We start from the raw sequence: 57,671 nt of genomic DNA on the forward strand, positions 1-57,671 counted from the left end.
TTATAAACCCTGCATTCCATGGAATGATGGGCACATTTACCCTCTTCAGCCCTGCATCCTTTACATTGGATTTCATCGGGTGAAAGATTAAAGACACCTGCTATTGTTTCGGCCATTCCTTGGTCAAACTGTGCCAAATAAAGATAACATTCGAAACACGGCAATCCACAGGGTGCGGTCATATAATCAAAATCTATTTCTTCATTTTTTCTTTTTTCTTTTGTTTCTTTTCCCATTTTTCTGACTTTCAGAAAAGTTTCCATGCTCATGATAAGCGCCTCCTTCAAAATGAAATGTTCGGCGGCTCTGCCAAGTCCGACTGTAAGCGAAATGTTATGCCTGGTCATTCATAACGAGTCCACATCCTAATGACTTTAACCACTTTTTCGTCATCAAGAACCTGATAGACTAACCGGTGCTGTATGTTAATTCGCCGGGAAAAGGCCCCGGATAAATCACCTAATAACTTTTCGAAAGGTGGGGGGTTCTGGCAAGGATTCTTAAGAAAGATTTCAATCAGATTTTCGGCTTTTGGGCGCAGCCCGGCAGCGGAAAGCTTTTTGGCGTCTTTTTGAGCATGTTTAGTGAAAACTACTTGCCACATTACCAGTCAAGTTCCTGAGTGCATTCCTCGATTGGCGTGGCTAACCCTCCCCGAATTGATTCCCGCATACCAGGAATATTTAGCAGGTACATGGTTTCCTGAATAGCGCGCCAGTCATCCTCGGAAATAAGTACAGCGCTGCCCCGCTTTCCCTTTATAATAATCGGTTCGTGAGAAGAGGCTGCTTCGTCAATAAGTCGATAAAGCTTTGATCTTGCTTCAGTAGCTGCTATTGTCGGCATGATTTACCTTTTGATTTAATGGAAGTTATTACACCTGAACAGTACGGCATGGCGTACGCTTTGTCAAGCTTTATCAAAGGAATTTAAGGGACATCGTATAATCCCCAATCACAAAAATACCCTTTTAAGGCCTTATATGACGCAACATTTAAATCATTAGTTCACAATATCAATATGTTCCTGTGGCCCGATTCCCAGGGACAAAATAAATTTATTGCAAAGTAATTAACCAACATATCAAGGAGTCCCATAAAGGCTATTTTAATTTCTTAGATTTGGTTGAGTGAGAACCACAGTCCAATCCCATATACTATATGCAGGAAAAGCTGTTCAACCCAGGCGAATCGGCCTCCTTTTCTTCCAAGAAATCCCTGTCCGGCTACAGGGAGTGCTGCAAATAGCATGGAAATCCAGAGAATTGTGACGTAAGGCCATAGAATCCATGTTGAATGAGAATCAAGTTTAAGAATATATGTCCCGCCCATGTAAATAACGCCAAAGGCAGAACTCGTCATGAGGTGTACGGGAATTCCAAAGAGATAAGTGTTTATTTTATCGGCACGTCTTTTAATAAAACGCGTCACAAATGACGCGTCAATAATGAAGATGGATGACTTGAAAATCCCAAACCGATAAAACGCTTCAGAAACTGCACCCATCAGGATGCCTCCAAAGAGACCTGATAGGATTCCTTGAAATAGTAACATGTTGTCCCTCTTATTCTTTACCCTTTCACCAAACAACCATTGCAACCATCGGCGTCGATCTCCGGCAAATTTTAGCAAAAATTCTTTACAAAAATACCCTTTTAAGGCTTTATATGACGCTATATTTAAATGATTTGTTCACAATATCAATATGTTCCTATGGCCAGACCCCCAAGGAACCAAACGCCTAAATTCAACCCCCCTTTTTCTCTATTCCGCAATTCTGCGGATGGTTTGCAGAAGGTTATGGGTAATTGGCTGCTTTTGAAGGTATTTGGGATTCAGCGATTTCATTTTTTGACTCCTTACTGTTCACCAAGGTCTTCGGCAATTTCACGGAACTGTTCGAGAGCGGCTTCGAGGTCTTCAACTATTTCTTGTGCGAGAATTCCGGGATCAGGCAGGTTTTCGGAATCTTCAAGGCTTTTATCCCTGAGCCAGACAATGTCGAGGCTGGCTTTGTCTCGATTTATAAGTTCTTCATAATCAAAGGCGCGCCACCGGCCGTCTGAACCGTTTTCAGTCCATGTTTCTTTGCGTTTGTTTCTGTTTTTCGGATTATAGCATTTTACGAATTCATCCAGGTCTTCTCGTTTTAAAGGATTTGTCTTGAGTGTAAAATGCACGTTGGTTCGCAAATCATATATCCAGAGTTTTTTTGTCCAGGGTTTTTCAGAAGCTGGCTTGCGGTCAAAAAAGAGGACGTTTGCTTTTACGCCCTGTGCATAGAACAGGCCTGTCGGCAAGCGGAGAAGTGTGTGTACCTCACATTCGTGAAGAAGTTTTCTTCGGATATTTTCTCCGGCCCCGCCTTCGAAAAGCACATTGTCTGGGACGACGATTGCAGCACGGCCATGTTGTTTAAGCAGAGTTTTTACATGCTGGACAAAGTTGAGCTGTTTGTTTGAAGTTGTGGACCAGAAATCCTCTCTTTCAATGATATCCTTTTCCTTGGAAATCTGGCCCTTACCATTAACAATTGTTGTGCTGCTCTTTTTGCCAAATGGTGGGTTAGTCATAACTACATAGAATCGATCGCCGGGGTCGGCAGCCAGAGAATCCGCTACCACAAGAGGCAATTCACTTCCGTTTGAGGTTATACCATGCAGCATGAGATTCATGGCGCAGAGTCGTGCAGTGTTTTGTACCAGCTCCCATCCCTTGAAGGTTTTCTCCTTGAGCTTCTTTTTTTCTTCCGTGGTCATGTTGGGATAGTGCTTTACGATATAATCATGCGCGGCCAAGAAGAATCCACCTGTGCCACACGCTGGATCGCATATGGTTTCGCCAGGCTTGGGCTGGATAACGTCAATAATTGCCCGAATGAGCGGACGGGGTGTAAAATATTGGCCTGCCCCTGTTTTTGTATCCTGAGCATTTTTTTCCAAAAGACCTTCATAAGCATCGCCCTTAACGTCGGCACTCATTATTGACCAGTTTTCTTTATCAATAAGATCAACAATCAACCGCCGCAGTTTTGCAGGGTCCTGAAATTTATTTTGTGATTTGTTAAAGATCAGTCCGAGCAGGCCTTTTCCTTTTCCCAGATTTTCCAGAACATGACGGTAATGATCAAACAGATCATCACCATCCTTTTTTATCAAACTCTGCCAGTCATAATTTTTCGGGACGATTTCCGGTGTCTGCCTGCCTGTCAGGCTCGGGTAAAGCTTTGTTCGCTCGTCTGCCATCTTGAGAAACAGCAGATATGTGAGCTGCTCAACGTAGTCGCCATACGACATTCCATCATCACGGAGGACGTTACAGTAGTTCCATAATTTTTGTACAATTGCAGAAGTATTCATTCGCTCATCTTATATATTTGTTTTGCTGAAACCATATTTTAACTCCCTTTTTTCAAAAGCTGTTTCTCCACCCTCTAATATCCTGCAGACTTCTTCACGAATACCTTTTTTTGTTTTTCTATCTGTATGTTCCAAAGATCCACTTCTATATGAAAGAACCTCATCAGTATTGTTCGCGACTATTACCTGTTCTGCATCAGCATTAACAACCAGATTTGCATTATGAGTTGCAATAATCACCTGTCGATATTTCTTAATTTCCTTAAATAATGGTACGAGGTCCTCCATTATAAATTCATTATCAAGGTCATCTTCTGGTTGATCAAAAACAAAAGGACTTCCAAACGGATCTGTTGCCAATTTCATACAAATGTAAAAAGTACCTCTCTGACCAACTGATAACTTTTCAGGTTTTTTCCCTTTATATTCAATAACGGCATTTATTGTTAAATATCTAATACGATAGCGGGATAAGTAAAGATACTCAAACATGTCAAATCCCACATCCTTAAGAAAAAAATCATCATTAAGAGCGAACTCATCAAGGTTTATTAATTTCCCTTCGTTATCAGATATAATTTTTTCATTACCAATTAATTTTAGAAATGATTCATATGAATCAACTTTAATCTTAGCTTTTATTCGATCTAATTGTGTATGAGTAGCTGTGCTTCTAAATTTCTGACCATTTAATAAACCAGAAAGTCCATCATAAAATTTTCCCACGTTAAAATTTATTTGAGCATATATCTGGATATCTTTAAGTAGATTTTTAACCAAACTCTTTTGTATCTGGCTCCAATTTTCAGGGCCCTCTTTCAAAGAAGTAAAAGCCCTATCAACATTCTTCTTTTGTTGTGTCAAATCTGAATTAATATTATCTTTGAATAAAACCCGATTATTAATACGCTTTTCTAATTCTTCAGTTTTTCTCTTTATTTCGTTTATTTTATCAACACTCTTATCAATAATACCTTGATATTGATTAACTTTCGTTAACAAACCGCTAATATCTTGATCAATCCCTTGGTTTTTAAACTCCTCAACAATATTTTTATTGTTTCCTTTGAGTTTATTGATCTCGTTTGTCAGTTTTTCTTGCGATTTCTGAATACTTGTTTCAAGTGGTGAAAAATCAATATTTGGCAGGCTGCTAACGAGTTGGCCTGATTCATTTATCTCTTTGATCAGACGTTCTATCTCCGCTTTATAATTTTCAGAAGTTGACTGTAATTCTTCTAACCGTTTAATTAATATTTCTTTATTATTAATACTGATACTGTTTTTCTTATAATCCTCGATAAGCTTTTTGTTTTTATCTGTTGTTATTGTTTTAATTAAAGATTTATTTTCTTTAATTCGCTTATTATTATATTCTTCACTATTAATTATATTTCCATCAGTGTCTGTGGTTATAAACCAAGATTTTATGCTTATTATTTTTTCGAGCAAATTCGACAAATCATATTCGTACTTGGGTACATCTTCTTCAATGCTTATCCTTAATAGGTTTTTAATGTGTTTACTCAACTGTTCCGGATTTTTAACAATCTGCTTTATTTCTCCCTGTCTGACATGTAAGTAAGACAGAGGTTCTTTGTCGGAAAAATTATAATGGATAATTTCGCCATCTGATTTTTCATAATCGACTTTAAAGTTAGTAGGATTTATATTAACAATATTATCATCAATATTCCGCTCTTCACCAGAGTGGAAAGTTTTATATAAACAATCAAGCAAAATACTTTTACCAGTTCCACGGCCACCAATAATAGAAACTAAATTTGGATTTAATGGAATGTCAGCACTATTAAATGTGATATTCTCATTATTGATAATCTTAGCATCTGCAATTATTCTGCTGAAAAAAGGTTTGGGGAAATCAATCTGTGGCGATAGATCTTGGATACATACCCTTTCAATTGGTTCAAAAAGAATCTGTTTGAAGCCTTCAAAAGTTGGATCCGCTTTAATCCAGGTGGTAGTATTAAGAAGATATTGATCGTGGGAATCAGAAAAGACAACTGACGATTTATTAAATTTCTCCAAATAAAACTTAGCTTCATTTTGATGATAACTATTCCAATTTGGGAACTCACAGATATCTACACATTCCTTCATCAACTTTTCTTTATATGGGCCAAGGGTATTTAACAGCTCTTTTTCATCAGCACTGTCAGCCGGATGAGCTATCTCTTGATCAAAGCCATGGTCCTTGTTTCCATTATGAACTATAATTAATCCACCTAACTTATGAGCTAATTGAGCTGTTTTTTCTAAATCTACGGCAATCTGAAACAATCCTTTATCATAGCTGCCATCACCTGAATTTTGAACATCACTTTTGGCGCAATCAATTTTTGATAGAAAAGAATTTATCAAAAAATCTTTATCAACCTTTTGTATATGACTTATCCTATGTTGGATATAGGGAGGGAAAACCACGAGAAAATGAACACCTCGTTCACCACTTGACGCTTTAAGCTCAACTCCTGGAAAAAAAGTAATAACATCTTTGATATTATCACCATTTTCAGTCTTTTCATTTTCCCAGACACTCCATATTTCATCAAGACCATCAACGTTAGAATGATCGGTGATTGCAATTACAGCAACATTCTTAGTGATTGCATTATTGAAAATATCTTTAATTTCGAGTTTTGCGCGGTTCTCTCTTGAATAAATTGAGTGTATATGTAAATCCCATTTTCTCCATTCTGAACCTTTTGGATATTTGGATAGCATCTTTCACCTTTCAATAATTAAAGTTGCCCTGAAAAAGCTTTTTTAAGGATTGATTGTCTTAGTCGTTGGCAACGAGCACTACCTTCAGTTGTGCTTAATGTGGCGCTATCTGCAATAGACCACAAACGTTGAACTTCTGATTCGATTTGTATCTGGAGTTCAACACTTGGTAACGGAATCCTCAGAGCTTTAAATCTCTTTTGTGTGAGATTAACACCACTATCCGAAATTCCAGTCTTAAGTTCATTGATTGATTCCTTAATTTGAGGAGCGTTAAGTACCAGTTCCAAATAGCCAGGTAGTGCAACTTCATGATTGCATCGAAGTCTGTAGACCTTATCACACAGTATGAGCTTTGACCTTGTGGACCTGACAAGACAGCAGACACCGACTCTTTTTCTTGGCCCGGCTCGTGTAACAAGTAAGTCATTTTTTTGCAATTCGAGATGCCGTCTTGGTTCAATCGATTCAGGTAGACGTTTGTTTTCCCACTCTATGTACTGTAGAGCCTGAACTGCACTCGTTTTGATCACACCCCACTCTGGTCCATTCGCTTGCAGCCTGTCACACTTAGGACTCCAACCTTGGTCCAGGGTAACGAGAGCTGATTCAATTGGTTGCCAATTTTCAACGAAAAAGCTTGTATTTTCAGTGATAGTATTGATAAGTGTTCCTTCAACAGCGGCTTTGAGGACAGAGGCTTTGTATCGCTTTAGGTTGGCTTTTACGCGCTTGAGGTTTTCAACAGCTTCATCCAGGCGGGAAAATTGCTTTTCGATCTCTGCTACAATGAGTTTTTGTTCATAATGAGGGGCTAATGGAATTATTAGATCTATTACATTGTTAATTGTAACTTGAGGTTGTGCAGATCCGGTTACTATTTTTGATTTATCAGCAGATTGTAGTGCATAAAACAAATATTTTTTTATATCTTTAATTTCAGATGGTGTTTCTAATACAAGGGAATTATTTGTAATATAGCATTTTGCAGGTGACCAGTTGATTTTACCACTATATGCGCCCCTACAAGATATTAAAACCTGTTCTTCTTCATATAGATAATCTGTATAAAAACCTATTATTCCATTTGCACCAAAAACAGGGTATCCTCTTTCTGTGAGCTTCTTTGTTGGTAAACCTTTACCGTATTTAATATTTACTATTTTTCCCAGGTTAACTGTGGTCCAACCGGAAGGAAGCTTATTTTTATTTGCTATGCCCATTGTTTCAATCTACGCCGCCAACGCCTCCTGCCTGCAAACTCTCGTTTGCGCAGATAAACATTCAATTCACCCGCCTGCGCTATGCGCGCGGACAAGTCCAGAATATCGTTCAACATGCTCTTCATGGTGTTTTCTTCTTCCCGGTTTTCTTACCATAGGCACGTTGTTTTTCTTTTACTGTAAAACCAATCTTTTTTTTCGGTTTGTATTCAACTGCCAAAAGCTGATCCAGTGTTTCGAAAACAACTCGAAAACGATCTTCTGTAAGCTGCTTTAATTCCGACAATTCTTTTCTCAAATCTTTATTATCTAAAAGTGCCTGCCGTAGTTTTGTAAATGTCCGCATTATCAGGATATTAACAGCAATAGCCCGGTCACTATTCAAAACACCGGATAGCATGGCAACACCTTGCTCAGTAAACACGTAAGGCATTTTCCTGACACCGCCTCGCCCTGTTTTTTTTGATGTCACAAATTGTGATATCAAAGATTCATATTCATCTTTTGAGAGTTGGAACATAAAATCATCAGGAAATCTTTTTTTGTGTCTCTTTACAGCTTGATTTAGCACTCTTGTTTCAACCCCATATAAATCTGCAAGATCCGTGTCCAGCATTACTTTCACCTGCCGAATCACATAAATTTTACTTGCAATTCTTTCTACCGACACAATGTCATTCATTATTAATCCATTTCACATTAAAAAGGTTTTGCCCTATTCCCTTCCTGCAAAGCGCAGGTAAATATTATGCCACAAGCCTTTCATTTAAATCATCTAAGATGATATTTAATTCTTCACCGAATAATTGATAAACCTTTCCAATACCACCTGCCTGCGAAAAAGGCGCATATTCAAAATCATCTGTTTCAATGCTTAAGTTTCCTGCAATATGATCACGGATCATCTCAAGCCAGCGAATCTGTTCTTCCGTGAACTTTTTACCCTGCTGTGCCAACCATGCATTGAAATTTGTATCAACCTTTTCCGGAAACGGCACAAGCTCGTTTTCCTGATCAAGCGCATACCGCACAAGAGACACCAAATCCGTTAAAATATGCGGGCCGCTTGCACCACGAACCTTTGACTTTTCAAGAGCAGCATAGGCCATCCAGAGATTATTTTCAGTCCAAAGATGAGGCGGCTTTTTTATGGTATCTGCAAGCTCTTTTATATTTTCAAACCGTAAACGCGCCTTGTACGGCCTGGAGTAAAGAATCTGCAGGGCTGTGATTTCATCCTTATTTTTCTCAATAAACTTCTTAAAGGACTCGATCATGCCTTTTGCTTTTTCCATGGCCTCTGCGCTGAAGCCTGCTTCTATAACCTTATCAGGACTGACATTATCAATGATCTGCTCGTTCTTTTTCTTAATCTCTATCAATAGATTCCGAAGCTCTGGATTATGCAGGGGCTTGACCGCGTTTTTTATCAGGCTTGTTGCAGCTTCCTGAATTTCTTCTTCGGAAGGCTGTGCCGTGCTGCCTGCCTCGCCCAGCTCGGTGCAGGCAAGTTCAACCTGTTTGTCAGGATTAATGGCATTTACAAGATCATACGTAAGCTCACCCAGGCTTTTGCCATCTGCAAGCTCAATTATCTTTGAACTGTCTTCTTTTGTAAGGTTTTTGTTTAAACGCGCAATGCGGACAGCAATTGAGGAAATAACATCCGGTTCTGTGTTTCCAAGACTTACAGCTTGGAGAAGCTTTTCAAAAGAGACCGATTTTTTCCGGTCCATGGGCCTTGAGTCGGTCTTATCCCGCTCGCAGACACCAACAGCATCCACAATGACATAGTGATCCTTGGTTTTTGCATCAGATGTTACAGATTGCAGGTCATCATCATTTATAACACGTACGCCCCGACCCTTCATCTGCTCAAAATATCCGAGGGATTTTACGCTGCGCATGAACATTACAACTTCAAGAGGCTTGATGTCAGTGCCGGTTGCGATCATATCCACGGTGACCGCTATTCGCGGAAAGTAGAAGTTGCGAAATTCGGCGATGAGTTCATCCGTCTTTTTGCCGGTTGTCTTGTAGGTAATTTTCTGGGCAAAGTCATTGCCCTTTGCAAATTCCTCGCGCACAATCTTGACAATGTCTTCAGCGTGGCTGTCATCTTTTGCAAAAATTACGGTCTTTGGAACCTCGGTCCGGCCGGGAAAAATATCTGTAAACAGCTTGTCACGAAAAGTACGGATAACAGTGCGGATCTGATCCTTAGCAACCACATCGCGGTCCAGTTGATTGGGGGTGTATTCGAGGTCTTCGTCCAGCCGCTCCCAGCGCACAGATCGGGTTTCACGGTCCCGTTTGTCTACATAATAACCAGCTTCGACAATAGAACCACCTTCTGTAATTTCGGTCTTGATGCGGTACACGTCGTAATTCACGTTCACGCCGTCGGCCACAGCCTCCTCATGCCCATATTCCATGACAAGATTCTGATTGAAAAAACCAAAAGTCTGTTTGCTGGGTGTGGCGGTAAGGCCTATAAGATATGAATCAAAATATTCCAGCACCTGGCGCCAAAGATTGTAAATGGAACGGTGACACTCGTCTGTAATTATAAAGTCAAAGGTCTCAATAGGGATGGCCGGATTATATTCTATGGGCGGCACCTCACCATAGACTTTTTCCAAGCCCTGAACAGATTTTTCCTCATCCTCCTCAGCAAGATCCTCACCCTTAAGCATTGAATAAAGACGCTGGATAGTGCAGATGCAGACTCGTGCAGTGAAATCCAGATTTTTTGAAGTAAGGCGTTGAACAATGAATTCTTCGCTGAATTTATAGTTGTTATAGGGAGAAACATACTGCTGGAATTCCTTAAGGGTCTGTCTGCCCAGATTGCCGCGGTCAACAAGAAACAAAATCCGGCGTGCCTTTGCAAACTTTATAAGCCTGTAAATAAAGCTGATGGCAGTAAATGTCTTGCCTGATCCTGTGGCCATCTGTATAAGAGCGCGTGGACGGTTTTCTGAAAAAGATTTTTCCAGTTTTTTTATAGCCCTGATCTGGGCAGACCAGAGGCCTTCTTCAATGAGCGTAGGCATCTGTTTCAGGCGCAGATTCAGGGTGGAAGGCTTGCCAAAAGGGGACTGTGTTTCAAGCATATTCCCTTTAACTAAAGGCGGGTCTTCATTTATCCAATCTGCCAATGTTTCAGGGCGATGGAAAGAAAAGACATTCCGGGAACGAGGGTCAGGTTCAAGGTCATTTGTAAAACGGGTCTCCACACCTGTGGATTCATAACAGAAAGGGAGTGGCCGATACCAGGCGGGAAGCTGCTCGGGCAGGCCGGTTTTGTATTTGTCGGACTGGATTTCAACGCCTGTAAGGGTAGTTCCGACTTTTTTTGCCTCAACAACCCCTGATGCCTTGCCATTTACATAAAGGAGATAATCTGCAAAGCCATGCCCCTGATTTAACGGGAACTCCCTGATGGCCACCCCTTTTTTTGCATGTATATTGACGCCTGCGAGATCCTGGACATCCCAGCCGGACAAGTCCAACATTTTGTCGATGGTTTCCCTGGCTTTTTGTTCAGGTGTTTTGGTCATAATACCCTTTTGTGCTACATGCTATATATATAAATAATTATACCCGTTATTAGCTTTAAAAGCAAATACTGAGCGTACTTACGCTCTTCAGTTTATAAGTTTATATCGTCAAGAATAGAACAGCCAAATCCTTTTTTTAGTTCATGGTTTCAAGCTTCCCAGCCAAGCAGAGGGGAGCTTCGACCGTAAGGAAGTTTGCTGTTTTTGTATTCGCTCGCTATTGCGGTTCAGGTCCAAGCCTGTAAAGCAAAAAGCCCCATCCTTCATATTGCTGAAGAAATGGGGCTTTATTTTTTTGTAATCCAATGATTGGTCACCCGATCCTCCTGTTTGAGGTTCAAAAAACAGACCGAAATTAATCTTTGGCAAGATATATTAAGCGAACATACAAGTCAATTTAATTTGTTATCTTTTCGATAAGTTATCCCCCTATCCCTTGTCTTTTTTGCCATAAGTAGCCTGATCGTGGGATGGGGGTCGGGCCACGCTATACATCTGATATTTATGGGTTAACCTCCCAAGGAACCAAACGCCGAAATTCAATCCTGTCCCCCTTTTTCTCCCTGTTGATTATCTCTCTTGAATCTCAATAATTATCCCTTGCTGTAGTAATTTCGCCACAAATAATCGGCAAAAAGCTCCACATGGACTTCATGTTTTCAGCTCTATACTATTAACCCAAAAAGATCGATACTCTAGACAGAGAACGATCTGCCTTTAACCATCTGTAATATTAAAATGGTGAACAAAATGGAGAGAATGTTTTTAGGGTTGATCGCCCTCATGTTTTTGGGAAGCGGGCTTGCTTTTGCAGGGCCTTACGGGAATTCCGCTCATGGGGATAGCGCAACCTTCGGCGTGCTTCGAACCGGAACGAATCAATATGCTCGGGGCAACTGCGCCCACTGCCACGAACAGCATGCAAGTATTGCAGGGGCTGAGCCGTCTCCAAGCACCGGTGACGCCGCAGGGCCTGATAGGTTTTGTCTCCTGGCGCAAAATTTTAACACTTCAGCATTAGCAGGGTCTTATGCCCAGGATGATAATGCGTGCTTTTACTGCCATATAGATACCGGTTATCTGCAAAACGAAGTAATTCTAAACTACGATTACAGCGCTACCTTTGGTAACGCTTCAATTGTTGAAGATTCTATTTTCGAGCTCTTTAACAAATTGTCTTCTCACGATCTGAACAATGTGCTTACTTTTGCGAAGGCTAACTGGAGTTCCACATTTAAAACAGGCTCCAACCCTTGCAGCGCATGCCACAATGTTCATAAAGCCAAACAGAATAAAGCAAACCCCGGCGATCCGACATATACGGCCATATCCAAGCCCTCTGCTCATGACGAGCTTTGGGGTGATAGTGCTGGTGAGAAGTTGAGCGATTATACAAGTTATTATCGGCCGCCCTATTCTAAAAGCACAGCACCTGTTAAGTACGAACCCGACATGACCGCAAGTGAACCCGCGGAAGGATGGGGTTCCAATATGCCGGATTATATCACCTTCTGCCAGGACTGCCATTCCTCGAGCATGACCGGGTCACCATATAGTCTTCCTAATACACCCATTGATTGGAGTTCAATAGGAGGCGAAGCAGGCGGCGATAAGCATGGCACAAATGTTGCCACCGCCTCAAGCGCGGCGGCAATGAATCTGCTTGAGCCGTATGCTACAGCGTGGGATGCCAGCGGGCTTGTTCTTTCCTGCACCGACTGTCATGAGCCGCACGGGTCAAAGAATCTGTACTTGGTAAGAAGAAGGATAAACGGCGGTGTATTAGGAGACTTATATGACGATGCAACCTCGCAAGAGATGAGAATTGTTTGTTATCGCTGTCATAACATCAGCGGGGCAGGTATGAACTATACGATACACCACCAGGATGCCGACGCGCCGTATAAAAACGCTATGGGGTGCGGCGCGGGAGGAGGATGTCATTCGGCTGGAAATGGAGCCCCCATAGATTGCAACACTTGTCACTATCACGGTGGGCAAGTCAGCAATTGTACGCAGGCTCCAGCCACCAGGCGAACGTTTTGAAGCTGGGTGAGGGCGCCACGATACACTTTCGAAATCCAAATTCCGACTCCAGCCACTGACAGTGTTCCAAACTATCTGACCTGCAATCGGCATATAGCCCTATAATCGCCCAGAATCATACAGATCTACAACACTGGAGTATTTACGGGACATCCTCTTCAGTTTATAAGTTTGTATCGTCAATGTGTTGGGATTGGAACGTTCTGTACAGACACCAGCATTACATTGTGTGCCGGTTACTCCTTTGGAATATCGATCTTTCTTTTTTCAGGGTTTTTTTGCTGACGATAAAATATTGCAATATGACCAATCATTTTCACCAACTCGGAAGCGGTTTCTTTTTCAATGACGCCGGCTATTTTTTCCTTCTGGCTTTTTTCCTTGAAATCAATAAATTTTACCTTAATAAGCTCATGCTTTTTTAATGACTCATCAACAGCTTCTGTTAGAGCAGGCGAAATTCCCTTCTGCCCGACAAAAACCAGTGGTTTCATGCCGTGGGCAAGACCTTTCAAATATTTCTTCTGATACCCTTTCAGTTTTTCCACCCATACCTCCGTTTGAAAATTGTTTTGAGTATTTATGGGATACTCCTCAGTTTATAAGAACGTTGTTGTTTCAGTTCCAAGCCGGTAAAGCAAAACGCCCCATCCTTCATGTGTCTGAAGAAACGGGGCTTTATTTTTTTGTAATCCAATGATTGGTCATCTGATCCTCCTGTTTGAGGTTCAAAAAACAGACCGAAATTAATCTTTGGCAAGATATATTAAGCGAATATACAAGTCAATTTAATTTGTTATCTTTTCGATAAGTTATCACTCTATCCCTTGAAGGTTTTGCCACAAGTTGCGTTTTTACGCAAAGCAGCTAATTGCAAAGCCACGTCCCAGGCATCACCGGCCTTTTGGTAGCGCCCGGCAAAATCAGGATCTTTCAACTGCTTTTCAAGGTATCGGTCAAAATTGGTTTTTTGTTTCATGCCGGATTTAACAGACAAGGGTTCGCCCCGCTTGCGGCGGGGCGAACATCGGAAATGAGCGGCGAAAACCGGAGTTTGCGTCTGCTTGATTGAGGTTGTGTGTTTAAATATTTTTATTTTCAAAAAATTTAAACAAAACTAAAATTGCGGCAATAAAAATAATAATAACAACCCAATGGTTTATTTTTAATATATCCGGCAGAGTGATTTTGCCGAAATTACCCCAAGCCAAAACATTGCTTTTTAGTGCCGGGTATACTTCAGCATACAAACCAGCTCCAACCAACATTCCCAATATAGCCCACAACGCATGTATGCGTCCTTCACCTAAAGCTCCTAATGATGTTCCAGGGCAATATCCGGCAATAGCCCAGCCAATACCAAAAAGCAATCCACCTATAATTTGAGCAGCTACGTTGGTTTCTTTAATGCTTAATGAGATCACGCCAAGGTCTTTAAAAAGGTATATACCTGTTACGCCGACTATAATCGCTGAAAACATAAATTTAATGATAGTCATATCTTTAAGCAGCAAAAAACCGACTTGTCGTTCAAACCGTATTACCTGCGCTTTTTGTAAAAGGAAACCAAAGAGGATGCCTGTGATAATACCTAATAGAAGTTCCATAATTAATTCCCTCCTTTATATAATAATTTAGCGGTAATTATGCCGCCGATAACAAAGCATATCATGGCAATAAACCCACTTGCGGCGAGTTGCATAATGCTGCTTAATCCATGGCCACTGGGACATCCACCGGCAAGACGTGCGCCGAACAAAAGGATAATTCCTCCGATAAAAGCGCCTGCTCCGCGAACAACAGGGCTGTTACCAAATCGTTCTTCCCATATCTTGGGAACAAATTCTTTTTTATAACTTTTTCCAAGAAGAGATGATAATAATGCCCCTATAAAAATTCCCAACACCACCATCATCTGCCAATCCACTTTTATTTTTTCAGACTGGAAGTACTCGTTATTATCAACATGGTTTTTTGCAACCTGTTGTTCAATAAGTCCGGTCACACGAACAAAGGTAGTTGAAGCACCAAGATACTTGGGTTTTGATAATACTTTCGTAGAGACAACAACGGACAAAACGGCCAGTACGCCTACTAAAGCTCCTGCTAAATAAGGGCTCCAGATGCTTTTGGTTAAATAATTTTTCATTTTGCCTCCTTTCTTAAAGTTTTAAATTTATACATAAGAACTGAGTTAAGCTGAGGCGGCTTTTTGCCGTACATATAAGCATCTCCCATGAGAGCATATATGATTCAGCGGTCGAATTTTAACACCATGGGTTTTGTCGCTTTTGAGTGATCTGCTCCTGAATCATCAAATACAGCCATGGCGAAACTATATCTTTTCAATGGATTGAAGACCACATCGTCTGCATGCCCGGTGTTTAGTTTTCGGTATAGCATGACGGTCCAGTATCCTTTGTTCCATCTGCTTTGGGCTTTAACGTCAAACCTTGACCCGCCGGGTTTTACCGGTAACCTGAAAGGGATTATATCACCCGGGTTAAAGGTTGAATAATCTGAAATTTTTACAGCCTCCTCAAACAAGAGAAAACCGGGTACAGTCGGTTTTTGGGCGGGATCCTGCATATAGCCCGGCATTGATCCATCTTTGGTTTGGTTTTTGATATCTCCTCCCATTCCGGCATCATTTCTTCTGCCGGTCTCCCTGTATGATCCTGTTGGATTGCCCGCAACCGTCAGCCATGTATCGTCTGCGTGGTTATAGGGGGCCGATCGTGCGGCCTTCCAGTGCCATAAATCCCCCTTTTCCCTGGAGGTTCTGGTTTCCAGTTTCCACTTTTCCCTCGATAAATCCGCCGGGCTGTGACAGGTAACTGCGCAACCACGTGATGCAAATTTATCGATTCTGGTGATTTCAAAAAGGAGCGCAATCCGATCTTCATTCCCGGTCAAATGATGCCATTTGCGTCCGTCAAATTTCCAGGATTGCTTCACAACGCTCCGGGTCGAATCCTTCCATCTTAATCTCAGGTATAAGGAATCATCCGTATAAATGCCCTGGGTAAACACGACACCTTTTGATTGGGTCAAATTTTCACGTCCCTGCACAGGCACCTGAAAAGGCGTTATGTTTTGCCAGACAGGGTCATCCAGGTTTTCAGGTGCCCTATGAGCATGTTTTGTGGTTACGACAAGGATCTCTTCTGCATTTGAAATGCCACCGGCTGCAAGGGATACGGAAAGGAGCAACATGAAAATAATGGGCAGATATCTTTGATTTATAAAAGGCATGATACACCTCAATGCTTATTAAGGTCTCAATATGTGTTAATGCGCTGGTCCAGCAAAATGCTCCACATATCCCATGACGGAAAGGCCTGCAATGGCCATAGTTATGACGGCTGCTGCCAGCATGAACTTCCATCGGCCGAACGGATGTCGCTCCGGAGACCGGTCTATCACCGGCAAGGCGAGCAACAATCCGATCAGTCCGCCGGGTATAATCATTGATCCAACTATAGTATAATTTCCTTTGAAAATGGTGACCAGTTGATTCAAAAACAGAACCCACCACTCAGGCCTGGGCACATAGAATGAATCCGTAGGATCAGCCGGATCGCCCAGAGGGGCTGTCCAATACCATCCGATAAGCCCGATAATGACGGAAACAATCAAAAACAAAACCAGCCACCGGTTTAAGATGTTCGGGAAAAAGCTGGTTTTTGCTCTCTGATCCGTGCTCTGGGTCAAAGGCCCGGTAATTCCACGATGATAAATGAAATGAAAATGGACAGCTACGAGAAAAATAAGCAGCCCCGGCAACAGCAGGATGTGGAGAATGTAAAATCGTGTCAGGGCGACGACACCGGTCAGTGATCCCCCTTGTAATAGTCTCACCAACAGATCTCCGATAAACGGCATAGATGAAATGATGCTTAAACGGACCTGAGTTGACCAATAACCCTTCTGATCCCATGGAAGCAAATCTCCGGTAATAATAAAAAGAGGAACAAAAAGCATTACCACTACACCGGAAATCCAAACCATTTGTCTCGGTGCTTTGTAGGCACCGAGTATAAAAGCACGGAGCAGATGAATCCCAAGAACAATAAGCAAGAGGTTCCATGCATAATAGTGAACCCCTTTGACAATGCGTCCAAAAGGAACACTGAACAGAGCAAAGTCGACACTGTCATAGGCTGCACCGGGAACCGGTGAATAGTAGAAGGCCATGACAATACCGGATAAAAACAGCAATACGATTAAAACGACAAGCAAAGCACCGCAGAAACGGGTCCGGTTCAATGCGTCATCAGGGACTTTCAATGACCGAAGGCTGTCCATAACCGCCTCCAGTGCGAGAAGTTTAATCAGCATTAAATCACCCTATTTTTTAAAGCTGAGTGTGATGACTTCGGAATCATAAGAATTTTCGTCACCGGAATCATCAAAAAGAGCCATGGTAAAATTGTATTTCTTTCTTGGATTAAAGACCGCATCATCCTCATTGCCGGTGTCGAGCTTTCTGTAGAGCATGACTGTCCAGCTGCCGTCCGCATGCCGGCTGACCGCCTTGATGTCACCGCGTGAACCCTCCGGCGTTTCAGGCATTTGGTAGGTCAAAACATCACCTGCCTTGAAATCGGAATAATTTGTGATTTCAACTGCATGGGAAGCAAGCAGGATACCGTGTTTGGCAAGTGTTTTTCCAGGGGCAAGCATGAATTTGGGCCTGGATTTGTCCTCGGTCATATTTTTCCGGTCCCCGCCTTTTCCATTATCGTTTTTACGACCGCCTTTTTCCGCGCTTATTTGGGTCAACCATGTGTCATCGGCAAATCCCTCAGGATCGGAACGGGCGGCTTTCCAATGCCACAAATCGCCCATTTCAGCCGCGGTTGATGTGCCGAATTTGCCGTCTTTGGCATTGGATGCACCCTGGGGAACATGGCATAGAATCGCACACCCTTTAGTGGCATAATTGTTGATCCGGTTGATTTCAAACAGCAGGGCAATGCGATCCTCATTGCCTTTCCGGTGACTCCATTTTGATCCATCATACTCCCAGGCGTCTTTTGTTACGCTCAATGTTGGATCTTTCCACTTGAAAAGAAAATAGATACTGTCATCGGTATAAACGGCTTTAGTAGTGACGCTCGCTTTTTTGCCTGCAAATTGTTCCTTGCCTTCAAAAGGAACAATTTGCCCTTTAGCCTTTCCCCATACCGCGTCGTCCGATCCTAAGGGAGCGGACTTTGCACGAACGGCAGTTAGGGTTTGCCTGGAAGCCCCCATTGCTTCCCCTGTGGTAAACTGCAGGCTACCTACAATCAGGGCCACGCATAAACTGAAATTGATGAATAATTTTTTACACATGATTTATGTCCTCCTTTTTGTATGGTAAAAGGTTAGAACTCCATGGAGACGAGCAGGTTGTCGTCTTCCACTTTATGCTCCAGAATCGATAAAGGCCGGGTCGGAGGGCCAGCAATCGGCTGTCCCTGGGCGTTAAATCGTCCGGAATGACAGGGGCATTCAAACACGCCTGTCTCTTTCTGCCAGATCACATTACAAGCAAGGTGGCTGCAGGTTGATGAAAATATTTTTATTTTCCGGTTGTGATCGATCCGTGCCCACACAAAACCCCGTTGTGGAAGGACGATCCAACCGTCTTTTACCATAAATTCGTAGGAGAGCATGGTGAAGTTATTTTCTTCCAAATCCTCGACAGATCCCAAATTAATCCATTTGGTTGCGCTTTTTTTCAGGGCCGGTGAAATGACATAGGTCGTCAAGGGTATTCCAGTAATCAGTGCCGCACATCCGGAAAGTGCAGCTGTCTTTAAAAACATCCTGCGATCTGGATTGAGAATCCGGCTGGAAGAGGATAGATGGATGGATGACTTTTTTATACGGTCCATGGGTTCCTGCCTTTCGAAGAGAGCTTATTGGGCTTTATGTATATGCACTCTGATAAATGAGCAGGTACTAAGAGTTCACTGTGTAGCAAGGGCTTGGATTTAGAGTGCTTGGCAGAATCTGTCTATTATTCTATATTAATAATTTTGCATAATGTAAATCATTTTTTCTTACTTTATTGAAATATAGATAGATTTAATATAAATATCATGACAAAAATCCCATAGTCAAGATGAAACACCTTTTGAGGCAGCAGCAAGGTTCTGGAACAGGTGTTTAACAGGGCAGGAGGTAGGACACATGGAAGGATTTGATGCTGTTAAGGGCATTTTACATAAAATATACGGCACAAAAAAGGGGGCGCTTGCCTTTGATAAAATTCTTCCTTTAATAGAAAAGCTTCCAGTCAGAAAAAGAGAGGCGAATGAGTACTTTTCCCAGGAAGATGTGGTTTTGATAACTTATGGCGACTCCCTGTATTCAGACAGGGAAGCTCCTTTGAAAACGTTTCACGGTTTTGCCGCAAAACACTTCAAAGATGTATTTTCAACAATACATATTCTTCCATTTTTCCCCTACTCTTCTGACGACGGTTTTTCTGTCATTGACTTTTATTTGGTAAATCCAAAGCTTGGATCCTGGGAGGACATTAAATCATTGGGCGGCGATTTTCAGCTTATGTTTGATCTTGTGCTGAATCATGTTTCTTCAAAGAGCAAGTGGTTTGAAAAGTATTTAAATGAGGAACAGGGATTTGAAGATATTGCCATTGAAGCAGACCCCTTGATTGATCTGTCCGGGGTTACAAGGCCCAGGTCGCTGCCGCTTTTAACTGAATTTACAAAAAGTTCCGGAAAGGCTGTTAATGTTTGGACAACATTTAGCGCTGATCAGATAGACCTTAATTTTAAAAGCATTGATGTCCTTAAAAAGATGGTTGAGATACTGCTTTTTTATGTGGATCAGGGCGCAACTATTCTGAGGCTTGATGCAATTGCCTATTTATGGAAGGAGATCGGGACGAATTGTGTTAACCTGAGCCGGACCCATGATGTGGTGAAATTATTTCGAAGCATATTAGATCGCGTTGCCCCTGATGTCATGATTATTACGGAGACAAATGTGCCTCATGTGGAAAATATCAGCTATTTGGGAGATGGCCGGAATGAGGCGCAAATGGTTTATAACTTTACGCTGCCGCCGCTGCTTTTTTATTCCTTTGCAATTGAGGATTCAACGGCCTTGTCAAGCTGGGCAAAAGGGCTTTATTTAAAGTCTGAAGCCAATACCTTTTTCAATTTTACGGCCTCGCATGATGGTATTGGTGTGCGCCCGCTTGAAGGGATATTGCCTGAAGAGGAAATAGACAGGCTCATTAAGATTGTTAAAGAAAATGGAGGCAGGGTTTCATATAAGAGAAATTCAGATGGTTCGGAGAGCCCGTATGAACTGAATATAACCTATGTTGATGCTCTCTTAAACAAAAAAAACGGAGTTGATAAATATCATCCTGATAGATTTCTTGCCTCTCAGGCAATTCAGCTTGTTCTTCCGGGAGTGCCTGCCACCTATATCCACAGCATATTAGGTTCGCACAATTGGGAACAAGGTGTCAGGCAAACTCAAATGTCCAGAACCATAAACAGGGGAAAATTGCGACTGGATGATATTGTAAAACAATTGAAGGATCCCGATGGCTTTCGCTCAAGAATTTTTTTTTCATATATAGACTTGATCAAAATCAGGAAAAAACAGCCGGCCTTTCATCCAAACGCTTTTTTTGAAATACTGGAACTTGATCCAAAAGTATTTGCTATTTCAAGGCATTGCAAAGAACAGACAATATATGCATTAACAAATATTTCATCAACGCATGTTTCTGTATCATTGCCGAAAGGCAGCGGCGATTTTGATATGAAAGACCTTCTTGGCGGAAAGATATTTAAGACAAATCCAATCAGCTTAAATCCTTACCAGTTTGCGTGGCTTGTCACACAAAAATAAATCATTATTGATTATTGATTTTATTTCTTAACTTACCGGAACATTTAAATGTAACAACCTTTCTTGCCCTCAGCATCAAGTCGTTACCTGTAGCAGGGTTTCGGCCCCTTCGCTGCCTCTTGTTTTTTACGCAGAATTTGCCAAACCCTGAAACCAGGACATCCTCCTCTTTTTCCAGGGTGCTTTTAATAATTTCCAGAAGAGATTCGATGATATCTACCGCTTCTTTCTTGGTAAAACCAAGCTCATAAACCTTTTCAACAATATCGCTCTTGGTTAATGCCATGCTACCTCCTAAAAGAACTTGCTACGTCATTATCAATAATGATATATTGAGATTTTTGCAAAACGCCCCCTTTCGCCCAATTCCAGCGTCAGGCTCAAATTTTAATCCTCAAAATACTCAATGTATTCCCGCGGTTAAAATTTTCGCCTTTATTGAACTTGAACGAAATTGAACATTTTTCAAGGGTCTCGTGTTTATATAATTAGCTTATTTTATTATAATTTTTTCTTTAAGCTGTAAAGATGACTTTATTTATTCAGATTTTTCAAGTAAAAGCAACTTCAAATTTACTGTTTATAAGCTTTTTGGGCGCAAACAGGCAAATAGACTGTTTGCCGCCTATGAAAAGAGTATAACCTATTAAATATACAGATATTGAATATATGTCAAGATACTTTGGAGCCGACGGGCGGAGTCGAACCGCCTACCTGCTGATTACGAATCAGCTGCTCTACCGACTGAGCTACGTCGGCCTGGTAAATATCAGCCTGATAAATAAGAAAGCCCTACTTTGTTTATAAATCTAAATCAAGAAAAAAGTTCTATTAAAGCCTTAATTGATTTAATTCCTTGCAGAAATTCCGGAATTGAGTGCACAGGCCTGTCCGGGTCTGAAAGGGCATTCCTTGTCTCCAGAATATACATGGAGCACAGGATGCCTGTTGTTGTTGTAGCGGCTTCGTCAAAAGATGCTGAAATGCTTTTGGAAGATTTGCGCTTTTTTTCAAAAGATATTCAAAAGGCCTTAATATATTTTCCACCTTATAATATTTTGCCGTTTAAGCGTTTGTCATACAACAACGAAACAGCGGCAAGGCGGATAAGCGCTCTTTACCGTTTCATAGAGGGTGAAATGCCGCTGGTTGTAGTTACAACCGTAAGCGCCCTGCTGCAAAGACTCATTCCAAAGCTTATGCTGAGCGATTATGCTGAGCTTATAATGACCGGTGAAGATATTGACAGGGATCTTTTGATAGAAAAACTTATTGCCGGCGGTTATGTTAGAGCCGCGATTGTGGAGGAGCCAGGGGATTTTTGTGTTAGAGGCGGGATTCTGGATATTTATTCTCCGATGTATTCAGATCCGCTAAGGATCGAACTGGTTGGAGAAACCGTGGATTCCTTAAGATTTTTTTCAGCAGCAACCCAGCGCAAGACAGAAAGCATACAGGAAGCGATCATACTTCCGGCAGGGGAAGCGATCCTTAAAATGGAGCTTATTGATAAGATAATAGGCAGGATAAGAGAGCAGGCGTCTGCCCTTGATCTTCCGGTAACCAGAGTTAGAGAGCTGGTTGAGCGTATCAGGAAAGAGGGGGTGTTCCCGGGAATTGAGAGCCTTATCCCCTTGATATATCCTCAGCTTGACACACTGTTTGATTATGTTCCTGACAAGGCGCTTTTTGTTCTTATGGAACCAAAAGAATTAGAAGAGGCTGCCGGCCAATTTCAGGAGCAGGCGACAAAGAACTATCTTGCCGCCTGCAAAGAGGGCATACTGTGTGTTGAGCCTGAAGCTTCTTACATGCAATGGCCAAAGGCAAAGGAGCTGCTGTCTGAGAGGAACCCTCTGACAGTCAAAATGCTTCCTGTGTCGGGAGAGGGTTGGAACAAGGGGCAACCTTTTTTACGGATAGGCTTTAATGTTGAAGATAACTCTGCTGTCAGAACTGAACTTAAGGCTCATATGAAAAAAGAGGACCTTCTCCTGCCTCTTGCAAACTGGATTGATGACAGAAAACAGGAAGGATATGCCGCTCTTATTGTCTGCAGTTCCAGATTGCAGGCCGACCGTATTAAATCTCTTATGTTGCCGTACGGCATTGAGCTTGGAATTATTGACGGGTTCCATGTCGCTAAAGGCAGTAAATGGCCTGTGGCTGTATGCATTGGCCGGGTTTCATCAGGTTTTGTCTGGCAGGATGCGTTTTTGGCTCTAATTACAGAAGAGGAAATATTCGGTGTAAAGCACCACATAAAAAGGATTTCAAGACAAAAAGCAAAGGTTCAAGCCGGGATGCTTGAATTTACAGACCTGAAGAAAGGCGAATTTGTTGTTCATATTGAACATGGAATCGGTCGCTTTGACGGCCTGGTAAAGCTCAAGATAGATGGAACAGGCAACGATTTTCTGCTTATTATCTATAAGGATGATGATAAGCTTTATCTTCCTGTAGATCGAATGAGCATGGTTCAAAAATATATGGGGCTGGACGGAGTGATTCCGGTTTTTGACAAACTGGGCGGAAAATCATGGCAGCGGGTTAAGGAAAGGGTTAAAAAATCGGTTGAGAAGATCGCGGGGAAACTCCTTAAACTTTATTCTGAGCGTAATGTAAAGGAAGGCTATGCTTTTAAGGTAACAGACGGTGATTCGCAGGATTTTGAGGCTGGTTTTTCTTACGAAGAGACACCGGACCAGCTAAAGGCGATTGATGATGTGCTGCATGATATGGAGGAGCCGACACCTATGGACAGGCTTGTATGCGGCGATGTAGGATACGGAAAAACAGAGGTTGCCCTTAGAGCGGCCTTTATGGCTGTGAATAATGGAAAACAGGTTGCCATGCTGGTTCCCACAACAGTGCTTGCTGAGCAGCATTTTGAGACATTTGCAAACCGTTTTAAGCGTTATCCGGTCAATGTCGCCTGTTTAAGCAGATTCCGTTCCGCCTCCGAGCAGCGCTTAATTATAGATGAGCTTAAATCAGGAAAGATAGATATAGTTATAGGAACCCACAGGCTTATTCAGAAAGATGTTGCTTTTAAAGATTTGGGGCTTGTCGTGCTTGATGAAGAGCAGCGATTTGGCGTTAAACACAAGGAAAAACTGAAAGAAATCAGGCGCATGGTAGATATTCTGACCTTGACGGCAACCCCTATACCACGTACTCTTCACATGTCCATGATGGGAGTGCGTGATATTAGTATTATTTCAACACCGCCTGAGCATCGCCAGTCAATTATTACATACATTTCTGAGTTTGACGCGGCGGTTGTTTCAGAAGCAATACGGAATGAGTTGAAAAGAAAGGGCCAGATATATTTTGTTCACAATGATATTCATAATATATGGGCAATGGCAAACTATTTGCAAAAACTGGTGCCTGAAGTCAGGCTTGATGTAGCGCATGGCCGTCTTACGGAAGATGAGCTTGAGCTTGTGATGCTGCGGTTTTTCAATAAAGAGATCGACATGCTTGTTTGTACAACGATAATTGAGTCCGGGCTTGATATTCCTTCTGCTAATACCATTCTTGTTAATCGGGCGGACAGATTCGGATTGGCGCAGATTTACCAGTTGCGAGGACGTGTAGGCAGAGCTGATGAACAGGCTTATGCATACCTCTTTATTCCTGATGAGACAGCTTTAGGCAAGGATGCTCGGAAACGCCTGAAGGTATTAATGGAGCACAGCGATCTTGGGGCCGGTTTTCAAATAGCCATGAGCGATTTGAAAATAAGAGGGGGAGGCACAATCTTGGGCGCATCCCAGTCCGGCCATATAGCTGCGGTAGGTTATGACATGTTTTTAAAGCTCATGGAAAACGCGATATCTGAGCTTAAAGGAAAACCGGTTCAGGAAGGCCTTGAACCTGAGATTAATATATCTTTGTCAAGCTTTATTCCTGAATCTTATATTTCCGATATCAACCAGCGGCTTTCAGCTTACCGCCGCCTTGCAAAGATGACCGAGCTTTGCGAAATTTCAGATTTTAAGAAAGAGCTGCTTGACCGCTTTGGGGCCTTGCCAAAAGAGACAAACAATCTTTTATTAAAGATCATGCTTAAAGTATACGCAATAAAAGCCGGGGTAAAACGGCTTGACCTGGCCGGACAGCAACTCATTCTTTATTTTTCAGAGGCTCACCAGAAATATCCTTTTGGCATTGTTGATATGATTGTTGAGCAAAGCGATTGTTTTAGTTTTACGCCGGACCATGTGCTAAAAGCAAAACTGTCAAAACGCACCGCAGACGGTATATTATTGGAGACCAGAAACATCTTGAAAGAAATTATTCAACATGTTAACTGCTGAGCAGCAAAATACTTAAAGGATTAGTAACCGTTCACGGTTACCATTTATCAATGATAAGATACTCTACTAAATTGTTTCCGATGCTTGGCGCCTTATTGATTATTTATATCCTGACAGGGTGTGGTGATTATGGGTCTGATTCACATTCAGCACCCAGCGATAATTATTTAATTAGAGTCGGAGGCAGAGTCGTTACAACAGTTGACTTCAACAGTTCCTTTGAAATTATCAGAATGGCTTATTCTCATAATGCATTGCAGGACCCGGATTCTTGCAGGGGAGCCAAGTTGCGGCTTTTGAGCCAGTTGATAGAGGAGATGATTATATTAGAAAAGGCAAAAGAGCTGAATGTTGAGATTTCTGATTCAGAACTTGATGAAGCTGTTGCACGAATGAAGGGAGATTATGACGATAATGCTTTTGAGCAGATTTTACTTGAGAACGCTATTTCATACAATTCGTGGGAAAAAGAGCTCGGGAAGCGTTTGCTCATAGAGAAGGTGGTTGAAATAGAGTTAAAGGAACGTGTTGTAATAAGTCCCGAAGACATATCAAACTATTATGAAAAATATTATAATGGGGATGGAGTACCATCTGTCCTGTCCGGCGGTCCTGATAAGGAGGATGGTGATTTAAATAGAATAATCGTAAAAGAGCTGCGTAGAAAAAAGGCGGAAGAAGCCTATAAACCATGGATAGAGAATCTTAAAAAAAAATATTTGGTTGAAATAAACAAAAAAGAGTGGGAGAAAATCTCTCAAGCAGGTTCGGGGTCAAATTAATGGGTAAAAGTATTATAGAAATTGTTAAGCGTTCAGCATGTGGGGTAATATGTTTTATTTTGGTTTTAGGTTTTACCCCATTCAATATAGCAGACAGCGCAGAGGTTGTTGATCGTATCGTAGCTGTTGTTAATGATGATATCATTACATTTTCCGAATTAAACCAGTTTATAAAACCATATGCAGACAAAATCAAAACACTTGGATATCCTCCTGAGAAGGAGCGCGAAATGCTCTTCAAGATGCGCGATGATATACTCAGCCAGCTTATTGATCAGAAACTTACTGATCAGGAAATAAAACGGTTTAAGATTTCTGTAAGTGAAAAAGAGATTGATGCAGCAGTTGAGCGTATTAAAGAGATAAACTATTATAGTGACGAAGAGCTCAGACAAGAGTTGGCCGGCCAGGGATTAAACATGGGAGAGTATCGAAAAAATATAAGGGAGCAGATACTCAGGGCAAAGCTGGTCAACCTTGAAATCAAATCCAAGGTCGTTATTACCAGACAGGATGTAAAGTCATATTATGAAGCGCACAGCGATAAATATTGTGGAGAGAAAAAATACCGCCTCTGGAACATAATTATGAAAGTCCCTCCTTCCGCTGATGAAGCAAAGATGTCTTCAATTCAAAAAAGTATGCAGGCTGTGCTTGCAAAATTAAAGGCAGGGCAACCTTTTGAAGAAATGGCTGAATCCTATTCCGAATCTTCAGGAAGCCTCGACCTTGGATTATTTGCAATTAATGAGCTTTCACCACAATTGCAAGAGGCAATAAAAGGATTGGGTTCGGGTGAGTTTACCTCTGTGCTTGATACCGATTATGGATATCAGATATTTTATATTTCAGAAGTTATAGATAGTCCTGGAAAATCGCTGGAAGAGGTAACAGCCGAGATAGAAGAAAACCTTTTCGGAGAGATAGTTGATAAAAAATTCAGGTCATGGCTTGATGATCTCCACGAAAAATCTCATATAAAGATAATAAAATAAAAGTATAACCGTTCACGGGTTCAAGGTTTAAAGGTTCAGGGCTAATCGCGTTGCGATTTTTTATATAAAGATCAACTTAACCGTGAACGATTACATGTATTTTCTGATTTGGATGCGAAAGAATTAATTCAAGAGTTGAAATCAATATCTAAAATGCTTCAATCGTTGCATAGTTCATTGAAAAAACTGTGAACTGTGAACCTATAACTGTGAACGGTTACTACTATGATTAATAAAAATTCTCTTTCATTTGGATATTATCTTAAGGCGATACGGACCGAGAAGGGTATCAGCCTTGACGAGGTTTCAAAAAAAACCAGAATTAGAATAGGCAATCTCCTTCTTGTTGAAAAGGAGGATCATGACAGGCTGCCTGCCGAGGTTTTTGTTAAAGGATTTTTGCGCGCCTATGCGGAAGCTGTCGGTGTTGATGGGGTTGAAATTGTAAGGCGTTACACATCAAGTCTTAATACTTATAAGGCAAATGTAAGGTCCGAAGCGGATTTTGCCGAATTGAGCACAAGCTTTTGGCCTCATTTACTGCTGTCTCTTGGGGCGATGATATGTATTATCGCTTTATCTGTTTTTGCGATGTCTGCTTTTCGTGCCCCACTTAAGATCAACAGCCAGGTTAATACTAATGCGGGCGAGGATAATAAGGCAGGCAAAGATATTGACGACATTGCTCCCAAAGTCGATTACGGCAGTGAGTCAGACTCTGATTCAGCCGGCAAACAATCTGAAAAAAGTTTGTTGCTAAGTATAATAACAATTGAAACAACCTGGATAAAGGCAATAATAGATGGGCGTAAGCCGAAAGAATACAGCCTGGAACCCGGAGATCGCCTTGAGCTTGAAGCGTCGGCTGGTTTTAATTTATTGATCGGCAATGCAACAGGTGTTCAATTGATTTTCAATGATAAACCCATAGAGATTTTAGGAAACAGTGGACAGGTGGTAAATGTCCAGATCCCATAAAAATAATTATGCAAACTGATCGTCATAAAATACTTATTGAAAGCATCAGGAGATTAATGAGGCGGGAAGCCACAACCCACCTCATTAAGATCATCACCAAGGCACATGCCGCAGACCTGGCTGTGGTGCTCCATTCTTTGTCACCTTCCAATCAGATTAAGCTTTTTGACTTAATAAAGAACATTGAACAAAAAGCTGAGCTTTTCAGTGAGCTCAATCAAGATGTTTTTTTTAATATTATTGAAGGTATGGATCTGGATCATATTGTTGAGATAATGGATCATATGCCGACAGATGATGTTGCCGATCTGATTGGACGACTGCCGGAAGAAAAATCCGCTTCTATCCTTAAAAAAATGAAAAGGGAGGATTCTGAAGAGGTTGAAGGCTTGCTTAGTTACGGAGATGATACTGCAGGCGGCATCATGGTTCCTGATTTTATCGCATTAAGGGAGAATATAACAGCCAGAGAGGCCATTGAATCACTGCAAAAGGAGTATGCGAATGTTGAGATGCCGTTTTATCTTTATGTAGTGGATGAATATGGCAATCTGGTAGGCGTCAGTTCGCTAAGACAGCTTGTAGTGGTCCCTCCGGACACCCCGCTTAAAGATTTTATGGCAACAGACGTGATTTCAGTAAAAACCGACGTGGACCAGGAGGATGTGGCAAAAATCGTTGCGCGTTATGACATCCTGGCTGTGCCGGTTGTTGATGAATATGGCGTACTTGTTGGTATTGTTACAGTTGATGATATTATTGATATCATCAGGCAAGAGGCTACCGAAGATATATTGAAAATGGCAGGAGCAGGCGAGGAGTTTATTGAAACACAGTCTGTCTTAAAAAGCATAAGAATTCGCCTGCCCTGGCTGTTTGCGTGTTGTATCGGCGGGATAATCGCATCTTTTGTTATTAGCCACTTTCAAGAGAGCTTGAGCAAGGTAGCCTATATTGCGGCATTTATTCCTGTTATCATGGGGATGAGTGGCAATATCGGTATCCAGTCCTCCACTATTGTGGTACGTGGTCTTGCAACAGGTCGTCTTAACATAAGAGATTTATGGGTTGTTGTTTTTAAGGAGCTTACTATCGGCCTGATATTGGGTATAGTTTATGGGTTTTTCGTTGGCCTGGTTGTTCAGCTTCAATATAGCAGAGGGGCTCTCGCCTTATCCGTGGGGCTTGCTGTGATCTCTTCCATGTCTCTGGCAGCGTTTTCAGGCTCTCTGGTACCCATGTTCTTCGCCAGGTTAAATATCGATCCTGCTGTTGCTACAGGTCCTTTTGTAACAACGGCTATCGACATCGTCAGCGTATTCTTGTATTTTAATATTGCAGTAACCCTCCTTGGCATATAACGCATGTCAAGCTTCTCCACCCCTGCTATTATGCTCCGCCATATGGATTTTGGAGATTATGATCTTATAATTACCTTTTTTACATTAAATAAAGGGAAAATTTCTGTAATAGCCAAATCCGCAAAAAAAAGCGCGAAACGATTTGCAGGTATTCTTGAGCTCTTTTCCGTTTTAGATATTGTGTGCAGTTCAGGTCGCAGGCCGGGACTTTCTGTTTTACAGGAGGCTGCATTAAAACATCCATTTGCCGGAATAAGAGCAGATGTAATAAAGATGGCCTATGCAAGCTACTGGGCGGAACTGATTAATGAATGGATGGAAGAAGGCGGAAGGCAAATCCAGCTTTATCATCTGTTTCAGCATGTTTTATGCGAGCTCGATCTTGGGCAAATACCCGGCATGGCTCTTAGCGTCCAGTTCCAGATAAAATTTATGGCCATGGCAGGTTTTTGTCCGAACTTAACCTGCTGCAGCATATGCAAGATTGAACTTGAGAATATGGCAAAAAATCAGGTGAAGTTTGATCTTAAAAAGGGCGGGCTTGTATGTGAAAGGTGTGCGTCTGGATCGTCACGGCGGATATTTCTTTCAAAAGGGACTATAAAGCAGCTTCTCTGGATCAAAAACGTAGATTTGGACAAGGTGAGCAGGATCAAATTTTCCAGCCTGTCTTTAAAAGAGAGCCTGGAATTTATGGAAATGTTTGTGCCTTATCATTTGGGCAAGGAACCGCGGAGCCTTGCTTTCTTGCGTCAGATAAGACAGGAGCAGGGATTAAGGGGTAAGGATTAAAGAGGTATGCAGAGCATAAGAAGTATTCTTGAAAAACGTCATATTGAAGCATCTGCGCCGTGCAGAATCGACATGGGGGGAACCCTGGATATCAGCACATTTTATTATCCGCTCAGGCATCTTTTACCATGCACCTTCAACATAGCGGTGAATTTAAGAACCAGGGTCAGGCTTTTCCCTTATAAAGAAGGGATCATAAAGATTTCTTCAAGGGGTTTTAAAAGCGCAGAATATTCTTCGGACAAAACCCCTTTTAATCATCCTTTAGGGCTTATGTTTGCGATTGCGGCCTATTTTGGGGCTGAAGGCGTACATATTGATATTAACTCGTCATCGCCTCCTCGCAGCGCTCTGGGAGGTTCATCCGCGGCTGCGGTTGCTCTTATTGCGGCGTTTTCAAAGCTCGATCAAAAGCAAACAGCCGGTCTCGGGTCAAGGCAAAAAATTGCGCTGCTTGCGCATGCCCTTGAAGAAAGTGTCGCAGGCGTGCCGTGCGGTCTTCAGGATCAGCTTGCCTCTGTCTATGGAGGAGTTAATGCATGGTATTGGCCGGCTCTAATTAAGGGCTGTTCTTTCAGGAAGAGAACTGTCATCAAGAAAACTTTTCATAAAGACTTAAATAAACATCTCCTTCTTGCCTATTGCGGAATTCCCCATGAATCGAAGAATATTAACACAAGGTGGGTTGAGCAGTTTATTTCCGGCAAATACCGCAAACTCTGGGCAGAGATAATTTTATGCACGCAGAGGTTTGTTGACGCTCTTTTTGAAAGAAACTTTAAAGAAGCCTGCGTTTCAATGAACAGAGAAACAGCTATAAGGAGGAAAATGACTCCCGACGTGCTTGATAAGATGGGGGCAAAGCTCGTTGATTCGGCTGTTAAAAACAGATGCGGCGCAAGATTTACAGGAGCCGGCGGCGGCGGATGTATCTGGGCGATAGGCGAGATTGATGATATTGACAGATTAAAGGATATTTGGGAAAAGACTCTTTTGAGCAGAAAAGAAGCGTATCTGCTTGATGTGGATATTGATTCCAAAGGGTTAGTGGTAGAGGATTAAGGATTAGAGGGTTAGAGGATTAGGGATTAGGCTGAAGACTGTTAGGAAGGGAATAATTTTAAATTAAAAACTCAAAATTATATTTAACACTTAACACCTGATGAATTCGTTTTTTTACGAATTCATCAAATGGTAAATCAAGGGGAATAAATGTATTTTCAGGAAGTAATATTAGCATTGCAGAAGTTCTGGGCGCGCAAAGGATGCACGCTGATTCAGCCTTATGACATTGAGGTCGGCGCGGGAACATTTCACCCTGCAACGCTTCTTAAGGTCCTTGGCCCTGAGCCTTGGAACGCGGCTTATGTCCAGCCTTCCAGGCGTCCCACAGACGGCCGTTATGGAGAAAACCCGAATCGATTGCAGCATTATTATCAGTTCCAGGTAATACTGAAGCCGTCTCCTCTTGATGTGCAGAAAAAGTACCTCCAGAGCTTAAAGGTTCTTGGCATTGATCCTCTTGACCATGACATCAGATTTGTTGAAGATGACTGGGAATCACCTACTCTCGGAGCCTCAGGCCTGGGATGGGAGGTATGGCTGGACGGCATGGAGATCACTCAATTTACCTATTTTCAACTTGCGGGCAGTATCGAACTCCATCCTGTTTCAGTGGAGCTTACTTATGGCCTGGAACGCATTGCCATGTATCTTCAGGGAGTAGATAATGTTTTTGATTTAAAATGGAATGATAAAATATTTTATGGAGATATACATCATCAACAGGAAGTGGAGCAGTCAACATATAATTTCGAAAAGGCGGACGTGGATATGCTTCTGGATCTTTTCAATAAATACGAAAATGAAGCCAGGCAGATGATTAACAGGCCGCTCATTCTTCCAGCTTATGAATATTGCCTGAAATGTTCACACACATTTAACCTTCTCGATGCCCGCGGAGCGATCAGCGTAACAGAGAGAACCGGTTATATCGCACGGATAAGAAATATCGCCAGGGCTTGCGCGGAAGAGTATCTGAAGCAGCGGGAAGCCATGGGTTTTCCATTAATGCGTAATTTTAGCAACCAGGGATAAACATGGACACTTTTTTGCTTGAGATAGGTACAGAGGAGATTCCTGCCGGTTATATTGAACCGGCCTTGAGGAGTCTTTCAGAGCTGATTTTACAAGGCATGGACAATGCGCACATTGAACACGGCAAGGCCAGGATTTTTGGAACGCCGAGAAGGCTTGCGGTTGAAGTTGCGGATGTCGCAGGCAAGCAGAAGCGCCTGGCGGTCGAGATAACAGGACCTCCTGAAAAAATTGCTTTTGATGAAGACAACAGACCGACTCTGGCTGCGAAGAAATTTGCCGAGAAGTTAGGGATCTCTGTCGACAGTTTAACAATCAAGGATACAAAAAAAGGTCGATATTTATGCGCAAAAAAAACAGAGGGGGGCATTGTTGCAAGCACACTTCTTAAAAGCATTTTGCCTGATGTGATTTTGTCAATCCCATTTCCCAAAAAAATGAAATGGGCGGATCTGTCCATTGAGTTTGCAAGACCCATACATTCGATACTGGCTATGCTGGGGGAGAAAGTTATTTCTTTTTCATTGGGAAACATTAAAGCAGGCAGATATACTTTTGGGCACAGATTTGTGAATCCATGCAGAATAAAGCTTTCTTGTGCCGATGAGTATGTTGAAGCCTTGCGTTCAGCAGGTGTGCTGGTTGATCCGGAAGACAGGAAAAAACAGGTAAAATGCCAGATACAGGATGCTGCCAAAGGTTTGGGCGGTTGCGTGCTGCCTGATGAGGAACTTGTTGATATCGTAACCAACCTTGTTGAATATCCGGCTGTTGCAGCAGGTAGTTTTGACAGGGAATTTCTTAAGCTTCCACGTGAGATATTGATTACAGCAATGCGGGAGCACCAGAAATATTTTGCCGTAATTGACAAAGAAAACAATCTGATGCCGAATTTTATTTCAGTGAATAATACATTGGCAAGAGACATGGCGCTGGTTGCAAAGGGGCACGAAAGGGTGCTCAGGGCCAGGCTTAAAGATGCTCAATTCTTTTACAGGAGCGATATGGAGAGCCCTTTTGAAGATTTGGTGGAAAAATTAAAAGGGGTTCTTTTCCAGGCCGGGCTTGGGACAGTGTATGATAAGGTAATGAGGGTTCAAAAACTTGCCGGATATCTGGCAGAGGCTGCAAATTTTGATTCGGAGTTTAAACAAAAGGTATTGAGAGCCGCCTATTTGTGCAAGGCCGATCTTGTCAGCCAGGTTGTTGTTGAGTTTCCAAAGCTGCAGGGGATAATGGGAAGGGTTTATGCCGCTGCCGCCGGAGAACCGGATGCGGTGGCATCTGCGATAGAAGAGTATTATCTGCCCACATATTCAGGAGGACGACTTCCTGAAACGGAAACAGGCGCAATTTTAGCCATTGCCGACAAGATTGATTCCATTTGCGGTTGTTTTATAACAGGGTTGATTCCGACCGGCGCTTCTGATCCATATGCTCTTCGGCGTCAGGGGATAGGCATTGTTCAGATAATGCTTGATAAGGATTTTTCATTTCAATTGAGCCGGGTGATTGAAGAGAGCGTAAGATTATTCGGCAAGCAAAATAATGATGAAAGCAAGGAAATTTCCAGCAGGGTTTATATCTTTTTGCAAAACAGGATTGCCAATCTTTTATCTGAGCAAGGATTTTTAAAAGATGTTATAGCAGCCGCTGTTTCTGTTTCCGTGGATAATGTGCCTGATGTCTGGAGCAGAGCGAGCGCTTTGCAAAAACTTAAAGCCAAGCCTGATTTTGAACCATTAGCTGTTGCTTTTAAGCGCGTTGTCAATATAATAAAAAAAGCCGGTCATGTTGAAGCAAAAGATGTTGATGAAAGTCTGTTTGAGTATGAATGCGAAGCTGTTTTATTTGCTGATTATAAAAAAACCAAGAAAAAGGTATTGGATGATCTTGGCAAGGGATTATTTGAACAAGCCCTTTTTGATATAGCCTTGTTGCGTGATTCTGTTGATGCTTTTTTTGACGGGGCAATGGTAATGGCGGAAGATTCGAGCATTCGAAACAACAGGCTTTCACTGTTAAAACAGATTGAAAAACTCTTTAGATTGTTTGCCGATTTTTCAAAAATTTCAACCAGCGCTGTTTCTCTTTAACCTTTTTAACTTATTAAAAAATATGTAATAATTTAGGTTTATGAAACAGACCATATTTATATTGAGCTTCAGGTGTGATCAAATTTAAATTAGAAAACTGTTTGAGCATATTAGAGATCGTTAAGAAAGAGCTCAATATAAAATACTATATTTGTCCGGCTGTTTGCTTAAATTACTATAATTTATTTAGAGCTATGGCCGGTTCTTTCTTTACGATTTCTTATATGCGAGTTTTTTCTGGTTTTAATTTGATTATACCTGAAGCGGACATATTCTCAAAAAACTAAAACATTAAGGTTTACAAACATGAGATTATTATCATCATCCGTATCTATCACAAGATACAAGGTAAGGGGAAAGATTGAAGGCCCTCTTATCAAGACAATTATGGACGGGCTTAACAAGAACTCCATTACAGAAATTGATGACCAGCCAATGGAAAAAGCAGCTGGATGGACCTCTTTTGACAACCCGTATATGCCTGATTTTGAAACCTCATCCTGTGTTATAGGCGCTCATTTTGTATTTTCACTGCGGATTGACAAAAAAAATATTCCTTCAAAAATTATTAAAAAATATTATACCCTTGAGATGGCCAAAAGGCTGGCTGAAAGCGGGAGGGAAGACCTGTCTCGAAATGAAAAAAAAGAGATAAGGGAACATGTTGCCAACGCTCTTAGTCTTCGCATTCCGGCGACTCCGAATATTTACGATATCATCTGGAATTATGAGGGGTCCTCTTTATGGTTTTTTTCCAATCAAAAAGCTGCCAACGAAGACCTTGAAACACTTTTTTCAAAATCTTTCAGGCTAACACTAATCAGGCTTTTTCCCTATACAATGGCCGATCTTGCGTCCGGAATTACGGATAAAGAGCGCGACCTTTTATCAACTATTTCTCCGACAAAATTCATGGATTAAATTATGTTAGATGTTTCAGTTGCATACAACAGGTACAAATTTCTGGGGCATGAATTTTTAACATGGCTCTGGTTTGTTATGGACGTGGACCCAGCCTGCATGCTTAAAGCAGAAAGCGATATGGTTTCACTTGAAGTCGACAACCGTATTGTTCTTGAAAAGAGCTTTGATAACAGGATCGAAAACATCAGAATAAAAGGGGATGAAGCCGGCTTTGAGGAAGCAAAGCTTTCTCTTAAAAAGGGCGGAGTCGTCACTGAACTGAATTTTTCTTTAAAAATCGGGGATCACGAATGGAAATTTAACATTAAAGGTGAAAGCCTTAATATCTCGTCATTAAAATCGCCTGAAACCGGAAAGATTGAAAAAAAGGAAGATATTGAAGGGGCTGTTATTGAAAAGATATACCTTTATGAAAAGGTGGTTTTACTGGTCGAAAATCTTTATAAACAGTTTGTCCGGATAAGGATTTCAAGCAAATGGGAGAATGAAACCATCCCTTTAATCAAAAAATGGATCAAATCCTGAAACTTTTGTTAAACCCGCTGTTTTTGTCCCCTTTTTTTTATGGAACTGTTAGACAAACTTAAAAGATTTTTTGATCTTTCCTCGTTCCGCCCGGGCCAGGAAGAGGTGGTTAGAGCGGTTCTGGAAGAGAGAGACGCCCTGGTGGTCATGCCTACCGGAGGAGGGAAATCGCTTTGCTACCAGCTTCCTGCCTTAATCCGTGATGGAACAGCCCTTGTGGTTTCTCCCCTTATCGCCTTAATGAAAGATCAGGTGGATGTTCTCCAAAAAAGAGGGATCGCCGCATCATTCATCAATTCCACCATCCCCTGGTCAAAGCAAAAACAGGTGCTTGAAAAACTTGAAGCAGGAGACTTAAAGCTTTTGTATGTTGCTCCTGAACGGTTTCGCCAGAAGGAATTTCTGCACTCTCTTTCTATTTCCAAAATCAGCTTTGTGGCAATAGATGAAGCACATTGTATCTCCCAGTGGGGGCACGATTTTCGCCCTGATTACCTGCGATTAGGGGGAGTCCTGCAACGCATAGGACAATACCGGATTCTTGCTGCCACCGCTACTGCCACTGAATCGGTTATATTAGATATCATCTCCTGCCTTCATCTTAAGAATTGTCGACAGTTTGTAACAGGGTTTTATCGCAACAACCTGCAATTGAAAGTAGCTCTTTGTGCAAATAAAAAGGAGAAAGAAGGGGTTCTTGTGTCAGCCCTTGCAGAAGAGAAACTTCCCGCAATTGTATATTGCGCTACGAGAAAAGGTGTGGATGAAGTGGTAACCCTGTTGAAAGATCGAGCGCATTCTGTATCAGGATACCATGCAGGCATGGACGATGAAACGCGAAATAGTGTGCAGGAACGATTTATGTCAGGACGCTCTGAAATAATTGTGGCAACTAATGCTTTTGGGATGGGAATTGATAAATTAAACATACGCCAGGTTATCCACTACCAGTTTCCAGGCTCCATGGAATCGTATTATCAGGAGATAGGAAGAGCAGGAAGGGATGGAGAAAAATCAACATGCACCCTCCTTTTTTCCATGGCTGATAACTATATCCAGGAATTCTTTATTGATATGAACTATCCTTTGCCGGAAACAGTTGAAGATGTTTTTGACTTTTTAAAGGGTACGGGGAAAGACTATCTGAGCGTCGGAAATAATGAAATTGCTGAAACAATCAGCTCTGCTCAGAGCGCCGGACAGGTGGGAATCGTCATAAAAATGCTGGAGCGGGCCGGTTTCCTGGAAAGGCTCTATTCCGGGAGTCGACTCTGTTTTGTTGCCGCAGGCGTGGAAAGCCCGAGAGGGCCTGTTCAAAAAAAGATATTTGACGTTGTGGCAAAAATCGCGGGATCTAAAGGAAAAGAGGTTTCAATTAATTTTCTGACAAAAACCACCGGCCTTGAAAAACCAGCGCTTCTTAGAGGTCTTAGATCACTTTCAGCAGATGGATTGATAACATATATACCACCGGCCGCGGGTCGTGACCTCAAGATAGTGCGTCCCCAGGCGACCTTTGAGGAGTTGAAAATAGACTTTGAACTCCTTGAGAAAAGAAAACACAGTGATCTGGAAAAACTCAAAGAGGTGGTAGCTTACGGGTATTTTGGGGGGTGCAGATGGGATTTTCTCCTCTCCTATTTCGGAGACGACAGCGCAACAGACCAGTGCGGGTCCTGCGACAACTGTATTCAAAGAAAGGTGAAAAGGACTGATACAAACAAGGGTGAAGAGGGAACAATAATCCTTAAAATATTGAGCTGCGTGGCGCGTATGCAGGGCAGGTTCGGCCGGACACGTGTTGCCCAGGTCCTTACCGGAGCTGAGAGGAAATGGATAACCTCGCAGAGAATGAATCGACTTTCCACATACGGCCTGCTTCCTGATTTCACACAGGAAGAGGTTCTTGATCTTATTGACCAGTTAGACAGGCAGGGATGTTTTGTTCGCAAAGGAGATCATCTTTATCCGACTATAAGTCTCAGCGAAAAAGGGATCAGGGTGATGAAAAAAGAAGAAGAGGCTTGTGTCAATCTGCCGGAAATCAAAAAACCTGTGAAGACCGCGGCAGAGGTAGCCACCGATTTTTCTCCTGAGCTCTATGAGCTGTTGCGTAAAAAAAGAGAAAAGCTTGGGACGGCACGAGGGATCCCATTGTTCCTGGTAGTCTCAAACCGGACACTGAAAGAGATGGCGGCATCGGCGCCAAAAAGCATGGCTGAACTTCTCCAGGTGCACGGAATCGGGCCGGCTAAAATAGAAAAATACGGACAGGCTTTTTTAGATGTAATTTTAAAATATTGTGATACAGTAAATTAGGGATAACATTTTAGCTTTTTCAAAACATTACCGCTCCAGCTATAATTAAATTTTTTACTGAAAAAACTCGTAGATAACGGCTCGTAATGAAAGAACCTGCCCGGGCCATTAATAAAGGTTTTTGTTTTAAGAAAATGTTTCATCTTTGAATCAAATTGCTTATGGTTCTTTCATAACGATCCATAATCTACTCAAACAGTTTCCAGTATAAAATTTAATCATAACTGAAGCTCGTTTAAAATCGATTTGTTTCAACGGGCTAAATTGACACACAATTTTTAGTTTATAAAAGGAGAATATTATGGCTTTTGATCCTGATAAGGATAAGATTTTAAAGAAGTGGCAATGCGAAGACACAGGACTTGTTGTTTCTATCAACCAGTATGGCAACGGCCAGCCGAAACTTCAGATAGGCCCAAGAATACTGAAAAAACAGGATGGTTCGGAGAGGGCGCCTGTCAAGGCCGGGCGCCTTGCCATTGAAGATTTGATGTGGTTTTATGAAATTATTGATGAATTAAAGGATGAGCTCACCCGGCTGGCACAGCCGGAATAATTGCTCTGGATTGAGTGATATATATGCCCATGACCAAAGATGGCGCAATTGTCAGGCCTGTAAGAGGAAAAAAATCTCCGCAACTTGGTGATTATGCCGTGATGGTAGCCAGTGAATCTGATATGCGTATGTTTTGCGGCAAGAAGAATTTACAAAAAGATCGTTTCATAAAGCTGTTTATGAGCAGGTTATATGTCGATGACGGGCAAACTGAAAACTTTGCGCTTGTGGGCCCGTTTATCGGCGCTCCATATGCGGCAATGATTCTTGAAACATTAATTGCCTGGGGCGCGCTAAAAATTTTGTTTGTTGGTTGGTGCGGAGCGGTTTCCCCTGATGTCAAGATCGGAGACATTATTATTCCAACAGGCGCTATTATTGATGAAGGAACGTCAAGACACTATAATAAGGGGGAGAACTTTTGTGCCAGGCCGCAGGGCCATATAACCGAAAAAATAAAGGAAGCTTTAAGTCAAAGGGGCATCTGTTTTCACACAGGCCTTGTCTGGTCTACCGACGCTGTTTACAGGGAGACCTGCGAAAAGGTTAAGTATTATCAAGGCAAGGATGCATTGGCGGTTGATATGGAGCTATCAGCTTTTTTTACTGTGGGAAGCTTTCGGGAAGTTGAGGTCGGAGCGGTTCTTGTTGTTTCCGATGAAATATCAACCTCTAAACATGTAGCCGGATTTAGCAGGCAATGTTTTAAAAAAAGCCGCGGGGATGTATGCGAAGCAATAAGCAGCATGTGTCTCAGGAAAACAATATAAGTCTTACAGCTAAAGCCAATAAAACAAACAATGAAAGACATTGATGCGGACATAGTTGATAAGGTTAACGCGTTAAGAAAAGCGCTTCACAGGCATAATTACCTGTATTATGTTTTGGACAATCCTGAAGTATCTGATGCGGAATATGACAGGATGATGCTGGAATTGACAGCGCTTGAAGAAGTATGGCCTGAACTTTATGATCCGGATTCTCCTACCTCACGGGTCGGTGCGCCGCCATTGAGCCGGTTTAAAACTATTGCCCATTCCATTCCCATGTTAAGCCTTGGAAACGCATTTGCTGATTCAAATATAATTGATTTTGATCGTCGCGTCAGGAAAATTTTAGAGATTGACGATAAAATACTTTATACCGTAGAGCCCAAGCTGGACGGCCTTGCCGTGGAACTTGTATATGAAAATGGTAAACTGATTGTTGCATCTACCCGTGGCGACGGCATTAACGGTGAGGTGATAACAACAAATGTCAGAACCATACGATCTGTGCCTCTTTTGCTTCAGGATACAGGAAAGCGGAATATGCCGCTGCGCCTTGAGGTAAGAGGGGAGGTATTTATCAGTCATGAGGGATTCAGAAGCCTGAATGAAGAGCAGCTCAACCAAAACCTGCCTTTATTTGCAAATCCGAGAAATGCCGCTGCCGGATCTTTAAGACAGCTCGATTCAAGTATAACCGCAAAGCGTCCGCTGGAAATTTTTTTCTATGGTGTGGGTGAATTTACAGATTTAGAGTTAAAATCACAACGGGAAACGCTTCAGGCATTGCAGGAACTTGGATTGAGGATTAATCCCCTTATCAGGGGCGAGGTTACAATAGAAGAGGCACTTGACTATTACAAGGTGCTTGAGGACAAGAGGCATCGTTTGCCGTATGATATCGACGGCATGGTGATAAAGGTTGACAACCTTTCTTTGCAAACAAAGCTGGCCACGACATCCCGAAGCCCCAGGTGGGCAATAGCGTATAAGTTTAAGGCAATGCAGGAGACCACCTGTGTGCTGAATATTGATGTGCAGGTCGGCAGGACAGGTGTGCTGACGCCGGTTGCGCATCTCCAGCCGGTTAATGTCGGCGGAGCCATGGTCAGGCGTGCGACACTTCATAATGAGGATGAGATTGAGCGAAAGGATATCAGGATAGGGGATACGGTTCTTGTCCAGCGGGCAGGGGATGTGATCCCGGAAGTTGTTAAGGTGATTGAATCAAAGCGCACCGGTTTAGAGAAAATCTTTCATATGCCGCTAAACTGCCCTGTTTGTGGTTCAGCAGTTATCCGTGCTAAAGGTGAAACCGCTACCAGGTGTATAAATGCAACATGTCTTGCGCAGCTTAAAGAGCGCATCAAGCATTTTTCATCAAAAGGGGCTTTTGATATAGATGGGTTGGGGGACAAACTTGTTGAGCAGTTGGTGGACAAGGGCCTGCTTGCCTCGTATGCCGATATTTTTCATCTAAACGCAGTCAGTATTGAAGGCATGGAACGCATGGCAGCAAAATCTGCGGGAAAGCTTATTCGCGCAATTGAAAAAAGCAAAAACATTAAATTCAATTGCTTCCTTTACGCGCTTGGAATCCGGCATGTGGGCGAACATGTGGCTAAAATACTTGCAGAAGAATTTAAAAACCTGGATAATCTTTTAGCTGCAACAAAAGAGCAGATAGAGTCGGTTGAAGGAGCGGGCTCTGTGATTGCTGAAAGTGTCGTCAATTTTTTCAAACACAATACAAATCGTGAGGTAATAAACCGTATTCTTGACAGCAATGTATGTATCCTCTTCCATGCCCACGAAAAAGAGAGAACCCTTGAAAATAAAGTGTTTGTTTTAACAGGTACGCTTGAAGATTTGACAAGGGATCAGACAAAAGAAATGATCGAGGCCGCAGGTGGAAGAGTAAGCGGTTCTGTGAGCAGAAACACGGATTACCTGGTGGCCGGAAGCTCTCCGGGATCCAAGTTAAGCCTGGCAAAGGATCTTGGCGTTGAGATTATTGATCAGGCAACCCTTCTGAAGATGTTAAGCATGTGAGGTTATATGTTTCTCCTATTCTAACCACAGATTATTTCCCGGAGGTGTGGAAATACCTTATGAGGAACTCTCCCTGTCCGATCAGATCAAACAAACCCAATCAGAGATCAAAAAAAGGAACTGCCACTATATACGAAGCAGCATTCGGCTACAAAGGAGCTTTCCGCAAGGTAGATATTTCTTCTCATAAAGGTAAAAAAAGATGGTAGATCTGTGATGTCAAGAGTTCAACGGGCATGAAGGACGTGTACTGTTATGATGTGGCTTTTCAGTATTATGTTTTGAGAAGTACAGGTCATAAGGCGGTACATTGCCGACAAACCGTGCCAGTCTGTTTCGAATCCAGTTGACTAAATCGCTGAAGTGTCTTAAATGAAGTTCCGGGCATGGTGGAGACGTTTGGCAATGATTCCAAACGATCTCATCTGCTACCATTTACGACCGACACGGGGTTTCGCCGCCACAGTCAGGCGCAATTTACTTTCAAACAAGGAGAAACAGATATGGGTGAAAAGGGAAAAAAAGACAAAGGCAGAAAGGAACAACAGAAAAAGGCCCAGCTTAATCCAAAGGAAAAACGAAAATTGAAAAAAGAAAAGAAGAAATAAATGCCCAGTGTTGTCCGATGAGGTAAATTCAAGTTGCGAGCGCAATGCCTGGCAGCAGGGTTCATGTGGTGTCTGGTAGTCGAGGCAATTTCTTGGTCTATAATTAAGCTTTTCCACTGCCGATGTAAGATTTTTATTGGTTGCTTTCATAAAATTTATTGCTTTTGATAAATTCGTAAAAAGTCTAAAAGTTCTCTTTCCAGTCATTCCCGCCCGTCGTGTTCGCGCACTGTCGCGGTAGGCGAAGGCTGGAATCTACGGGATAAAATGCAGTCGTGCCTGTGGCAGACAAGCCGGGATCCGGTAAATTGAAGATTCCCTGTAGCAAGTTCAAGACCTGTCCTCATGCTAATTTCAACTGAAAGTCTTTACTAACACAGGAGGTTTTTAATGAAAGAAAGTTCACGGTTTAATGTCTCACTCAGCTTTGAAGGGATAAGGTTTCCACCATTTGAGGATATACTCTTGCTTGGCAGAAGGTGTCCGCAAGGCAAGGCAGGTGTTTCAAAATGCTTGAACCTGATAGCGCCGGAAAAGTTTGAATTGGTTGAAATTGATGATCCAGTTGTTGAGGCGATGCTGATAAACAAAGTAATCATCAAACGCATGCCGGTGGAAAAAGTCATCAAAATACTGAAGGCTAAAGTCTTTCCTTTGATGACAAATGGCGAAATTGTAAAGGTAGATTTCAATGTAATGATCTATTTTGATGGGATAGAAGGAGTGCTGAAGGAGATAAAATGAAAGTAAAGCATCTGCTTGAAAAAATGTTTCAAAGAGCAGGTCCTTACGCAGGAATCGAGTCTATTGAGAAGCGTCTGGGGGATAATTCGTTTCTGGTCGTGTTGGACGGGGATTCATTTTTGGGGATCCTTACACCTTCTGATATCATTAAATCGCCCCACCAACTGGTAATCGACTGCGTACACGACATGCCTTGTGTGGACCATGATCAGGACGTCGAATTGGTTTTAATGGTGATGAAGGAGACTCGGGATTCCGTATTGCCAGTGTTTAAAGGCGATGAATTTATCGGCGTCGTTACCTCGGCAACCATCACAGATTATCTCTCTGAGTATCATAACGAACTGAAACAAGTAATATCTGGACGTACTGCTGAACTGGTTAAAGCCAACGAGCAACTGAAACGGGAAATAGAAGATCGCAATCGGGCAGAGGATGGCCTTCTGGAGAGTGAAAGCCGATTCAGAGAAATGGCGGAACTATTGCCAACCGTCATTTGCGAGATGGATACCAGCTTTTGCATAACCTACAGCAACAATCTGGGGTTTCAGACATTTGGTTATACTCAAGAGGAACTCGACGCGGGTATAAACGGAATAGACCTTTTGCACCCTGATGATAGAGAAGACGCAATCCGACGTATTGAGCAGATTGTGAAAGGAGTAGACATTGGCCCCATGGAATACCGGATGCTGAGGAAGGATGGGTCAGAAATATTTACCCTGGTACACGCAGCCCTTATGCACAAGATGGGGCAAACAACCGGTTTTAGAGTTAGCATATCCGATATAACAGAGCAAAAGAGACTTCAGCGCCGGTTACATCAAAGCCAGAAGATGGAGGCTATCGCTACTTTAGCCGGAGGTATTGCACACCAGTTCAACAACGCCCTGTGTTCTATCACGGGTTACACCGGGCTGCTTGAAATAAAGTTCCCTGGCAATGAGATGATAATGGATTATGTCAGGCCGATGAAGAAATGCGCCGATCAGATGGCGGTCCTGACCAGCCAGTTGTTGGCCTATGCCCTGGGAGGTAGATATAATCCTCAAACCATACTGTTGAGTGAATATATAGAAGGCACACTGCCCCTGATCCAGCATACCCTTGGACCAAATATCCGCGTGGAAACGGATTTGCCGCCGGATATTCTAAACGTAGAGGCGGATCGCACCCAGATGCAGATGGTGCTGCTGGCCATAATGGCTAACGCAAACGAGGCTATAGAGGATCAGGGTCGTATCAGGATTACCACTAAAAACATGGAGGTCGGCCAGGACTCTATTAAGGATTATCCCGGTCTGAAGCCAGATCGTTATGTCTGCCTTTCGATAGAAGATGATGGAAAGGGAATGGACAAAGAAACAAGAAGCAGGATATTCGAGCCTTTTTTTACCACCCATTTTATCGGCCGGGGACTTGGGATGGCATCTGTTTACGGCATTGTCACGAACCACGGTGGCATTGTCTTGGTGGACTCGGAACCTGGCAAAGGGACGGCAGTCAAAATATACCTGCCTGCTTTAGAGACCGGGGAAGAGATTGAAGAAGATGCAGAGGAAAGGATCGTTCCTGTGCCTGCGATTAACCTGCCGGGGGTTGAGGGTACAGTCCTGGTTATTGAAGACCAAGAGCCTTTGGTGAAACTGTTAGGAGAGATACTGGAGAGACTCGGTTATCGTGTGCTTGAGGCCAGTACCGGGGGAGAGGCTGTTGAGATTGCCAAAACGTTTGATGGGAATATCGACATTGCTCTCCTGGATATAAAACTGCCTGATATGGAGGGCGGCAGGGTTTATCCCCTTATCATGGAAGCAAGGCCGAATCTGAAGGTGATCGTGTGCAGCGGCTATGGCATAGATGGCCCCGCCCAGAAGATCCTTGACGCCGGTGCTCAAGCTTTTATTCGGAAACCGTTTTTGATTTCAACATTGGCTGAAAAATTGAAGGAGGTGTCCGGAGGTGCTCCTGTCTGTCTGCCGCCGCTTGTTACCAACAGGATGCCACCATGAAACCGAGAACAAGAATAGCTACAGCCCGGACCCCGGACGGAGGGGAAATGGTGCTTTATCAACATGGCTGTGATTTCTTGATCAAGATCAACGGTCAGGATTTGATGCACAGTCGCCAGCATGAGTCGGAACTGGAGCTGGCGCGGCTGGGTTGTGCGCATCTGGCTGGTCGCAAGGCGCCCAGCATACTTATCGGAGGCTTGGGTATGGGATATACCTTGCGCCAGTCTCTCGATATGCTCAGCCCCCACGCGCGGGTGGTGGTGGGTGAACTGTTGGGTGCTGTGGTCGAATGGAATCGTGAGTTCTTCGGGGAACTCAACGGCCGGCCGATGGGGGACGAACGAGTTGACCTCAAGACGGGCGATATCGTCAAGCTTATCTCACGTTCCAAGAGCAGATTCGATGCGATCCTTCTGGATATCGATAATGGTCCAAGCGCGATGACCGATTCAGGAAACCGCCGTCTGTACGGTCTTGAAGGAATTCAAGCCTGTCGCCGCGCGCTACGCGAACAGGGGTGCCTGGCTGTATGGTCGGCTGAGCCGAGCAAGAAATTTGAGCGGCTCTTGATTGGTTGCGGCTTCCATGTGCGCCGTTTCCGGGTTTCCGCCTACAAGGGGAGTAAATCGCAGTCACGTTTTGTATGGGTCGCTTCGGAGGACAAGAGTATTCTCCCACGCGGTGGCGGCGAGCCGCGCCTGTCGCTCAAAAAGGAGTCAAAGGGAGGTCGCAGACAGCCGCCGGGGAGACGATCAGCTTTAAAGAAGCTAAAAATATATTGAACATAAAATAGCAAACAAGCATGTTGTGTTCTCAACACGAGCTGGAGGGTGTGGAACCATGTTGCTGAAGACATACACTAAAGAAATATTTAGACCAAAATACATGCCGGATGCTAAATCGATCCGCTGTTATGCCCATCTTGATGAAGATATCAAAAAAGTATTGCCTTTTCTCAATGCAGAATTGGGCGGAGATTCTTATACACTAGATCCACCATCCGTAACTTTTAAAGTCCATGGTAAGTTAATCACCGTTCATCCCAAAAAAATAGCAATCAACGCTCTCAAGGATGAATCAGAAGCAGATAAAATCCTTTCCTGGCTTCAACGTGAGATTAACGATGTATGGGATAGACATGATGAAATTGAACCAAGCTATAAAAGTGCTTCTAAACCGGTCATTCTGGAAATATTGAAACTTTTGCCAAAAACCAATTGCAGGGAGTGCAGAGAAGCTACTTGTTTGGTATTTGCCACGCGTGTAGCTGAAGGCGCAAAAGATGAAAATGACTGTCCAATCTTGGTGGCTGAAAATAGAAAAAGGCTTATGGAATATTTATCTCAGTTTGATTTTGAATGAACCTCCCCGCCAAGCTACGGGGTATCTAAAGGATAACATGTTTTGTCATTCCGTGCTTGACATGAAATGACAGAAACGAAGCAAGCTTCGGGGAATTAGACCCAAAGAGATTAAAAATGAATTTCATTCAGCGGGATTTGCATTTACAGTCTGTTTCACCTGAGTTGTCAACCATCCTCAAAAAAAACTCTGAAGAATAACAGAGAAATAGCAGCAGACTTTAACAATTTTGTAAAAGCAACTTTGAAAATTCCCGCAAGAAAAATCAGCCATACTATATTTTAGGGAATAACCAGAATATTATTATAGGTGCCAAAGCAGTTTGAACACTTATGGTCGTTATTGGGATCAAGTATCCACTGCCCGTCAACCAAGAATTTGTATTCACATTTCCCTGGAGTAAGCATAACCATTTTTTTCCAGACTCCACCTTCATACTTCTTCATCCGATATTCTTTATTATTCCAATTGTTAAAATCTCCCATTAAGACGACTTCTTCTGCATCTGGATTGTTCAATGTAAATGTGATTCTTTTTTTCTTAATTTTTGCTTTTGTTGTCTTAGCCATACAAAACCTCCTTTGTTAGGGTATCATATAAGCCACAAGGCAACTTTGAATACAAGTTGTCTCTGTTGTGTGTATCCAGTATTCAGGCATTAAGCCTTTTGAAAAGCCTTCAATTCTTTAATATTTAGATAAAATACACCATTTAGGGCATACTGTCAACTCTACTTTTGCCCATTGATTGTTCATATATTGCAAGAAATATCTTGCTATGATAATAATTATAAATTGCAAGTGAGCTAAAGTTAAGTTATTTTATTAGGCTTAAATCTGATGCATTCGTAAAAAGTCGGATTCATCGAATGTGTCATTTCGACCGCAGGGAGAAATCTTATCTTTTCAATAGGTTGCAGAATAAAGATTCCTCGTTTTACTCGAAATGACAGGCCAGAGGGACTTTTTACGAATTCATCAAAGCTGAACTGTTACAAAAAGGAGAATAAGAGCTATGTTTCGGGAAAATCTAAATAAAATCGTCCACAGGAAAAATTTAAGCGGGAATGAAATGTCTGAAATGATTACTGAAATCTTTTCGGGCAGCATAACCGATGCGCAGATCGGAGCATTTATGGCGGCTCTTGCCACAAAGGGCGAAACATTTGAGGAGCTGGCCGGAGCAGCAAAGGCCATGCGAAGAAAGGCCCTGCGCATTCAAGTATCTTCCCGGACTGTTGTGGACACATGCGGCACGGGCGGAGACGCTGCTCAAACCTTTAATATTTCAACCACAACCGCTTTTATAGTCGCGGGCTGCGGAGTAACTGTGGCCAAGCATGGAAACCGCTCTGTTTCAAGCAAATGCGGGAGCGCGGATCTTCTTGAAGCAATGGGAGTAAAGCTGGATATAAATCCGGAAATAGTGGAAGAGGCCATCGAAGAGATCGGCATTGGCTTTCTTTATGCTCCCCTTTATCACGGGGCAATGCGATATGCAGCCAAAGCAAGAAAGGAGATTGGAATACGCAGCATTTTCAACATGCTTGGGCCCCTGACAAATCCAGCGGGAGCCAATTGCCAGCTACTTGGCGTGTATGCGCCTGAACTAACTGAAATGTTTGCGCAGGCCCTTCGGTTGCTGGGCGCAAAGAGGGCATTTATCGTGCACGGTCATGATGGGCTGGATGAAATCTCGGTTTGCGCGCCAACCCGCATTTCCGAGCTTAAAGATGATCTTATCCGTACCTATGACATAACCCCTGAAGATTTTTTCGGAAGCAAAGCAAACCCGGAAGATCTTGCAGGAGGAGACTCTGAAGAAAATGCCGGCATAACTCGAAGAATCCTTGCCGGCGAAAAGGGTCCGAAAAGGGATGTGGTTTTGCTGAATGCTTCAGCTGCTCTTGTTGCTGCCGGAAAAGCCAAAGATTTTAAAGAAGGTATCAGTCTCGCCGAAACCTCCATTGATAGCGGGGCTGCTGCGGAAAAACTTGAAAGACTGGCAAGATATACCCAGGAAAATGGATAATGATAAAATAAATCATAAAAACACGAAAGACAGAAAGCACGAAATATAACAAAGATTAAAGAAACTAAAGTTGTAACCACTCGGGTGGACAGGCTGAAGGCTCTTAGGAACATATAAAGATGCAAACCGATTTTCTGACAAAAATTGTTGAACATAAAAAAGAGGAAATTGCTGCGGCAAAAAAGAATTTACCGGAAAGCCTGGTCCGTGATAAAGCGGCTCTGGCTCAAAAAAGGCGCATGTTTTTAAAAAAACTTGAGGAGCCCGGACCTTCGGGAATAAATATTATTGCTGAAATCAAACGGGCATCTCCTTCCAAAGGAGAAATATGCAGAGATGTCAACCCCGCCATATATGCTTCTGAATATGAGCGTGGAGGGGCCGCAGCCCTGTCGGTTCTTACAGACACGTCTTATTTTAAGGGCAGCATAAAAGACTTTAAAACAGCGCGGCAAGCCGTAGCCATACCGGTTCTTCGAAAAGACTTTTTGATCTCTACATACCAGATTTATGAATCTGCGATGATAGGCGCGGATGCGGTTCTTCTTATTGCCCGTATTCTTTCGCCGGATCAGCTTAAAGATTATCTCAATCTCTGTAATGAACTAAATATGGATGCCCTTGTTGAAATTCATTCGGAAAAGGATATGGAGGTCGCCACCATGGCTGGGGCGCGGCTGATCGGGATTAATAATCGTGACCTGAGCACATTTAAAACCGATATCAATACGACAATTAACATGGCATCCCTTCTCAAGCCGGATCAGGTTGCTGTGGCTGCAAGCGGAATCATGACGCGCGAAGATATAGAAAAAATACAGAAAGCTGGAATCTGGAACTTTCTAATCGGGGAAAGCCTCATGCGGGCAAAAAACCGGCATGCTTTTCTCAAATCTCTCATGGGGGGAAAGTAGCGCTCTGTGGTGAAAGATTAAATTGGTTTTATCAACAATGAACTTAAGAAAAAAAATAGAAAATAACAGCAAACCTCAGGTTAAGGTATGCGGCTTGACACGCGTTGAAGAAGCATTGGAATGCGCGGCGCTTGGAGTTGATGCAATTGGATGTGTCTTTTTTCCCAAAAGCCCGAGGCATGTAACCGAAGACCAGGCAAAAAAAATATTTGAGGCTTTATCCGGCAGGGTGAAAAAAGTAGGTGTGTTTGTGAACGAAACATTTGACAATATAATGCAAAAAGTAAATTATTGCTGTCTGGATTATGTTCAACTCCACGGCAGCGAATCACCTGAGCTGGTCAGTCGGCTTGTTCAAGAAAATATTCTTGTGATTAAAGCCTTGTTTGCCGAAGGCAGACCCTCGTTTGAGGAGGCCGAAAATTATCGGGCATCCGCATATCTTGTTGAATGCGGCAAAGGCATACTTCCTGGCGGCAATGCGCTTCAATGGGATTGGGAGAAAGCATACGGTTTCGGCAAACAACACCCTTTTATCCTGGCAGGGGGACTTGCGCCCGAAAATATCTGTCGCGCCGTAACCGAGAGTGCGCCGGATGCCGTGGATGTAAGTTCGGGAGTTGAATCATCACCTGGAAGAAAGGATTTCCACAAAGTTAAATCCTTTATCGACGCTCTTGCACGATGCAATTTTGATAGAGAGCCTGGTAAAAAGATTAGGAGGATTTTTTAATGGATAATAACAAAGCGGTTAATAACAAATATAATCAAGACAAATTTCCTGATTCCAAAGGCCATTTCGGCATTTATGGCGGGCGTTATGTCGGCGAAACCCTGATGCCTGCCCTACTGGAGCTGGACGAGGCTTATAATACGATTGTGCCTGATCCATCTTTTCAGTCTGAATTCAAGAGATTATTGCAAGATTACGCGGGCAGGCCGACCCCTCTGTTTTATGCAAAAAGACTGAGTGAACACCTTGATGGAGCATTCATTTATCTGAAGCGGGAAGATCTGGCTCATACAGGAGCTCATAAGATCAACAACACCCTGGGGCAGGCGCTTCTTGCACACCGAATGGGCAAAACTAAACTTATTGCTGAAACAGGGGCGGGGCAGCATGGTGTGGCAACGGCAACAGCGGCGGCTCTCTTTGGAATGGAGTGCCGTATCTTTATGGGAAGGGAAGACATCCGGAGGCAAGCCCCAAATGTTCAGCGCATGAAACTGCTCGGCGCCCAGGTAGTTCCGGTTACCTCAGGAACTATGACACTTAAGGATGCAATGAATGAGGCGATGCGCTTCTGGGTAGGGGCGGTTCGCGATACCTTTTATGTAATAGGATCGGTTGCGGGACCCCACCCTTATCCGGTAATGGTCCGGGAATTTCAGAAAGTTATCGGAGATGAAGCAAGGCGGCAGATACTCGAACATACCGGAGGTCTTCCAGATGTACTGATTGCCTGTGTCGGAGGAGGAAGCAATGCAATGGGACTTTTCCATGCATTTATGGCAGATCCTGTTGAAATGGTGGGGGTTGAAGCGGCAGGCAGGGGAATTGAAACAAAAAAACATGCGGCAACCCTTGGAGAAGGTTCAATAGGGGTTTTGCATGGTTCCAAGTCTTATGTGCTGCAGGATGAAAACGGACAGATTCAGGAGGCCCATTCGATCTCAGCAGGGCTGGATTATCCCGGAGTGGGGCCTGAACATTCCCTGTTAAAGGATTTAAACAGGGTGCAATATGTTTCCATAGATGATCATCAGGCCTTAGAAGCATTTAATAGTCTTTGCGTTCTGGAGGGGATTATCCCTGCCCTGGAAAGTTCGCATGCTGTTGCCTGGGCCATGATTGAAGCGTCTCGCAGGCCGAAAAACGAGATTATACTGGTAAATCTATCTGGAAGAGGGGATAAGGATCTCGACATTGTTTCCGCCTATAATTAAATATCTCGGAAATTCTACAACTTATTGAACTTATAGATATTTATTGGAGCTATCGCAAGTTCGATCAGTATTCCAATTGTGAGCAAAGCGAACTAAGCTGATAATAACTTGACAAGGAGATTAAAGGATAATGAATCGCATTGATAAAACCTTTGAAGATTTAAGACAAAAAAAAGAAAAGGCTCTGGTTGGATTTATTACCGCAGGCGATCCAAACATCTCGGATTCTTTCAGCATAATTAAAGCCATGTGCAAAAGCGGCCTGGATATTTTAGAACTTGGAATCTCTTTTTCCGATCCCACGGCTGACGGGCCTGCTATTCAGCGGTCCTCGGCAAGAGCTCTAAAACAGGGAATAAATCTTAGAGCTGTTCTTGAAATGACCGGCAGGCTGAGGAAAGAGACATCCATACCGATTATCCTTTTCAGTTATTACAATCCTGTTTACGCATACGGAGCTAAAGCCTTTTACAAAGACGCGCTGGCGGCAGGAGCAGATGGAGCGCTGGTGGTTGATCTTCCGCCTGAGGAGTCTGATGAAATGACCTCGCAATGGCCAGGAAATGAGCTTGCCTTAATCCGCCTTGTTGCGCCGACAACTCCGTTAGAACGGATGATTCAAATTGCGCAATCTGCATCAGGATTTATATACCTTGTTTCCAAAACTGGAGTTACCGGAAGCGAAGGTCTGGACACAGAGGATATAAAGGATAAAATTGGATCGCTTCGCTCGGCGACAAAGCTGCCCATCTGCGTTGGTTTCGGGATTTCCACGGCTGATGATGTGGCTGCCATTGCTTCGGTTGCAGATGGCGTGGTGATCGGAAGCGCTTTTGAACGTCTAATCGAAGATAACCTTGATAATCCCGATATTGTCTCGGTCCTTGCAAACAAGGTGGCCGAGTTTAAAAAAGCGACAAGAATTGTAACATCTTAATAGCTCAAGCCCCGTGGATTGCCCGATGCTTCTCCAACTTCCAGCGCTTGTCAAAATTATAGCGATTTTTGTCTTTATCCTTGTTCTCAGCAGATGCAAGATATCTCTTTATATCTGCCTCTTTTCCGCTGCTGCTGCGGCAGGGCTCTGGATGGGGCAAGGGCCTGTTGAAACGGCTCGTCTTGTTCTTGTCAAGTCCTTAGCCGGTGAAAGTCTGTGGCTGGCCGTAATTATAGTGGAGATTATCGTCTTAAGCCATCTTCTTAAGGAAGGTCGGCAGATGGAGCGTATTGTCGATACCTTCAAGGCTATATCTTTTGGCAATCGTTTTACTTTGGCCAGTTTGCCCGCTATAATCGGGCTTCTTCCAATGCCAGGGGGCGCCCTTTTTTCAGCGCCCATGGTGGAATCAAGCGCCTCGGGAAGCGGGCTGTCGGCTGAACTTAAAACAGCGATAAACTACTGGTTCAGACACATTTGGGAGTATTGGTGGCCATTATATCCAGGGATGATTCTTGCAATAAGCCTTTTAAACGTAAAGCCCTGGCAGCTTATTGCAGCACAATTTCCTTTGTGTCTCGGCGTGTTGGTCAGCGGCAACATCTTTCTTTTGTCGGCTTGTCCAAAGAAAAGATCAAGCACAACCCCGTCACGCAAAGATGTCCAAAGATTTCTTTATGAGATCATCCCTTTTGGATTGGTCATCCTCGCCATGTTCGGCCTTGACTTTATAATAGACTATATAGGCCTCCCGTTTGCCTGGCCCAAATATCTTAATTTCCTGACAGGTCTTATTTTGGCCCAGGGTTGGGTAATAAAGACAAATAATCTGCCGACTCTGCTTGTAAAGAAGGCCTTATTCCATCGATTTACACTCGACATGGCCTTGATCATATTGGGAATAATGGCATTTAAAGGTGTATTGATAGAGACCCACATGATCGGCAAAATCCAGGAGGAGCTGATCTATTATCACATACCCACGGTTTTTGTGGTGGCTGCTCTGCCATTTATCTCCGGCCTGGTTATGGGGATTGCCATCGGATTTGTCGGCAGCTCCTACCCCCTTATCATTGTTCTTCTTCACGGGCAGATTCAGGGCGCTGAGATGCTTGCCTACTCTACTCTTGCCTATGGCTTTGGTTATATGGGGATGATGATGAGCCCTGTTCATCTGTGTCTTCTTGTGAGTAACGACTACTTTCATGCGGACCTGGCCGGAACCTACAAGCTGCTTATAAAGCCCATGATTTTCGTTCTAATTTGGACGGTTTTTTTGTTTATGGTCTATAAAACAGCATTTGCGCTGTGACGCGGTCTATTTTACCTTTCTTAAAACCCCGGTTATATCTTCTCCGAATTCCTCTTTTTGCCAGTTCTTCAGCTCCTTAATTCTTTCAATGTCGCTTTTATCGAGCGGGTTGGAGACGGCAATAGTGTTTATCATTGTTTTAGTTAACACCAGTGAAGGATTTATCTCAAGAATTTCAGCCTTTTTATCTCTCCAGGATGTAAGACTTTCTATCCGTTCCACAACCTCAGGTTTTTTAAAAGGAGCCTTGGTGCGAGGATAAACCGGAAGCTTGTTTTCAGTTATATTCAAAGCCTTATTTATTGCCTCTACCAGGACATTGCCATACATGTCGATTTGCCCGGCACTTAATGTATTTGTCTTTTTTAATCGCTGCAGATTTACCGGTTGTGCCTCAGCGAGTTTTATCATTGAGTTATTGGAGAAAACCTTAAACAGGGGCTTATCTTTCTTTTTTGCGATTTTTCGGCGAGACTGGAGAAGATATTCAAGAACAGCAAGCTGTCTTCGGCTTAACCTCCCTGCTCCTTTAAACTTTAGATATAATGGGTCGCTATTTAATGCAGGAGGTCTTACTTTGCTTAAAATTGCGCATTCTTCATATACCCATGGAAGACGTCCTTTTTCAGCAAGCTCTTTTTCGAGTATTGCGGCTAAGGGGAGAAGATGGATTGCATCGCAGGCAGCATATTTTATCATTTCATCCGGCAGGGGCCTTTTTGACCAGTCTTTTTTCTGAAATCTTTTATCAAGCTTTACATTGAACCTTTGCTGAAGAACGGCATCAAGGCCTGTTCCATTAATACCAAGGAACATGCATGCAAGCTGGGTGTCAAACAGATTGTTTATTTTTATGTTAAAATCCCTATATAGAGAGCGAACATCATAATCTGCTCCGTGAAATATTTTTTTTATATCACGATTCGCAAAAAAGGGTTTAAGCAAAGAAAGGTCTTTGATCTGTAAAGTGTCTATGACTACATTTATTCTTTTTGCCGCTATCTGAATAAGACATACCTTTTCCTTAAAATGGAACATTGAATCCGCTTCCAGATCAACGGCAATGGTTTTTTCATTTTTCAAGGATCGGGTGATATCTTCCAGGCCTGATATTGTGTCTATTATTTGATAATTTAAACCATCGCAATTTTTCATTTTTATCCTTGACCTGCAGGGCTGATTTTCATAAGTATCTATATCTTATTCAATATTATTAAGTTAGCCGCTTTTATTATTAACCGCCACGAAGCACGAAGGATTTTTTTATCTTCGCGTTCTTTGTAGTAAAAATATTATTGTGAGCATATTATAATGAACATAACATTTCCTGATGGGAATATAAAGGGCTTTGACAACATGCCCACCGGTTTTGATGTGGCTATGAGCATTTCGGAAGATTTTGCAAGAAACTGCGTTGCCATGGAGCTGGATTCCGCGATTGTTGATTTAAACACAAAGATTACTCGCGACGCTTCTGTAAGATTTATTACAACCAAGGAGCCGGAAGCGCTGGATATTCTTCGTCACAGCGCGGCGCATGTCATGGCTCAGGCGATTTTGCATATTTTCCCGGGAGCAAAGCTTACAATAGGGCCTGTTGTGGAAAACGGTTTTTATTATGATATTGACATGGAGCCGGTTTCTGAAGAGGATTTCCCGAAAATTGAAGCTGAGATGAAAAAAATTATAAATGCAAAGGTTCCATTTAAAAGAAAAGAGGTGTCAAAATCCAAAGCAATGGATTTTTATATAAATGAACCATATAAACTGGAAATGATTTCAGAGCTGGAAGATGGAACAATATCCCTGTATGAACAGGGGGATTTTACAGATTTATGCCGCGGCCCGCATATCCCTCACGCAGGATTTGTCAAGGCAGTAAAGCTTATGAAGGTTTCAGGCGCTTACTGGCGCGCTGATCAGACAAAGCAGCAACTCCAGAGAATTTATGGCGCCGCCTTTTTCAGCAAAAAAGAGCTGAAGGCATATCTGGATTTTCTGGAAGAGGCAAAAAAGAGGAACCATCGAAAAATCGGCGTGGCAATGGATCTTTTCAGTTTTCATGACGAGGCGCCTGGAATGCCTTTTTTCCACCCAAAAGGGCTTGTTATATGGAGATCTCTGATAGATTACTGGCGCCTGGAACACAGGGCCGCGGGTTATGTTGAGATAAAGACTCCTGTTATGCTTTCCCGCAGCCTGTGGGAAAAAAGCGGCCACTGGGAAAACTACCGCGAAAATATGTATACATCCGTGGTGGATGAAATAGAATATGCCATTAAACCGATGAACTGCCCGGGCGGGATGCTTTTTTACGGCACAAAACCCAGCTCATACAAAGATTTGCCGATCCGCGCCGCTGAAATCGGACTTGTTCACCGGCACGAATTAAGCGGTGTTTTATCAGGCCTGTTCAGGGTCAGGGCTTTTCATCAGGATGACGCACACATTTTCATGATGCCGGACCAGATCGAAGATGAAATCCTTGGTGTGTTCAGACTGGTAGAACGCATTTACAGCACCTTTGGGCTTGGTTTTCACATAGAGCTTTCAACGCGTCCTGAAAAATCTATCGGCACGGACAAACAATGGGAGGTTGCTACGGAAGGCTTAAAGTCCGCGCTCAAGATCTACGGCAGGGACTATAAAATAAATGAAGGTGACGGCGCTTTTTACGGGCCAAAGATAGATATTCACATTAAGGATGCCCTTGGCCGCACCTGGCAGTGCGGAACCATACAGCTGGACATGGCCTTGCCTGAAAGATTCGACCTGTCGTATATTGCAAAGAACAATGAAAAACATCGCCCCCTGATGATACACAGGGTAATTTTTGGTTCTATTGAGAGGTTTTTCGGTATTTTGATCGAACACTTTGCCGGGAAGTTCCCATTATGGATGACGCCGGTGCAGGTAATCATACTGCCGATAAATGATGACCTTATCCCTTATGCAAACGAAGTAATGACAACTCTTGCACAAGCAGGACTGCGCGCAGAATTAGACAGCAGGACGGAAAGCCTGAACAAAAAGATTCGTGAGGCCCAGGTAAATAAAATTCCCCTTATACTTACTATTGGGAAAAAGGAAAAAGACTCAGGCGCTCTTTCGGTTAGAACCCTGGATGGCAATGTCAGATATGGGGTCACCATGGAGGAGTTTTTAAACAGAGTTCTTGAGCATGTTAGTCAAAGAAAACCGGAACTGGAAATTATCTGGTCTTGACAGGAAGATAAAAGCATAGTTCGTGCATGGGACAGGACCGGCAAACAGGGTTTCTTGCCTTGCAGACAGCTCTTCCAAAATAAATAAGACGAAGAGAAAAGTCGCTCCACTCTTTTTTTGGTATTATCTTCATTAGATCAAACTCAATCTTTATTGGATCATTATTTTCCGTCAGCCCGAGCCTTTTTGAAATCCTTGCAACATGGGTATCAACGGCAATACCCGGAATCCCAAATCCAGCGCCAAGAACCACATTGGCGGTTTTACGTCCTACGCCCGGCAGTTTTACAAGTTCATCAAGGGTTTCAGGCACCATGCCATTGTGTTTTTCTATAAGGATCGCGGAACAGTTTTTGATATTTTCAGCCTTGTTTCGGAAAAAACCTGTCGAATGGATTAATTCCTCAACAGTCTTATTCGATACATCAACAAAATCATATGGAGTCGTCAGCTTGTTGAATAAATCTTTTGTTACATTATTTACCTGCTTGTCTGTACACTGGGCTGACAATATTGTTGCCACAAGAAGCTGAAAAGGGTTCCTGTGATTGAGATGAGTCTTGACTTTTGGATACGCGCTTTTTAGTATTTCGCGTATCTTTTTTGCGCGAGCTTTAACTTGCATTATGTCCCCTTTATCAAAGTTGTAACAGTTTAGCTTTTTAAAAATGTTACCGCTTCAGTTACAATTAAATTTAAACCAGGAAAAACTCACGTATAAGAAATCGTAAAGAAAGAACAGTCCATAATAAAAATAATAATTGTGGCAAGTAAGACGATTCTATAAATAACAATATCGTATCAGGTTCTTTCTTAACAATTTCTAATACATTCAGACAGTTCCCTGTTTTAAATTTAATCATAGCTGAAGCTTTTTGTGGTTGGCTTATTTCATAAAGCTAAAAAGCTACTCAAATTTAAATCTATTTCAGGCAATCAATATCATGATTTTACATACAAGAAAAGTGCGGGCGCTTGGTCTTTGCTCCGGCGGCCTTGATAGTATTTTATCGGCGCTGGTTTTGCGCAAACAGGGGATAGAGGTTGAATGGGTAACCTTTGAGACCCCGTTTTTTTCATCTGAAAAGGCTTTGCATGCCGCGCAGATAACAGGGATACCAATAACAGTTAAAAATATTACACCAATCTATCTTGAAATGCTGAAAAACCCTCCATGCGGATATG

At 42.7% G+C, this 57,671-nt stretch carries 50 protein-coding genes and 1 tRNA gene (1 of these 51 running past the window's edge); 29 read left to right on the plus strand and 22 right to left on the minus strand.

The window, feature by feature from the left end:
* The 9 genes from VMW78_08460 to VMW78_08500 all read right to left on the minus strand — a co-directional run.
* Nucleotides 1-347, minus strand: a 347-nt coding sequence (locus VMW78_08460) for a DUF3795 domain-containing protein (protein HUV51034.1), incomplete at its 3' end; no start/stop codon positions are given.
* A complete protein-coding gene (locus VMW78_08465; GenBank protein ID HUV51035.1) occupies nucleotides 344-604 on the minus strand; it encodes a Txe/YoeB family addiction module toxin in 261 nt (86 codons plus the stop codon). The genes VMW78_08460 and VMW78_08465, both read right to left, overlap by 4 nt.
* Nucleotides 604-846: a type II toxin-antitoxin system Phd/YefM family antitoxin gene (locus VMW78_08470; GenBank protein ID HUV51036.1), complete on the minus strand. Its 243-nt coding sequence runs from the start codon at nucleotides 844-846 to the stop codon at nucleotides 604-606. The genes VMW78_08465 and VMW78_08470 overlap by 1 nt, the downstream gene beginning before the upstream one ends.
* Nucleotides 847-1,115: 269 nt before the next feature.
* The gene (locus tag VMW78_08475; GenBank protein HUV51037.1) at nucleotides 1,116-1,505 is read right to left on the minus strand and encodes a hypothetical protein; all 390 of its coding nucleotides are present in this window, start codon (nucleotides 1,503-1,505) and stop codon (nucleotides 1,116-1,118) included.
* Between the two features lie 353 nt (nucleotides 1,506-1,858).
* Entirely contained in the window at nucleotides 1,859-3,358 is a 1,500-nt protein-coding gene (locus VMW78_08480) for a class I SAM-dependent DNA methyltransferase (GenBank protein ID HUV51038.1), read from the minus strand.
* Between the two features lie 9 nt (nucleotides 3,359-3,367).
* Nucleotides 3,368-6,103: a PHP domain-containing protein gene (locus VMW78_08485; GenBank protein ID HUV51039.1), complete on the minus strand. Its 2,736-nt coding sequence runs from the start codon at nucleotides 6,101-6,103 to the stop codon at nucleotides 3,368-3,370.
* A 17-nt stretch (nucleotides 6,104-6,120) separates the two neighbouring features.
* Nucleotides 6,121-7,326 carry a restriction endonuclease subunit S gene (locus tag VMW78_08490; GenBank protein HUV51040.1) on the minus strand — a complete coding sequence of 402 codons (1,206 nt, stop codon included), beginning with the start codon at nucleotides 7,324-7,326 and terminating at the stop codon, nucleotides 6,121-6,123.
* A 121-nt stretch (nucleotides 7,327-7,447) separates the two neighbouring features.
* Nucleotides 7,448-8,008, minus strand: coding sequence for an ORF6N domain-containing protein (locus tag VMW78_08495; protein HUV51041.1), 561 nt, complete (start codon nucleotides 8,006-8,008; stop codon nucleotides 7,448-7,450).
* Between the two features lie 64 nt (nucleotides 8,009-8,072).
* On the minus strand, nucleotides 8,073-10,889 hold the full coding sequence (locus VMW78_08500) for a type I restriction-modification enzyme R subunit C-terminal domain-containing protein (GenBank protein HUV51042.1): 2,817 nt from the start codon (nucleotides 10,887-10,889) through the stop codon (nucleotides 8,073-8,075).
* A 750-nt stretch (nucleotides 10,890-11,639) separates the two neighbouring features.
* Between VMW78_08500 and VMW78_08505 the strand changes: the two genes are divergently transcribed.
* Nucleotides 11,640-12,935 (plus strand): cytochrome c3 family protein, encoded by a 1,296-nt coding sequence (locus VMW78_08505; GenBank protein HUV51043.1) that lies wholly within the window; start codon nucleotides 11,640-11,642, stop codon nucleotides 12,933-12,935.
* 236 nt (nucleotides 12,936-13,171) lie between these two features.
* On the opposite strand, the gene VMW78_08510 is transcribed toward VMW78_08505, so the two are convergent.
* The 8 genes from VMW78_08510 to VMW78_08545 form a co-directional block, all read right to left on the minus strand.
* Nucleotides 13,172-13,483: a YhbY family RNA-binding protein gene (locus VMW78_08510; GenBank protein HUV51044.1), complete on the minus strand. Its 312-nt coding sequence runs from the start codon at nucleotides 13,481-13,483 to the stop codon at nucleotides 13,172-13,174.
* A gap of 272 nt (nucleotides 13,484-13,755) precedes the next feature.
* Nucleotides 13,756-13,932 (minus strand): hypothetical protein, encoded by a 177-nt coding sequence (locus VMW78_08515; GenBank protein HUV51045.1) that lies wholly within the window; start codon nucleotides 13,930-13,932, stop codon nucleotides 13,756-13,758.
* Nucleotides 13,933-14,017: 85 nt separating this feature from the next.
* Nucleotides 14,018-14,542 (minus strand): DUF6691 family protein, encoded by a 525-nt coding sequence (locus VMW78_08520; protein HUV51046.1) that lies wholly within the window; start codon nucleotides 14,540-14,542, stop codon nucleotides 14,018-14,020.
* A gap of 2 nt (nucleotides 14,543-14,544) precedes the next feature.
* Nucleotides 14,545-15,084 carry a YeeE/YedE thiosulfate transporter family protein gene (locus VMW78_08525; GenBank protein HUV51047.1) on the minus strand — a complete coding sequence of 180 codons (540 nt, stop codon included), beginning with the start codon at nucleotides 15,082-15,084 and terminating at the stop codon, nucleotides 14,545-14,547.
* A 104-nt stretch (nucleotides 15,085-15,188) separates the two neighbouring features.
* Nucleotides 15,189-16,190: an ethylbenzene dehydrogenase-related protein gene (locus VMW78_08530; GenBank protein ID HUV51048.1), complete on the minus strand. Its 1,002-nt coding sequence runs from the start codon at nucleotides 16,188-16,190 to the stop codon at nucleotides 15,189-15,191.
* A gap of 36 nt (nucleotides 16,191-16,226) precedes the next feature.
* Complete coding sequence (locus VMW78_08535) at nucleotides 16,227-17,276, minus strand: cytochrome b N-terminal domain-containing protein (GenBank protein ID HUV51049.1); 1,050 nt, start codon at nucleotides 17,274-17,276, stop codon at nucleotides 16,227-16,229.
* 9 nt (nucleotides 17,277-17,285) lie between these two features.
* Nucleotides 17,286-18,275 (minus strand): ethylbenzene dehydrogenase-related protein, encoded by a 990-nt coding sequence (locus VMW78_08540; protein ID HUV51050.1) that lies wholly within the window; start codon nucleotides 18,273-18,275, stop codon nucleotides 17,286-17,288.
* Nucleotides 18,276-18,307: 32 nt separating this feature from the next.
* A complete protein-coding gene (locus VMW78_08545; GenBank protein HUV51051.1) occupies nucleotides 18,308-18,820 on the minus strand; it encodes a ubiquinol-cytochrome c reductase iron-sulfur subunit in 513 nt (170 codons plus the stop codon).
* 298 nt (nucleotides 18,821-19,118) lie between these two features.
* Here VMW78_08545 and VMW78_08550 point away from each other — a divergent pair, with 298 nt between their 5' ends.
* Nucleotides 19,119-20,822: an alpha-amylase family glycosyl hydrolase gene (locus tag VMW78_08550; protein HUV51052.1), complete on the plus strand. Its 1,704-nt coding sequence runs from the start codon at nucleotides 19,119-19,121 to the stop codon at nucleotides 20,820-20,822.
* Between the two features lie 4 nt (nucleotides 20,823-20,826).
* Here VMW78_08550 and VMW78_08555 read toward each other — a convergent pair whose 3' ends face one another.
* Complete coding sequence (locus tag VMW78_08555; GenBank protein ID HUV51053.1) at nucleotides 20,827-21,108, minus strand: integration host factor subunit alpha; 282 nt, start codon at nucleotides 21,106-21,108, stop codon at nucleotides 20,827-20,829.
* A 397-nt stretch (nucleotides 21,109-21,505) separates the two neighbouring features.
* A tRNA-Thr gene (locus tag VMW78_08560) sits at nucleotides 21,506-21,581 on the minus strand.
* Between the two features lie 38 nt (nucleotides 21,582-21,619).
* Between VMW78_08560 and mfd the strand changes: the two genes are divergently transcribed.
* The 19 genes from mfd to VMW78_08655 all read left to right on the plus strand — a co-directional run bounded on the left by mfd (nucleotide 21,620) and on the right by VMW78_08655 (nucleotide 46,120).
* The gene (mfd, locus tag VMW78_08565) at nucleotides 21,620-25,147 is read left to right on the plus strand and encodes a transcription-repair coupling factor (GenBank protein ID HUV51054.1); all 3,528 of its coding nucleotides are present in this window, start codon (nucleotides 21,620-21,622) and stop codon (nucleotides 25,145-25,147) included.
* Nucleotides 25,148-25,197: 50 nt separating this feature from the next.
* A complete protein-coding gene (locus VMW78_08570) occupies nucleotides 25,198-25,929 on the plus strand; it encodes a SurA N-terminal domain-containing protein (protein ID HUV51055.1) in 732 nt (243 codons plus the stop codon).
* Complete coding sequence (locus VMW78_08575; protein ID HUV51056.1) at nucleotides 25,929-26,924, plus strand: SurA N-terminal domain-containing protein; 996 nt, start codon at nucleotides 25,929-25,931, stop codon at nucleotides 26,922-26,924. The genes VMW78_08570 and VMW78_08575 overlap by 1 nt, the downstream gene beginning before the upstream one ends.
* Before the next feature lie 225 nt (nucleotides 26,925-27,149).
* Nucleotides 27,150-27,902, plus strand: a complete 753-nt coding sequence (locus VMW78_08580; GenBank protein HUV51057.1) for a RodZ domain-containing protein — start codon at nucleotides 27,150-27,152, stop codon at nucleotides 27,900-27,902.
* Nucleotides 27,903-27,910: 8 nt separating this feature from the next.
* Nucleotides 27,911-29,263: a magnesium transporter gene (gene mgtE, locus VMW78_08585; protein HUV51058.1), complete on the plus strand. Its 1,353-nt coding sequence runs from the start codon at nucleotides 27,911-27,913 to the stop codon at nucleotides 29,261-29,263.
* 3 nt (nucleotides 29,264-29,266) lie between these two features.
* Complete coding sequence (recO, locus tag VMW78_08590; protein ID HUV51059.1) at nucleotides 29,267-30,055, plus strand: DNA repair protein RecO; 789 nt, start codon at nucleotides 29,267-29,269, stop codon at nucleotides 30,053-30,055.
* 6 nt (nucleotides 30,056-30,061) lie between these two features.
* Complete coding sequence (locus VMW78_08595) at nucleotides 30,062-31,117, plus strand: galactokinase (protein HUV51060.1); 1,056 nt, start codon at nucleotides 30,062-30,064, stop codon at nucleotides 31,115-31,117.
* A gap of 150 nt (nucleotides 31,118-31,267) precedes the next feature.
* Nucleotides 31,268-32,152: a glycine--tRNA ligase subunit alpha gene (glyQ, locus tag VMW78_08600; protein ID HUV51061.1), complete on the plus strand. Its 885-nt coding sequence runs from the start codon at nucleotides 31,268-31,270 to the stop codon at nucleotides 32,150-32,152.
* Between the two features lie 2 nt (nucleotides 32,153-32,154).
* The gene (gene glyS, locus VMW78_08605; protein HUV51062.1) at nucleotides 32,155-34,248 is read left to right on the plus strand and encodes a glycine--tRNA ligase subunit beta; all 2,094 of its coding nucleotides are present in this window, start codon (nucleotides 32,155-32,157) and stop codon (nucleotides 34,246-34,248) included.
* Between the two features lie 306 nt (nucleotides 34,249-34,554).
* Nucleotides 34,555-35,169, plus strand: a complete 615-nt coding sequence (gene rdgC, locus VMW78_08610; GenBank protein ID HUV51063.1) for a recombination-associated protein RdgC — start codon at nucleotides 34,555-34,557, stop codon at nucleotides 35,167-35,169.
* Between the two features lie 3 nt (nucleotides 35,170-35,172).
* The gene (locus VMW78_08615; protein HUV51064.1) at nucleotides 35,173-35,697 is read left to right on the plus strand and encodes a hypothetical protein; all 525 of its coding nucleotides are present in this window, start codon (nucleotides 35,173-35,175) and stop codon (nucleotides 35,695-35,697) included.
* A 39-nt stretch (nucleotides 35,698-35,736) separates the two neighbouring features.
* Entirely contained in the window at nucleotides 35,737-38,016 is a 2,280-nt protein-coding gene (locus tag VMW78_08620; GenBank protein ID HUV51065.1) for an ATP-dependent DNA helicase RecQ, read from the plus strand.
* Between the two features lie 301 nt (nucleotides 38,017-38,317).
* Nucleotides 38,318-38,572, plus strand: a complete 255-nt coding sequence (locus VMW78_08625) for a hypothetical protein (GenBank protein HUV51066.1) — start codon at nucleotides 38,318-38,320, stop codon at nucleotides 38,570-38,572.
* A gap of 23 nt (nucleotides 38,573-38,595) precedes the next feature.
* Nucleotides 38,596-39,342, plus strand: coding sequence for a nucleoside phosphorylase (locus tag VMW78_08630; protein ID HUV51067.1), 747 nt, complete (start codon nucleotides 38,596-38,598; stop codon nucleotides 39,340-39,342).
* 30 nt (nucleotides 39,343-39,372) lie between these two features.
* The gene (gene ligA / locus VMW78_08635) at nucleotides 39,373-41,391 is read left to right on the plus strand and encodes an NAD-dependent DNA ligase LigA (GenBank protein HUV51068.1); all 2,019 of its coding nucleotides are present in this window, start codon (nucleotides 39,373-39,375) and stop codon (nucleotides 41,389-41,391) included.
* Between the two features lie 998 nt (nucleotides 41,392-42,389).
* Complete coding sequence (locus VMW78_08640; protein HUV51069.1) at nucleotides 42,390-42,743, plus strand: hypothetical protein; 354 nt, start codon at nucleotides 42,390-42,392, stop codon at nucleotides 42,741-42,743.
* Entirely contained in the window at nucleotides 42,740-44,755 is a 2,016-nt protein-coding gene (locus VMW78_08645; protein ID HUV51070.1) for a PAS domain S-box protein, read from the plus strand. The genes VMW78_08640 and VMW78_08645 overlap by 4 nt, the downstream gene beginning before the upstream one ends.
* Nucleotides 44,752-45,540, plus strand: a complete 789-nt coding sequence (locus VMW78_08650) for a hypothetical protein (protein ID HUV51071.1) — start codon at nucleotides 44,752-44,754, stop codon at nucleotides 45,538-45,540. Before VMW78_08645 ends, VMW78_08650 begins: the two co-directional genes overlap by 4 nt.
* Before the next feature lie 58 nt (nucleotides 45,541-45,598).
* Entirely contained in the window at nucleotides 45,599-46,120 is a 522-nt protein-coding gene (locus VMW78_08655; protein HUV51072.1) for a (Fe-S)-binding protein, read from the plus strand.
* Nucleotides 46,121-46,401: 281 nt separating this feature from the next.
* Here VMW78_08655 and VMW78_08660 read toward each other — a convergent pair whose 3' ends face one another.
* Nucleotides 46,402-46,689, minus strand: coding sequence for a glycogen-binding domain-containing protein (locus VMW78_08660; protein ID HUV51073.1), 288 nt, complete (start codon nucleotides 46,687-46,689; stop codon nucleotides 46,402-46,404).
* Between the two features lie 445 nt (nucleotides 46,690-47,134).
* On the opposite strand from VMW78_08660, the gene trpD reads away from it, so the two are divergent.
* The 6 genes from trpD (at nucleotide 47,135) to VMW78_08690 (ending at nucleotide 53,261) form a co-directional block, all read left to right on the plus strand.
* Nucleotides 47,135-48,151 carry an anthranilate phosphoribosyltransferase gene (gene trpD, locus VMW78_08665; GenBank protein ID HUV51074.1) on the plus strand — a complete coding sequence of 339 codons (1,017 nt, stop codon included), beginning with the start codon at nucleotides 47,135-47,137 and terminating at the stop codon, nucleotides 48,149-48,151.
* 119 nt (nucleotides 48,152-48,270) lie between these two features.
* Nucleotides 48,271-49,065 (plus strand): indole-3-glycerol phosphate synthase TrpC, encoded by a 795-nt coding sequence (gene trpC / locus VMW78_08670; GenBank protein HUV51075.1) that lies wholly within the window; start codon nucleotides 48,271-48,273, stop codon nucleotides 49,063-49,065.
* Between the two features lie 37 nt (nucleotides 49,066-49,102).
* Complete coding sequence (locus VMW78_08675; protein ID HUV51076.1) at nucleotides 49,103-49,798, plus strand: phosphoribosylanthranilate isomerase; 696 nt, start codon at nucleotides 49,103-49,105, stop codon at nucleotides 49,796-49,798.
* Complete coding sequence (trpB, locus tag VMW78_08680; GenBank protein ID HUV51077.1) at nucleotides 49,798-51,012, plus strand: tryptophan synthase subunit beta; 1,215 nt, start codon at nucleotides 49,798-49,800, stop codon at nucleotides 51,010-51,012. Before VMW78_08675 ends, trpB begins: the two co-directional genes overlap by 1 nt.
* Nucleotides 51,013-51,142: 130 nt before the next feature.
* Entirely contained in the window at nucleotides 51,143-51,949 is an 807-nt protein-coding gene (gene trpA / locus VMW78_08685) for a tryptophan synthase subunit alpha (GenBank protein HUV51078.1), read from the plus strand.
* Nucleotides 51,950-51,974: 25 nt separating this feature from the next.
* A complete protein-coding gene (locus tag VMW78_08690; GenBank protein ID HUV51079.1) occupies nucleotides 51,975-53,261 on the plus strand; it encodes a DUF401 family protein in 1,287 nt (428 codons plus the stop codon).
* 6 nt (nucleotides 53,262-53,267) lie between these two features.
* Here VMW78_08690 and VMW78_08695 read toward each other — a convergent pair whose 3' ends face one another.
* On the minus strand, nucleotides 53,268-54,416 hold the full coding sequence (locus VMW78_08695; GenBank protein HUV51080.1) for an HRDC domain-containing protein: 1,149 nt from the start codon (nucleotides 54,414-54,416) through the stop codon (nucleotides 53,268-53,270).
* A 153-nt stretch (nucleotides 54,417-54,569) separates the two neighbouring features.
* Between VMW78_08695 and thrS the strand changes: the two genes are divergently transcribed.
* Nucleotides 54,570-56,486 (plus strand): threonine--tRNA ligase, encoded by a 1,917-nt coding sequence (gene thrS, locus VMW78_08700; GenBank protein ID HUV51081.1) that lies wholly within the window; start codon nucleotides 54,570-54,572, stop codon nucleotides 56,484-56,486.
* On the opposite strand, the gene nth is transcribed toward thrS, so the two are convergent.
* Complete coding sequence (gene nth / locus VMW78_08705; GenBank protein ID HUV51082.1) at nucleotides 56,473-57,111, minus strand: endonuclease III; 639 nt, start codon at nucleotides 57,109-57,111, stop codon at nucleotides 56,473-56,475. The two genes, thrS and nth, sit on opposite strands and share 14 nt — an antisense overlap.
* Nucleotides 57,112-57,430: 319 nt before the next feature.
* Between nth and VMW78_08710 the strand changes: the two genes are divergently transcribed.
* Nucleotides 57,431-57,671, plus strand: the start of a protein-coding gene (locus VMW78_08710; GenBank protein HUV51083.1) for a tRNA 4-thiouridine(8) synthase ThiI. The gene runs 755 nt beyond the window's last position; only the first 241 of its 996 coding nucleotides appear in the window; it begins with the start codon at nucleotides 57,431-57,433; the stop codon falls past the right edge of the window.

The organism is Anaerolineae bacterium, from assembly GCA_035529315.1.
Taxonomy (GTDB): domain Bacteria; phylum Desulfobacterota; class Desulfobacteria; order Desulfobacterales; family ETH-SRB1; genus Desulfaltia.

Bases quoted from the DNA above. Each gene is read 5' to 3' on its own strand.
- VMW78_08465 (HUV51035.1), bottom strand. From the start codon at position 604: ATGTGGCAAGTAGTTTTCACTAAACATGCTCAAAAAGACGCCAAAAAG.
- VMW78_08470 (HUV51036.1), bottom strand. From the start codon at position 846: ATGCCGACAATAGCAGCTACTGAAGCAAGATCAAAGCTTTATCGACTT.
- VMW78_08475 (HUV51037.1), bottom strand. From the start codon at position 1,505: ATGGGTGCAGTTTCTGAAGCGTTTTATCGGTTTGGGATTTTCAAGTCA.
- VMW78_08480 (HUV51038.1), bottom strand. From the start codon at position 3,358: ATGAATACTTCTGCAATTGTACAAAAATTATGGAACTACTGTAACGTC.
- VMW78_08485 (HUV51039.1), bottom strand. From the start codon at position 6,103: ATGCTATCCAAATATCCAAAAGGTTCAGAATGGAGAAAATGGGATTTA.
- VMW78_08490 (HUV51040.1), bottom strand. From the start codon at position 7,326: ATGGGCATAGCAAATAAAAATAAGCTTCCTTCCGGTTGGACCACAGTT.
- VMW78_08495 (HUV51041.1), bottom strand. From the start codon at position 8,008: ATGAATGACATTGTGTCGGTAGAAAGAATTGCAAGTAAAATTTATGTG.
- VMW78_08500 (HUV51042.1), bottom strand. From the start codon at position 10,889: ATGACCAAAACACCTGAACAAAAAGCCAGGGAAACCATCGACAAAATG.
- VMW78_08505 (HUV51043.1), top strand. From the start codon at position 11,640: ATGGAGAGAATGTTTTTAGGGTTGATCGCCCTCATGTTTTTGGGAAGC.
- VMW78_08520 (HUV51046.1), bottom strand. From the start codon at position 14,542: ATGGAACTTCTATTAGGTATTATCACAGGCATCCTCTTTGGTTTCCTT.
- VMW78_08525 (HUV51047.1), bottom strand. From the start codon at position 15,084: ATGAAAAATTATTTAACCAAAAGCATCTGGAGCCCTTATTTAGCAGGA.
- VMW78_08530 (HUV51048.1), bottom strand. From the start codon at position 16,190: ATGCCTTTTATAAATCAAAGATATCTGCCCATTATTTTCATGTTGCTC.
- VMW78_08535 (HUV51049.1), bottom strand. From the start codon at position 17,276: ATGCTGATTAAACTTCTCGCACTGGAGGCGGTTATGGACAGCCTTCGG.
- VMW78_08540 (HUV51050.1), bottom strand. From the start codon at position 18,275: ATGTGTAAAAAATTATTCATCAATTTCAGTTTATGCGTGGCCCTGATT.
- VMW78_08545 (HUV51051.1), bottom strand. From the start codon at position 18,820: ATGGACCGTATAAAAAAGTCATCCATCCATCTATCCTCTTCCAGCCGG.
- VMW78_08550 (HUV51052.1), top strand. From the start codon at position 19,119: ATGGAAGGATTTGATGCTGTTAAGGGCATTTTACATAAAATATACGGC.
- VMW78_08555 (HUV51053.1), bottom strand. From the start codon at position 21,108: ATGGCATTAACCAAGAGCGATATTGTTGAAAAGGTTTATGAGCTTGGT.
- VMW78_08570 (HUV51055.1), top strand. From the start codon at position 25,198: ATGATAAGATACTCTACTAAATTGTTTCCGATGCTTGGCGCCTTATTG.
- VMW78_08575 (HUV51056.1), top strand. From the start codon at position 25,929: ATGGGTAAAAGTATTATAGAAATTGTTAAGCGTTCAGCATGTGGGGTA.
- VMW78_08580 (HUV51057.1), top strand. From the start codon at position 27,150: ATGATTAATAAAAATTCTCTTTCATTTGGATATTATCTTAAGGCGATA.
- mgtE (HUV51058.1), top strand. From the start codon at position 27,911: ATGCAAACTGATCGTCATAAAATACTTATTGAAAGCATCAGGAGATTA.
- recO (HUV51059.1), top strand. From the start codon at position 29,267: ATGTCAAGCTTCTCCACCCCTGCTATTATGCTCCGCCATATGGATTTT.
- VMW78_08595 (HUV51060.1), top strand. From the start codon at position 30,062: ATGCAGAGCATAAGAAGTATTCTTGAAAAACGTCATATTGAAGCATCT.
- glyQ (HUV51061.1), top strand. From the start codon at position 31,268: ATGTATTTTCAGGAAGTAATATTAGCATTGCAGAAGTTCTGGGCGCGC.
- glyS (HUV51062.1), top strand. From the start codon at position 32,155: ATGGACACTTTTTTGCTTGAGATAGGTACAGAGGAGATTCCTGCCGGT.
- rdgC (HUV51063.1), top strand. From the start codon at position 34,555: ATGAGATTATTATCATCATCCGTATCTATCACAAGATACAAGGTAAGG.
- VMW78_08615 (HUV51064.1), top strand. From the start codon at position 35,173: ATGTTAGATGTTTCAGTTGCATACAACAGGTACAAATTTCTGGGGCAT.
- VMW78_08620 (HUV51065.1), top strand. From the start codon at position 35,737: ATGGAACTGTTAGACAAACTTAAAAGATTTTTTGATCTTTCCTCGTTC.
- VMW78_08625 (HUV51066.1), top strand. From the start codon at position 38,318: ATGGCTTTTGATCCTGATAAGGATAAGATTTTAAAGAAGTGGCAATGC.
- VMW78_08630 (HUV51067.1), top strand. From the start codon at position 38,596: ATGCCCATGACCAAAGATGGCGCAATTGTCAGGCCTGTAAGAGGAAAA.
- ligA (HUV51068.1), top strand. From the start codon at position 39,373: ATGAAAGACATTGATGCGGACATAGTTGATAAGGTTAACGCGTTAAGA.
- VMW78_08640 (HUV51069.1), top strand. From the start codon at position 42,390: ATGAAAGAAAGTTCACGGTTTAATGTCTCACTCAGCTTTGAAGGGATA.
- VMW78_08645 (HUV51070.1), top strand. From the start codon at position 42,740: ATGAAAGTAAAGCATCTGCTTGAAAAAATGTTTCAAAGAGCAGGTCCT.
- VMW78_08650 (HUV51071.1), top strand. From the start codon at position 44,752: ATGAAACCGAGAACAAGAATAGCTACAGCCCGGACCCCGGACGGAGGG.
- VMW78_08655 (HUV51072.1), top strand. From the start codon at position 45,599: ATGTTGCTGAAGACATACACTAAAGAAATATTTAGACCAAAATACATG.
- VMW78_08660 (HUV51073.1), bottom strand. From the start codon at position 46,689: ATGGCTAAGACAACAAAAGCAAAAATTAAGAAAAAAAGAATCACATTT.
- trpD (HUV51074.1), top strand. From the start codon at position 47,135: ATGTTTCGGGAAAATCTAAATAAAATCGTCCACAGGAAAAATTTAAGC.
- trpC (HUV51075.1), top strand. From the start codon at position 48,271: ATGCAAACCGATTTTCTGACAAAAATTGTTGAACATAAAAAAGAGGAA.
- VMW78_08675 (HUV51076.1), top strand. From the start codon at position 49,103: ATGAACTTAAGAAAAAAAATAGAAAATAACAGCAAACCTCAGGTTAAG.
- trpB (HUV51077.1), top strand. From the start codon at position 49,798: ATGGATAATAACAAAGCGGTTAATAACAAATATAATCAAGACAAATTT.
- trpA (HUV51078.1), top strand. From the start codon at position 51,143: ATGAATCGCATTGATAAAACCTTTGAAGATTTAAGACAAAAAAAAGAA.
- VMW78_08690 (HUV51079.1), top strand. From the start codon at position 51,975: ATGCTTCTCCAACTTCCAGCGCTTGTCAAAATTATAGCGATTTTTGTC.
- VMW78_08695 (HUV51080.1), bottom strand. From the start codon at position 54,416: ATGAAAAATTGCGATGGTTTAAATTATCAAATAATAGACACAATATCA.
- nth (HUV51082.1), bottom strand. From the start codon at position 57,111: ATGCAAGTTAAAGCTCGCGCAAAAAAGATACGCGAAATACTAAAAAGC.